This is a genomic window from Microbacterium foliorum, assembly GCF_003367705.1.
In the GTDB taxonomy this organism is placed as follows: Bacteria; Actinomycetota; Actinomycetes; order Actinomycetales; family Microbacteriaceae; genus Microbacterium; species Microbacterium foliorum.
This window is the reverse complement of sequence record NZ_CP031425.1, coordinates 2211317-2268987: the sequence shown is the minus strand read 5'-3', so window position 1 is coordinate 2268987 and position 57671 is coordinate 2211317. Positions and strand designations below refer to the sequence as shown.

51 protein-coding genes (1 of these 51 cut by a window edge) are annotated in these 57671 nt (G+C 68.5%); 40 read left to right on the top strand and 11 right to left on the bottom strand.

Annotated elements, in window-relative coordinates:
* Window positions 1-344 precede the first annotated feature (344 nt).
* Window positions 345-734 carry a hypothetical protein gene (locus tag DXT68_RS10685; RefSeq protein WP_045253699.1) on the top strand — a complete coding sequence of 130 codons (390 nt, stop codon included), beginning with the start codon at window positions 345-347 and terminating at the stop codon, window positions 732-734.
* Window positions 735-736: 2 nt separating this feature from the next.
* Here DXT68_RS10685 and DXT68_RS10680 read toward each other — a convergent pair whose 3' ends face one another.
* From DXT68_RS10680 to imuA', 3 genes are read right to left on the bottom strand one after another with little or no spacing between them, the layout of a single operon-like run.
* Window positions 737-4198 carry an error-prone DNA polymerase gene (locus DXT68_RS10680; RefSeq protein WP_045253700.1) on the bottom strand — a complete coding sequence of 1154 codons (3462 nt, stop codon included), beginning with the start codon at window positions 4196-4198 and terminating at the stop codon, window positions 737-739.
* A complete protein-coding gene (locus DXT68_RS10675) occupies window positions 4198-5736 on the bottom strand; it encodes a DNA polymerase Y family protein (protein WP_045253701.1) in 1539 nt (512 codons plus the stop codon). The genes DXT68_RS10680 and DXT68_RS10675 overlap by 1 nt, the downstream gene beginning before the upstream one ends.
* Window positions 5733-6527: a DnaE2-dependent mutagenesis accessory factor ImuA' gene (gene imuA' / locus DXT68_RS10670; RefSeq protein ID WP_045253702.1), complete on the bottom strand. Its 795-nt coding sequence runs from the start codon at window positions 6525-6527 to the stop codon at window positions 5733-5735. The genes DXT68_RS10675 and imuA' overlap by 4 nt, the downstream gene beginning before the upstream one ends.
* Before the next feature lie 133 nt (window positions 6528-6660).
* Between imuA' and DXT68_RS10665 the strand changes: the two genes are divergently transcribed.
* Genes DXT68_RS10665 through DXT68_RS10645 form a run of 5 tightly spaced genes read left to right on the top strand, consistent with a single transcriptional unit; the run spans window position 6661 to window position 9942 of the window.
* A complete protein-coding gene (locus tag DXT68_RS10665; protein WP_045253703.1) occupies window positions 6661-7131 on the top strand; it encodes a prepilin peptidase in 471 nt (156 codons plus the stop codon).
* A 36-nt stretch (window positions 7132-7167) separates the two neighbouring features.
* Window positions 7168-7380, top strand: a complete 213-nt coding sequence (locus tag DXT68_RS10660) for a hypothetical protein (protein WP_045253704.1) — start codon at window positions 7168-7170, stop codon at window positions 7378-7380.
* The gene (locus DXT68_RS10655; protein ID WP_045253705.1) at window positions 7373-8014 is read left to right on the top strand and encodes a CYTH domain-containing protein; all 642 of its coding nucleotides are present in this window, start codon (window positions 7373-7375) and stop codon (window positions 8012-8014) included. Before DXT68_RS10660 ends, DXT68_RS10655 begins: the two co-directional genes overlap by 8 nt.
* A gap of 54 nt (window positions 8015-8068) precedes the next feature.
* Window positions 8069-9226 carry a type III polyketide synthase gene (locus DXT68_RS10650; protein ID WP_045253706.1) on the top strand — a complete coding sequence of 386 codons (1158 nt, stop codon included), beginning with the start codon at window positions 8069-8071 and terminating at the stop codon, window positions 9224-9226.
* Window positions 9223-9942 carry a methyltransferase domain-containing protein gene (locus tag DXT68_RS10645; protein WP_045253707.1) on the top strand — a complete coding sequence of 240 codons (720 nt, stop codon included), beginning with the start codon at window positions 9223-9225 and terminating at the stop codon, window positions 9940-9942. Before DXT68_RS10650 ends, DXT68_RS10645 begins: the two co-directional genes overlap by 4 nt.
* A 58-nt stretch (window positions 9943-10000) precedes the next feature.
* Here DXT68_RS10645 and lpdA read toward each other — a convergent pair whose 3' ends face one another.
* Both lpdA and DXT68_RS10635 read right to left on the bottom strand, forming a co-directional pair.
* On the bottom strand, window positions 10001-11398 hold the full coding sequence (lpdA, locus tag DXT68_RS10640; RefSeq protein WP_045253708.1) for a dihydrolipoyl dehydrogenase: 1398 nt from the start codon (window positions 11396-11398) through the stop codon (window positions 10001-10003).
* A gap of 9 nt (window positions 11399-11407) precedes the next feature.
* On the bottom strand, window positions 11408-12085 hold the full coding sequence (locus DXT68_RS10635; protein WP_045253709.1) for a copper resistance CopC family protein: 678 nt from the start codon (window positions 12083-12085) through the stop codon (window positions 11408-11410).
* A gap of 100 nt (window positions 12086-12185) precedes the next feature.
* Between DXT68_RS10635 and DXT68_RS10630 the strand changes: the two genes are divergently transcribed.
* The 3 genes from DXT68_RS10630 (at window position 12186) to DXT68_RS10620 (ending at window position 14002) form a co-directional block, all read left to right on the top strand.
* Window positions 12186-12671: an FHA domain-containing protein gene (locus tag DXT68_RS10630; RefSeq protein ID WP_115760492.1), complete on the top strand. Its 486-nt coding sequence runs from the start codon at window positions 12186-12188 to the stop codon at window positions 12669-12671.
* On the top strand, window positions 12671-13357 hold the full coding sequence (gene ftsR / locus DXT68_RS10625; protein ID WP_045253710.1) for a transcriptional regulator FtsR: 687 nt from the start codon (window positions 12671-12673) through the stop codon (window positions 13355-13357). The genes DXT68_RS10630 and ftsR overlap by 1 nt, the downstream gene beginning before the upstream one ends.
* A gap of 99 nt (window positions 13358-13456) precedes the next feature.
* Window positions 13457-14002 carry a MerR family transcriptional regulator gene (locus DXT68_RS10620; protein WP_045253711.1) on the top strand — a complete coding sequence of 182 codons (546 nt, stop codon included), beginning with the start codon at window positions 13457-13459 and terminating at the stop codon, window positions 14000-14002.
* 88 nt (window positions 14003-14090) lie between these two features.
* Here the strand turns inward: DXT68_RS10620 and DXT68_RS10615 are convergent, their stop codons facing one another.
* Entirely contained in the window at window positions 14091-14903 is an 813-nt protein-coding gene (locus tag DXT68_RS10615) for a ParA family protein (protein WP_045253805.1), read from the bottom strand.
* 93 nt (window positions 14904-14996) lie between these two features.
* Between DXT68_RS10615 and DXT68_RS10610 the strand changes: the two genes are divergently transcribed.
* From DXT68_RS10610 to DXT68_RS10600, 3 genes are all read left to right on the top strand, one after another.
* Complete coding sequence (locus DXT68_RS10610) at window positions 14997-18404, top strand: pyruvate carboxylase (RefSeq protein ID WP_045253712.1); 3408 nt, start codon at window positions 14997-14999, stop codon at window positions 18402-18404.
* 64 nt (window positions 18405-18468) lie between these two features.
* Complete coding sequence (locus DXT68_RS10605; RefSeq protein ID WP_244918541.1) at window positions 18469-20472, top strand: nucleotide-binding protein; 2004 nt, start codon at window positions 18469-18471, stop codon at window positions 20470-20472.
* Complete coding sequence (locus tag DXT68_RS10600; RefSeq protein WP_045253714.1) at window positions 20472-20963, top strand: peptide deformylase; 492 nt, start codon at window positions 20472-20474, stop codon at window positions 20961-20963. Before DXT68_RS10605 ends, DXT68_RS10600 begins: the two co-directional genes overlap by 1 nt.
* 66 nt (window positions 20964-21029) lie before the next feature.
* On the opposite strand, the gene DXT68_RS10595 is transcribed toward DXT68_RS10600, so the two are convergent.
* Window positions 21030-22862, bottom strand: coding sequence for an AMP-dependent synthetase/ligase (locus DXT68_RS10595; protein WP_045253715.1), 1833 nt, complete (start codon window positions 22860-22862; stop codon window positions 21030-21032).
* 150 nt (window positions 22863-23012) lie between these two features.
* Between DXT68_RS10595 and DXT68_RS10590 the strand changes: the two genes are divergently transcribed.
* Together DXT68_RS10590 and DXT68_RS10585 are read left to right on the top strand one after the other, a co-directional pair.
* Window positions 23013-23711: a lysophospholipid acyltransferase family protein gene (locus tag DXT68_RS10590; protein ID WP_045253716.1), complete on the top strand. Its 699-nt coding sequence runs from the start codon at window positions 23013-23015 to the stop codon at window positions 23709-23711.
* Between the two features lie 37 nt (window positions 23712-23748).
* Window positions 23749-25089 (top strand): class II 3-deoxy-7-phosphoheptulonate synthase, encoded by a 1341-nt coding sequence (locus DXT68_RS10585; protein ID WP_045253717.1) that lies wholly within the window; start codon window positions 23749-23751, stop codon window positions 25087-25089.
* A 101-nt stretch (window positions 25090-25190) separates the two neighbouring features.
* On the opposite strand, the gene pknB is transcribed toward DXT68_RS10585, so the two are convergent.
* On the bottom strand, window positions 25191-27137 hold the full coding sequence (pknB, locus tag DXT68_RS10580; RefSeq protein WP_045253718.1) for a Stk1 family PASTA domain-containing Ser/Thr kinase: 1947 nt from the start codon (window positions 27135-27137) through the stop codon (window positions 25191-25193).
* A 79-nt stretch (window positions 27138-27216) separates the two neighbouring features.
* On the bottom strand, window positions 27217-28407 hold the full coding sequence (locus tag DXT68_RS10575) for a muramidase family protein (protein ID WP_045253719.1): 1191 nt from the start codon (window positions 28405-28407) through the stop codon (window positions 27217-27219).
* 151 nt (window positions 28408-28558) lie between these two features.
* Between DXT68_RS10575 and DXT68_RS10570 the strand changes: the two genes are divergently transcribed.
* The gene (locus DXT68_RS10570; protein ID WP_373372444.1) at window positions 28559-28978 is read left to right on the top strand and encodes an Rv2175c family DNA-binding protein; all 420 of its coding nucleotides are present in this window, start codon (window positions 28559-28561) and stop codon (window positions 28976-28978) included.
* 39 nt (window positions 28979-29017) lie between these two features.
* Here DXT68_RS10570 and DXT68_RS10565 read toward each other — a convergent pair whose 3' ends face one another.
* Entirely contained in the window at window positions 29018-30118 is a 1101-nt protein-coding gene (locus DXT68_RS10565; RefSeq protein ID WP_045253720.1) for a polyprenyl synthetase family protein, read from the bottom strand.
* A gap of 84 nt (window positions 30119-30202) precedes the next feature.
* Here DXT68_RS10565 and DXT68_RS10560 point away from each other — a divergent pair, with 84 nt between their 5' ends.
* The 25 genes from DXT68_RS10560 (at window position 30203) to DXT68_RS10440 (ending at window position 57386) form a co-directional block, all read left to right on the top strand.
* Window positions 30203-30574, top strand: coding sequence for an SCO2097 family morphological protein (locus DXT68_RS10560; protein WP_045253721.1), 372 nt, complete (start codon window positions 30203-30205; stop codon window positions 30572-30574).
* Between the two features lie 272 nt (window positions 30575-30846).
* Window positions 30847-31278: a division/cell wall cluster transcriptional repressor MraZ gene (gene mraZ / locus DXT68_RS10555; RefSeq protein ID WP_045253722.1), complete on the top strand. Its 432-nt coding sequence runs from the start codon at window positions 30847-30849 to the stop codon at window positions 31276-31278.
* A gap of 114 nt (window positions 31279-31392) precedes the next feature.
* Window positions 31393-32331 carry a 16S rRNA (cytosine(1402)-N(4))-methyltransferase RsmH gene (rsmH, locus tag DXT68_RS10550; protein ID WP_045253723.1) on the top strand — a complete coding sequence of 313 codons (939 nt, stop codon included), beginning with the start codon at window positions 31393-31395 and terminating at the stop codon, window positions 32329-32331.
* On the top strand, window positions 32328-32903 hold the full coding sequence (gene ftsL / locus DXT68_RS10545; protein ID WP_045253724.1) for a cell division protein FtsL: 576 nt from the start codon (window positions 32328-32330) through the stop codon (window positions 32901-32903). The genes rsmH and ftsL overlap by 4 nt, the downstream gene beginning before the upstream one ends.
* A gap of 41 nt (window positions 32904-32944) precedes the next feature.
* The gene (locus DXT68_RS10540; protein ID WP_045253725.1) at window positions 32945-34726 is read left to right on the top strand and encodes a peptidoglycan D,D-transpeptidase FtsI family protein; all 1782 of its coding nucleotides are present in this window, start codon (window positions 32945-32947) and stop codon (window positions 34724-34726) included.
* A gap of 28 nt (window positions 34727-34754) precedes the next feature.
* Window positions 34755-36167, top strand: coding sequence for a UDP-N-acetylmuramoyl-tripeptide--D-alanyl-D-alanine ligase (locus tag DXT68_RS10535; RefSeq protein WP_045253726.1), 1413 nt, complete (start codon window positions 34755-34757; stop codon window positions 36165-36167).
* Window positions 36164-37276: a phospho-N-acetylmuramoyl-pentapeptide-transferase gene (gene mraY / locus DXT68_RS10530; protein ID WP_045253727.1), complete on the top strand. Its 1113-nt coding sequence runs from the start codon at window positions 36164-36166 to the stop codon at window positions 37274-37276. Before DXT68_RS10535 ends, mraY begins: the two co-directional genes overlap by 4 nt.
* A complete protein-coding gene (murD, locus tag DXT68_RS10525; protein ID WP_045253728.1) occupies window positions 37266-38804 on the top strand; it encodes a UDP-N-acetylmuramoyl-L-alanine--D-glutamate ligase in 1539 nt (512 codons plus the stop codon). Before mraY ends, murD begins: the two co-directional genes overlap by 11 nt.
* A 15-nt stretch (window positions 38805-38819) precedes the next feature.
* Window positions 38820-40010 carry a putative lipid II flippase FtsW gene (gene ftsW, locus DXT68_RS10520; protein WP_045253729.1) on the top strand — a complete coding sequence of 397 codons (1191 nt, stop codon included), beginning with the start codon at window positions 38820-38822 and terminating at the stop codon, window positions 40008-40010.
* A complete protein-coding gene (locus DXT68_RS10515; protein ID WP_045253730.1) occupies window positions 40007-41083 on the top strand; it encodes a UDP-N-acetylglucosamine--N-acetylmuramyl-(pentapeptide) pyrophosphoryl-undecaprenol N-acetylglucosamine transferase in 1077 nt (358 codons plus the stop codon). The genes ftsW and DXT68_RS10515 overlap by 4 nt, the downstream gene beginning before the upstream one ends.
* A gap of 62 nt (window positions 41084-41145) precedes the next feature.
* On the top strand, window positions 41146-42543 hold the full coding sequence (gene murC / locus DXT68_RS10510; RefSeq protein WP_045253731.1) for a UDP-N-acetylmuramate--L-alanine ligase: 1398 nt from the start codon (window positions 41146-41148) through the stop codon (window positions 42541-42543).
* Window positions 42544-42546: 3 nt separating this feature from the next.
* Window positions 42547-43491 (top strand): cell division protein FtsQ/DivIB, encoded by a 945-nt coding sequence (locus DXT68_RS10505; RefSeq protein ID WP_045253732.1) that lies wholly within the window; start codon window positions 42547-42549, stop codon window positions 43489-43491.
* A 175-nt stretch (window positions 43492-43666) separates the two neighbouring features.
* Window positions 43667-44818 (top strand): cell division protein FtsZ, encoded by a 1152-nt coding sequence (ftsZ, locus tag DXT68_RS10500; protein WP_045253733.1) that lies wholly within the window; start codon window positions 43667-43669, stop codon window positions 44816-44818.
* Complete coding sequence (locus tag DXT68_RS10495) at window positions 44815-45519, top strand: YggS family pyridoxal phosphate-dependent enzyme (RefSeq protein ID WP_082068891.1); 705 nt, start codon at window positions 44815-44817, stop codon at window positions 45517-45519. Before ftsZ ends, DXT68_RS10495 begins: the two co-directional genes overlap by 4 nt.
* 43 nt (window positions 45520-45562) lie before the next feature.
* Window positions 45563-46042, top strand: coding sequence for a cell division protein SepF (locus tag DXT68_RS10490; protein ID WP_045253735.1), 480 nt, complete (start codon window positions 45563-45565; stop codon window positions 46040-46042).
* Between the two features lie 3 nt (window positions 46043-46045).
* On the top strand, window positions 46046-46345 hold the full coding sequence (locus tag DXT68_RS10485) for a YggT family protein (RefSeq protein WP_230109549.1): 300 nt from the start codon (window positions 46046-46048) through the stop codon (window positions 46343-46345).
* 154 nt (window positions 46346-46499) lie between these two features.
* The gene (locus DXT68_RS10480) at window positions 46500-47102 is read left to right on the top strand and encodes a DivIVA domain-containing protein (RefSeq protein WP_045253736.1); all 603 of its coding nucleotides are present in this window, start codon (window positions 46500-46502) and stop codon (window positions 47100-47102) included.
* 51 nt (window positions 47103-47153) lie between these two features.
* Window positions 47154-47756 carry a signal peptidase II gene (gene lspA, locus DXT68_RS10475; RefSeq protein WP_373372459.1) on the top strand — a complete coding sequence of 201 codons (603 nt, stop codon included), beginning with the start codon at window positions 47154-47156 and terminating at the stop codon, window positions 47754-47756.
* 2 nt (window positions 47757-47758) lie between these two features.
* Window positions 47759-48679 (top strand): RluA family pseudouridine synthase, encoded by a 921-nt coding sequence (locus tag DXT68_RS10470; RefSeq protein ID WP_045253738.1) that lies wholly within the window; start codon window positions 47759-47761, stop codon window positions 48677-48679.
* Window positions 48680-48759: 80 nt separating this feature from the next.
* Window positions 48760-49380: a GNAT family N-acetyltransferase gene (locus tag DXT68_RS10465; protein ID WP_045253808.1), complete on the top strand. Its 621-nt coding sequence runs from the start codon at window positions 48760-48762 to the stop codon at window positions 49378-49380.
* A gap of 10 nt (window positions 49381-49390) precedes the next feature.
* Window positions 49391-52909, top strand: coding sequence for a DNA polymerase III subunit alpha (gene dnaE / locus DXT68_RS10460; protein ID WP_045253739.1), 3519 nt, complete (start codon window positions 49391-49393; stop codon window positions 52907-52909).
* A gap of 117 nt (window positions 52910-53026) precedes the next feature.
* The gene (locus tag DXT68_RS10455; protein ID WP_244268163.1) at window positions 53027-54565 is read left to right on the top strand and encodes a hypothetical protein; all 1539 of its coding nucleotides are present in this window, start codon (window positions 53027-53029) and stop codon (window positions 54563-54565) included.
* The gene (gene hisD / locus DXT68_RS10450) at window positions 54565-55872 is read left to right on the top strand and encodes a histidinol dehydrogenase (protein WP_045253741.1); all 1308 of its coding nucleotides are present in this window, start codon (window positions 54565-54567) and stop codon (window positions 55870-55872) included. The genes DXT68_RS10455 and hisD overlap by 1 nt, the downstream gene beginning before the upstream one ends.
* 10 nt (window positions 55873-55882) lie before the next feature.
* On the top strand, window positions 55883-56353 hold the full coding sequence (gene nrdR / locus DXT68_RS10445; protein ID WP_045253742.1) for a transcriptional regulator NrdR: 471 nt from the start codon (window positions 55883-55885) through the stop codon (window positions 56351-56353).
* 10 nt (window positions 56354-56363) lie between these two features.
* Window positions 56364-57386 (top strand): quinone-dependent dihydroorotate dehydrogenase, encoded by a 1023-nt coding sequence (locus tag DXT68_RS10440; protein WP_045253743.1) that lies wholly within the window; start codon window positions 56364-56366, stop codon window positions 57384-57386.
* Window positions 57387-57474: 88 nt separating this feature from the next.
* Here DXT68_RS10440 and DXT68_RS10435 read toward each other — a convergent pair whose 3' ends face one another.
* Window positions 57475-57671, bottom strand: the 3' portion of a protein-coding gene (locus DXT68_RS10435) for a DUF3043 domain-containing protein (RefSeq protein WP_045253744.1). 391 nt of this gene lie beyond the right edge of the window; only the last 197 of its 588 coding nucleotides appear in the window; its start codon lies beyond the right edge, outside the window; the stop codon is at window positions 57475-57477.

Below are 57671 nucleotides of genomic sequence, written 5' to 3'. Positions count from 1 at the left end.
CCTCATCTGCCCCCGCAGATGGGGGCCTTCGCATGAGCAGGCCGAGAACGGGCGGATGCAGCGGTCCACGAACGTGGTGATCCCTGGTTGCCCTCCCGAGTACCCAAACCCCACTTTGGATCGCTCGAGAGGGCTCACCGTCCTTCCCGGACGGTAGGGGAGGCGGCGAAGAACTTCGCTGCTCTCTCGACTGATATCCCCAGATGTTCAGCCGGTAGCCCCCGCTACTCCCTGCAGAATATCGCGAAAATGTCTTGTCCGCCATTTGGGGGACAAAGAAATCTACGAATGTTTCTTCCCGGTTTGGGCCTTGCCCTGAGAGGGGCGACTCATAGAGTGGGGGGATGGACAGAAAGCTCGTCGTGAACGCGCATATCGCCATCGCTCGGGGGCATCGTATCGAGGTGACGGAGCGGGTCGACGAGCTGACGGGGGAGTCCGGAATCCTCTCGGTCCTCGATCTGGAAAGCGGCATCCGGTACCGCAGCGTCGAGGCGCCGGACAGCGAGATACTCCACTGGACGGGCCGCGTCGTGGACTGCACCGTCGTCATCGGCGGACGGGGTTCGCACACGTCGCTCACCGTCACCGCAGACTCAGAACGGGGCGGGTCGGCGGGCGCACGAGTGGCCCTGCACGCCGCGGACGCGGCCGTCGATGCCGCCAAGGCCGAAGCAGACCGGTGGGGTGGCGGCGATCGACTGCCCGAACCCGAGCCTGACCGCTTCTGGTGAGCTCAACGGAAGTCCCTCGAACGGTGCGTGACACCGGTACGGAGGTCTTCGAAGGCATCGGCCAGCACGTTCACGACACCCTCTGCTGAACGTTCGAGGATTCCCCGGATGATGAGCGCCGGCGAATCCCGCGCCACCCGCTGATAGCGGCCCCACACCCCGGTGGAGCAGATCACGTTCACCAGCCCGCTCTCGTCTTCGAGGTTGAGGAAGGTCACCCCCGCCGCCGTCGCGGGGCGTTGCCGATGAGTCACTAGCCCGGCGACCTCGATGCGCCGCCCGGTCTCGTGGCCCTGGAGGTCAGCCGAGGTGAGCACGCCACGGTCCCGGAGAAGCCCTCGGAAATGGGCCATCGGATGATCGTCGGTGGAGACGCCGGTCGCCCACAGGTCAGCGGACAGGCGCTCATAGCTGGACTGATCCGCGAACAGCGGAGGCTGCACGGCGACCGTCGTGCCGGGGAGGAAGCGTGAACGGTCCTCGGCCGCCGCCCCGGACAGCCAGATCGCCTCCCGGCGTCGGAGTCCGAGACATTCGAATGCTCCGGCGGTCGCCAGCGCCTCCAGCTGCGCGGCAGTCGCGTCTGTCCTTCGGACGAGATCGTTCAGATCGCGGAAGAGACCGCCGCTCTCGCGCGCGGCGACGATGCGCTCGGCCAACGCCGCGCCGATGCCACGGACCCCGCCCAGACCCATGCGTACGGCATAGGCGCCGTCGCGGCGGTGCGCCTCGGACTCGTCGGGTGCGGTGCGATCGAAGCGCGGTACCCGCGGCTGCAAGGGGTCGCTGCAGGAGTGCAGCCCCGTCGGTCTCCGCAGGGCGGCGCCGTCGAGGGGCTCGAGGGTCTCGGTCGCTCCCGAGGCATGCAGATCCGGGCGGCGGACCTCCACCCCGTGGCGACGGGCGTCGGCGGTGAGTGTCGAGGCCGAATAGAAGCCCATCGGCTGTGACCGCAGCAGGCCGGCGAGGAAGGCTGCCGGATAGTGCAGCTTGAGCCAGGAGCTCGCATAGACGAGAAGGGCGAAGGACAGCGAGTGGGACTCGGCGAAACCGAAATTGGAGAAGGCCTGGATCTGCGCGTAGATGCGGTCGGACTGGTCAGCGGACAGCCCTCGCCTCGACATCCCCGCGTAGAGCTTGTCGCGGACCTTCTCGATCTTCTCGAGTCCGCGCTTGGAGCCCATCGCCCGTCGCAGCAGATCGGCCTCGTCGGCGGTGCAGTCGCCGATGGCGGTCGCCATCTGGATCAACTGCTCCTGGAAGATGGGGATGCCCAGGGTCCTCTCGAGGATCGGCTTGAGGTCGTCGTGCGGATACGGGATGTCGAGCACCACAGGCTCCTCGCCCCGGTCCACTCTGGCGAGGTTCTCCTCATCGAGTGCGTCCTTCGCCATCTTGCGGCGGACGAACGGGTGCACGGCGCCGCCCTGGATGGGGCCGGGGCGGATGAGCGCGATCTGGATCGCGAGGTCGTAGAAGGCTCGGGGCTGCAGTCGGGGGAGCAGACCGATCTGCGCGCGCGACTCGACCTGGAAGACGCCGATCGAGTCGGCGCGGCAGAGCATGTCGTAGACCGCGGCCTCCTCTTTCGGCAGGGTCTCGAGAGTCCATCCTTCGCCGGTGGCGTCGTCGATGAGGTCGAAGCAGTGCTGGAGGGCGGCCAGCATGCCCAGACCCAGCAGGTCGAACTTCACCAGGCCCATCCAGGCGGCATCGTCCTTGTCCCACTGGATGACGGTCCGGTTCTCCATCCGCGCATGCTCGACGGGCACCACCTCGCCGACGGGCCGCGCCGTGAGCACCATGCCGCCGGAGTGGATGCCGAGGTGTCGCGGAGCCTTCAACAGCTCGCTCGCATAGTCGAGGACGTTCGGGGGGATGTCGTGCTCGTCGGCCACCTCGAGGCCGGTGCTCCAGCCGTCGACCTGCCGCGACCACGCATCCTGTTGCCCGGGAGAGTAGCCGAGTGCCCTCGCCATGTCGCGCACGGCGTTCTTCGGACGGTACTGGATGACGTTCGCGACCTGCGCCGCACGCTCCCTGCCGTACTCGCGGTATACCCACTGGATGATCTCCTCGCGACGGTCCGAGTCGAAGTCGACATCGATGTCCGGCTCCTCGGAGCGCGTGGTCGCGAGGAAGCGCTCGAAGGGGAGCCCGTAGAGGATCGGGTCGACGGCCGTGATCCCCAGGAGATAGCAGACGGCGCTCGCTGCGGCCGAGCCTCGTCCCTGGCAGAGGATGCCCCGGCGCTTCGCCTCTCTCACGATGCCGTGCACGATGAGGAAGTAACCGGGGAAGTCCTTCTCTTCGATGACATCGAGCTCGCGCCCGATCCGGCGGCGGCCGTCGGCATCGAGGTATGGATACTTCGTCGGCACGGCCTCCCACACCAGGTGCCGCAACCAGCTCATCGGCGTATGGCCATCGGGCACCTCCTGTCTCGGCAGCGCCGGGCGGGCCCGCCGGAGCGAGAACGCGGATGCTGCGGCGAGCTCCAGCCCGTAGGAGATCGCGCCGGGATGACGGCGGAAGCGCGCCGCCATCTCGGCGCCGCTGCGCAGGTGCGCGCCGCCGTGCGCGGGAAGCCATCCGTCGAGCTCGTCCATGCTGCGCACGGCGCGCACCGCGGCGACCGCCTCGGCGAGGGATGCCCGCTCGGGAGTGGCGTAGTGCACGTTGTTCGTCGCCACCACGGGAAGCCGCATCTGCCGGGCGAGGTCGGCGAGGGCGTCGTTGCGTCGGGAGTCCTGTGGGTCGCCATGGTCGAAGAGCTCGACGACGACGTGGTCCTGACCGAAAAGGTCGACCAGCCGGCGCAACGGGGTCTGTGCGTCTCCGGTCTCCAGACCCCGACGGACACCGCCCTTGCGGCATCCCGTCAGGATCGTCCAGTGACCACCCGACATCGATGCCAGCTCATCGAGGTCGTAGACCGGGCGTCCTTTCTCGCCACCGCGAAGATGGGCCGCCGTCATCGCACCGGACAGCCGGTGATACCCCTCGAGCCCATCGGCGAGCACGAGTAGATGGTCGCCGATCGGATCGGGAGAGCCGCGCTGCGGAGCATCGAGCCCCAGGGAGAGCTCGGCACCGAACACCGTCTGCACCTGCACGTCCATCAGCTCGGCGACCTCTGCGAAACGGGCGGCGCCGTAGAACCCGTCATGATCGGTGAGGGCCAGCGCGGTGAGCCCCAGACGTTCGGCTTCGGCCAGCAGATCCTCGGGCGAGGACGCCCCGTCGAGGAAGGAGTACGAGGAGTGTGCGTGCAGCTCGGCATACGGGACCGACTGCTCGGGCCGGCTCACGGCCGTGGGAGCGGTGCGTGTGCGTCGGGTGCTGATCGGACCGGCATCCGGTCGTCTGCCCGGTGGCGTCCCTCCCGTCGGATACGGGGACTCCTCGCCGCTCAGCGTGCGTTCCAGCTCTTTCCACGTCTGCGGCGGATTGTGCCAGCCCATCAGCGATACCGCCCCTCGGCCCACCAGCGATCTCCGGTGCAGAAGACGAGCCATGCCCGATCATGACCGTCGACGATCTGCAGGCGATGTCCCCGCTTGCCGCCGTTCGCGTCCCATCGGCGCTCGTGGATGGGCCATGGCCCCGCCCACGCCTGCACCTCGTCGCCGTCGATGCGCGACGGCGCGGCGGAGAGCGCCCCCCGATCATCGACGAGGAGCGTTCCTCCGTCGGGCGCGAGCACACCGATCGGACGAGGCGGCCGGAAGACCTCGGCGGGGAGGGGATCGGGAAGGCTTCCCGGCCAGGGGCGGGCAGGGTCACGAGGGGCGGTCGATCTCTCTCCCCACGGTGTGAGAACCTGCCTGTCGGCGAGCCAGCGCCCACCGGAGAGAGCCGCGGTGACGACGCCCTCATGACCGAGCATCGTCTGCACGCGGGAGATGGCATGATGCAGGCGCTCGTCGGTCCCCGAACCGAAGAGGCCGGGCTGGTGATGCGCGGCATCGTCGACGGCCACCGGAACGATGCGCACCAGGACGATGCCGCCGAAGGCGCGAGCCTCATCGACCGGTGCCTTGGCGGATTCCGCTCCCAGAGCCTCGAGCTGCCAGCGCACCCGGTCGACGAGGTCGGCGGCGTCGAAGCAGGTGGGGTGCAGCCAGGGGCGGGAGAACACCGCGCCGTTGTCGTCGACCAGATCGATGCGCACCTCAGTGCACACCACGGAGGCGTCGGCGAGGGCGAGCATGACCGCATCGACGGTCTGGCGCACGGCGAAGGCCACCTGATCCGCTCCGGCGAGGGCAGGCTCGAACTCCACGGAGCGAACGAGCTCGGGATCCGGCGGTCTCGGCACCACGGGGCGGGAATCGGCTCCGGCCGCGAGCGCATGCAGACGAGCACCGCGCTCGCCGAAGCGGTCGCGCACCTCGATCTCGTCGAGTCCGGCGAAGTCGCCGAGCGTGCGCACCCCCAGTCGGATGAGCAGACCGGTGAGCTGCTCGTCTCTGAGCACCCGCACCGGGAGTGGAGCGAGGAACTCCTTGGCGAGACCGGGCGGGACGACGGTGCGGGGAGTGGGTCCTCGTGCTGCCAGCTCGGCGGTGAAAGGTCCGTCGGCTATCCCGACACGCACCTCGGGGAAGCCTGCCTCTGCGAGGATGCCGATCAGGGCATCGGCCGCCTCCGCCTCGCCGCCGTGATAGCGGGAGATGCCGCGTGCGCGCACCGCGGCGAGGCCCGGACGAAGCAGGGCGACACCCGGGGCATGCTTCTCGATGAGCTGCAGGACCGGAAGGAAGGCTCTTTCGTCGCGAGCCACGTCGTGGGGAAGCACCCGCAACGAGGAGATGTGCCCCTGTGCCACTCGACGACGCTGCCCTGCGCGCACACCGTGCTCCCGCGCCGATGCCGTGCAGGCGATGACCGTGTTCGCATGCACCAGGGCTGTGGGCGGATGCGGTGGTGGCCCACCCAGGGCGGCGCGGAGAGGCCAGTCGGGGAACCACAGCACCATGGCGCGGAGAGGGGCCGTCATCCTGCCACCGCCAGGGGCGGGTATTCGTGCGGCTCGGTGCGGTCGCTGCGCAGACCTGCACGCGCGGTCATCTCGGCGATGGGCGAGGCGGCCTTCTCGATCGGCAGCTCTTCGACCGCGCCATGGGAGCCGGGCAGTCGCACCCTCACGCTCGTCGGCTGGGGTGTGTGCCTCGTCTGCGCCGTGATCGTCGCGGTCGACCCCTCGATCAGCCCCCAGCCCTCACCGATCCCGAGCCACTGCTGGTCATGGAGTCTGATGGTGCCCTCGCTCTGCGGCCAGGCCCCCGAGTCGGCGGACTCGGCGACGAGGAGCGTGCTGCCGCGGTCTCTGAGTCGAGCGCTCAATCGCGACACGTCGGTGTCTCGCGCCCTGCCTCCCGGGTGCACGGCGATGAGAGGGACGACCTCGGCGAGTGCGGAGGTCACGGCGAGCCAGCGGTCGCCCGGGTCGGGCACGAGGATCAGCCGGGGCAGTTCGATGCCGAAGGCCGCAGCGGCCTCGACTCCCAGCGTGGGCATGCCGACCACCGCGCACCAGTGACCCTTCCGCGATGCGGCGGCGAGCAGCGAGAGGACCAGGCTGGGCGAGGGGGAGACGGTGTACGTCGTCCCGGTCTGCAGGCCTTCGTCGGGGAGCAGGGTCGAGAACGCCGGCTCGAGGGGGAGCAGGGGGTGCTCGCTGCGGCGGCGCTGCATCCGGCTGATCTCGCGGCGCAGCCGAAGGACCTCTCCGGCGCGAGAGTCGCCACCCGGAGAGAGCGCGGTCACCGCATCGAGCCCGATCCCCATGATTCCATCCTCGAAGATATGTACTAATAAATCAACTGGAGTAGTCGACGATAGTTCGAACCCCCGACATCGGCGAGAGACGTTATCCACACCCCGCGCTCGCGACCCCTCGCGGTCTCCTAGCCTTCCGGGCATGGATCTCCGCACCGTCATCGTCGTGATCGTTCATGTCGCCCTGTTCGCCGTCGGCTGCAGGCTGGTCGTCATCGACATCCGCACCCATCGGCTGCCGGACCGGATCGTGCTCCCCACCCTGGGCGTCCTCGTCATCCTCGTGGCGGTCGACGCCGCCGTCGCAGCCGAGAGCGGGGCGACCGTCAGGGCCCTGCTGGGAATGCTGATCCTCGGCGGCTTCTACGCGGTGCTCCGTGTGCTCAGTCGACAGGGGATCGGCGGAGGAGACGTCAAGCTCGCGGCCGTCATCGGGCTGACTCTCGCATGGCACGGGTGGCAGGCGCTCGCCGTGGGCGCAGCATCCGCCTTCGTGGTCGGCGCGCTGTACGCGATGGGGCTGATGGTGCTGCGCCGGGCCGACGGTGCCACACGGATCGCCTTCGGCCCATGGATGATCCTCGGCGCACTTCTGGGCATCATCGCGCGGTGAACGCCCGATGCGCGGCCGCGGGGATAGGGTGAGGACATGGCACTCGCACGACTTCACGGCGGCCCGCTCGACGGGCAGATCATTCCTCTCGGCGACGCGGACGACAAGCTGATCGTCCCCTACAGCGAGACCCAGGTGGTGTACAACCGCCGCGGTGAAGCGCAGAACACCGGCGACGCCGACGGCCCCACCGAGGTGGACTACTGGTTCGACGAATCCCTCGAGGAACTCAACCCCTCGGATGACTGAGCCGGGCGCTCCGCAGTCGGGCGACGCCCCGTCGCGGGTCGTCGAGATCGAGCGCAAGTACGATGTCGACACCCGCACGCCGTTGCCGCAGTGGAGCGACCTGCCTGGCGTCACCGCGGTGTCCGAGGGCGAGGTGCGCGAACTCGACGCCCGCTACCTCGACACCGATGACGCCGCGCTGTCCCGCGCGGGGGTGGCTCTACGCCGGCGCACCGGCGGCCCCGATGCCGGATGGCACATCAAGGGTCCGCGCGAGGGAGACGGCAGAGTCGAGATGGGCTGGCCGCTGGGTGATGACGACCGCGTCCCCGATGCGGTGACATCGACCCTGTCGCAGTGGACCACCGCGCCGCTGTCGCCCCTCGCTCGCATCGAGAACACGCGCACCGCGTACCTGCTCACCGGAGACAGCGGGGTGATCGCCGAGTTCGTCGACGATCAGGTACGTGCGACGGACCTCCGACAGGACATCCGTCGCGAATGGCGCGAATGGGAGTTCGAGCTGGGCCCCGCCGCCCCCGCCGATGCGGCAGGACGCGCCGCGCTGTTCGACGCCGTCGAATCGGCGGTCGCCGCCGCAGGCGGACGCGAGGCGGCATCGGGGTCGAAGCTCGCCCGTGCTCTGGGTTTCTGACACGCACCGCAAGCCCCTTCACCGTCCCGGCGGAATCGTGCTTGAGTGAGCGATATGAGCCGTTCCGCCGTACTCCGCTCGCTGCGCACGATCGTTCCCGACACCGTCATCGAGCAGGACGCCGTCCGTGACATCTTCGCCGCCCAGCCGGATGTGGGGCGCCTCGCGACCCGCATCATCGGAGCCTCGTTCAACGGTTCGGGCATCGACACCCGTCATACGGTGATCGAGGAACTCGCGCCTGCCGCGGCGCCGACCGACCCGCCGACCTTCCTCGATCCCGACACGGGTCTGCTGCTGTCGCCGGGGACGAAGGCGCGCAACGACGTCTACGTGACGGAGGCCTCGCGTCTGTTCGTCGAGGTCGCCCGACAGGCGCTGGACGCGGACCCCGACGTCGTGGCTGCGGACATCACGCATGTCATCACCGTGTCGTGCACAGGATTCCACGCTCCCGGACCCGAGTACGAGATCGTCCGGGGGCTGGGTCTCGCCGACAGCGTCCAGCGCTACCATCTGGGATTCATGGGCTGCTACGCCTCCATGCCGGCACTGCGAGCGGCGAGTCAGTTCTGCGCGGCGGATCCCGATGCGGTCGTACTGGTCGTCAGCGTCGAGCTCTGCACGGTGCATCTGCGCTCCTCGGAGGACCCCGATCTGATCGTCGCCAACTCGCTGTTCGCCGACGGCGCGGCTGCCGGGATCGTCACCGCGAGGGACCTCGCGACACCCGTCCCAGCCGTGCGCCTCGACGGCTTCCACACGGCGATCGCCCCCGAGGGGGAGCGGGACATGGCGTGGACGATCGGCGATCACGGCTTCGAGATGATCCTGTCGACGAGGGTGCCGCAGATCATCGGCGAGACGATCATCGGGGCCGTCGGTCCGCTCTACGCGCACGAGGGGGAGCTCGCCGCGGCCTTCGCGCAGGGGCGCGTGGGGGAACGGGTGGAGCACTGGGCGATCCACCCCGGTGGTCGCAGCATCCTCGATCGGGTGCAGGAGCGACTCGGTCTCAGCGACGTCCAGATGCAGCCCGCGCGCGAGACGCTGCGGGAGTACGGGAACATGTCCAGTGCGACCATCCTCTTCGTCATCCGGCGGATCCTCGACGAGGGCGCGGCGGACGGGTCCCGCATCGCGGCGATGGCCTTCGGCCCTGGACTGACGGCCGAGAGCGCTCTCATGACCGTGACGTCCGGCGTCGCGTGAGACACGACCTGTCGATCCGCGCCTCCGGCGCGCGCGAGCTCATGGACGACCCCGACGCGGACCTCGGGATGCTGGAACGCACGTACGAGCGCTTCCGGCTGGTCAATGCCCTCGTCTCGGGCACGGGCCGGCTCTACCGCCGCGACATCCGGCCGCGCGCACGTCGCGGTCCCATCCGCATCCTCGACATCGGTGCCGGTGGTGGCGACGTCTGCCGCATGATCGCCGTGCGCTTGCGACGTGAGGGCCTCCGTGCCGAGATCACCGCCCTGGACGCCGACGAGCGTGCCGTCGGCTGGGCCGTCGCTCACGATGAGGGATCCGGCGTGCAGTACCGCCATGCGCTCTCGACAGATCTCCTCAGCGAAGGGACTCGGTACGACGTCGTCTTCTCGAATCATCTTCTGCACCACCTGAGCGACGCCGAACTGCAGGGGGTGCTGAGCGATTCGGTCGGGCTCGTCGGCGAGGGGGGTCTCGTGGTGCATCGTGACATCGCCCGCAGCAGGGTCGCCTATGCGCTATACGACGCTGTGACCTGGGTGTTCGCGCGGACGTTCCTGCGTGGATCGTTCATCCGCGAGGACGGCCTCATCAGCATCCGTCGCTCGTACACGCGGGGGGAGCTCTCCGCCGCTGCGCCCGCGGGGTGGGTCGTCCGCTTTCGGCTGCCTTCTCGGCTCGAACTGCGACGCGACGGAGCGATCGCGCGGTGAGACGGCGAAGGCCCGGTCGCACGTGAGTGCGCCCGGGCCTTCGAACCGATCCGGGGGATCAGAAGTTGATCATGTGCCCCGCGAGGCCGTGGAAGCCCTCCTGCAGTGCCTCCGACAGCGTCGGGTGCGTGTGCACGTTGCGGGCCAGCTCGAGGGCGGTGAGGTCCCACTTCTGCGCGAGCGTCAGCTCGGGCAGAAGCTCCGAGACGTCGGGGCCGATCATGTGCGCGCCGAGCAGCTCGAGGTGCTCTGCGTCGGCGATCATCTTCACGAACCCGACGGGCTCTCCGAGGCCATGGGCCTTGCCGTTGGCCATGAACGGGAACGTGACGACCTTCACCTCGTGGCCCTCGTCCTTGGCCTGCTGCTCGGTGAGCCCGAACGATGCGACCTGGGGCTGCGAGAACGTGGCCCTGGGCATCATGCGGTAGTCGCCCAGAGTCTGCGTCTCGGCGCCGCCGATGGTCTCGGCGGCGACGACTCCCTGTGCCTCGGCCACGTGGGCGAGCTGCAGCTTGGCCGTGACGTCGCCGATGGCGTAGATGCCCTCGACGTTGGTGCGCATGTGGTCGTCGATGTCGATGGCACCGCGCTCGGTCAGCTTCACGCCGGTCGCCTCGAGCCCGAAGCCCTCGACGTTCGGGGCGAATCCGACCGACATGAGCACCTTGTCGGCCTCGATCGACGTCTGCTGTCCGTCCTTGCCGGTGTACGAGACGGTGACGGACGAGCCGTTGTCGACCACGGACTCGACCTTGGTGGAGGTGAGGATGTCGACGCCGTAGTTCTTGTACTGCTTCGCGATCTCCTTCGACACGTCGGGGTCCTCGTTGGGGAGCGCGCGGTCGAGGAACTCGATGATCGTGACCTTGACCCCGTAGTTGGTCATCACGTAGGCGAACTCCATGCCGATGGCGCCGGCGCCGACGATCACGATGGACTTCGGCAGCTCACGGCTGAGGATCTGCTCCTCGTAGGTCACGACGTTGTCGCTCAGCTGCACGCCGGGGAGGAGGCGGACCTTGGATCCGGTGGCGATGATCGCGTTGTCGAACGTGACCTCTTCGGTGGAACCGTCGGACTTGGCGACCGAGATCGCCTTCGGCCCGGTGAACGTGCCGCGGCCGTCGTACTCCGTGACCTTGTTCTTCTTCATCAGGAAGTGGATGCCCTTGACGCGACCGTCTGCGACGACGCGGCTGCGGTCGAACGCCTTGCCGTAGTCGATCGTGAACTCGCCCGAGATGCCGAAGAAGTCGGCCTTGTGGTTGAGCGTGTGCGCGAGCTCCGCGTTCTTCAGGAGCGCCTTGGAGGGGATGCAGCCCACGTTGAGGCAGACACCGCCCCAGTACTTCTCTTCGATGATGGCGGTCGACAGACCCAGCTGCGCGCTGCGGACAGCAGCGACGTATCCACCAGGACCTGCACCGAGGATGACGACATCGTAGTGTGGCATGCGTCCAGCCTATCGCCCTGCGGGGGTGTCGGAATCGGGCGCAGCCGCACCGGTATCGGTGCCACGACGCCTGCGGATCGAGAGCCAGATCGCGACTCCCACGGCGATCGCGATGCCCGCGATCGAGATGCCCCAGATCCACGCGGAGGCGGACGATCCGGTGCTCTCCTCCGGCGCCGACGTGACACCGGCGTCGGGGCCGACGGTGGTCGTCGGCTCGGGCGTCGCGGTCGCGGTCGGCTCGGCGGTCGGCGCGGCGGTCGGCTCCTCCGTGGTCGTGCTCACGGTGCTCGTGGTCACGGTGAAGTCGAACTCTTCGGAGGTGGCGTGCCCGTCGCTGGAGACGACCCTCCAGATCACGTGGTACCCGCCGGCAGGACCTTCGCCGGTGAGCGGCTGGGTGACCGTCGCACCGCTCACGGCCGCCGCACCGGAGGTCACCGACGCCCCCGACGGATCGGTGACCACGACCTCGGTCGCATTCCCGCCCGCGATGAGGTCGGCGCTGAACGTGAGGGTCAGCTCGGTCGGCAGCGTCTCGACGGTGCCGTCGGCCTCGGGGGAGGAGGCGACAAGGCTGTCGTGTGCCGACGCGGAGAGCGGAGCGAACATCACCAGGAACGCGGTCAGCAGCGCTGCGGCGAGGGCGAGCGGGGTCGCGGGGAGGCGGCGAGTGGAGGTTTTCACCCCTTCAGCCTATGCAGGCCCGATAGGCGATGTCTGAGTGTGGACGGCGCTCCCGCGAGGGGCATCCGATCAGTTAGTCTGGAGGACTTAGGAGGGCATAGTGACAGACAGCCAGAATCGATCGGGCGGAGACGCCGCGATCCACCGTCCCGGCGAGCAGAGACACGACGTGACGCAGACGTTCGGGCATGACTCGGACCTCTCCTTCATCCCCTTCGGCGTGGAGCTCACGGATGTGGAGCAGAGCGCCATCTCGGCGCTGCCCTCGGGTTCGGCCCTGCTGCTGGTGCGCTCAGGCGCCCTCGCGGGAGCCCGCTACCTGCTCGACACCGATGTGACGACCGTCGGACGCCACCCCGAAGCCGACATCTTCTTCGACGACGTCACGGTGTCCCGGCGGCATGCGGAGTTCACCCGATCGGGAACGACGTTCGAGATCATCGATCAGCGGTCGCTCAACGGCACGTACGTGAACGGCGAGCGCGTCGACCGCAGCGTGCTGGCCGACGGCACCGAGCTTCGGGTCGGCAAGTTCCGCCTGAACTTCTTCGCCTCTCCGCTCGATCGCGTCGCGGCGATCGACTGATGGCGGCGTCCCCCGCCCGCGAACGCTCCGCGTCATCCGGCCTGCTGAGCATCGGTCAGGTGCTCGCACGGCTGACCCCGGAATTTCCCGAACTCACCTCCAGCAAGCTCCGCTTCCTCGAGGTCCAGGGCATCGTCAGTCCGTCGCGCACCGAGTCGGGCTACCGCAAGTTCTCGTCGTCCGACATCGAACGACTGCGCCTCGGGCTCACCCTGCAGCGTGATCACTATCTGCCGCTCAGCGTGATCCGCGAGCAGCTCGACGAGGCCGAGGCGAACGGCGAGTCCACGGCCCTCGTGCCGCCGCCATCCATCGCGCCCGCGGCACGCCGGTACCGCCGAGCGGAGCTGCTGTCGGCAGCCGGTGCCGGTCCGCAGCTGCTCAACGATGCGATCAGCACCGGCGTGATCGTGGCCCAGGAGTACTACTCGGAGGCGACGGTCACTCTTCTGCGCGGGCTGGTCGCACTCGACCGTCACGGCATCGAGCCCCGTCACCTCCGGTCTCTGCGGCAGGGAGCGGAGCGCGAGGTCGCGCTGATCGAATCGGCCATGTCATCGCTGCTGCGGCGAACGGACGCGACGTCACGAGCGAAGGCGAGCGAGATGGCACCGACGCTCGCGGCCAAGATCGACGAGGTGCGCTCGCTCTTCGTCAAGGACGCGATCGAGCGACTGCTTTCGTAACGAACTGGTTGCGACACACCTCCGCGGTCGTGCGTATGTCATTGCCGGTACCGGGGGGCTGCTCTAGCGTGGATGTATCAGCTCCGAGGAGGATTTCACATGAGTGCGGATGAGCGTGCAGACGACCCGCGGTTCGCGCCCGAACTCCTCTTCACCGACGGCCTGCCGGCCATGGATGACGAGGTCGGATACCGCGGAGCGGTAGCGGCACGGGCGGCGGGTATCACCTATCGGCAGCTCGACTACTGGGCTCGCACCGAGCTGGTCGAGCCGACGGTCCGCGGAGCGAACGGCTCGGGATCGCAGCGCCTCTACGGCTTCCGCGACATCCTCGTCCTGAAGCTCGTGAAGAGTCTGCTCGACACCGGCATCTCGCTGCAGCAGATCCGCACAGCCGTCGACGAGCTGCGTCGAGCGGGCATCCGTGACCTCGCGGGCACGACGCTGATGAGCGATGGGGCCTCTGTCTACCTCTGCACTTCCAACGACGAGGTCATCGATCTCGTCAGCCGCGGCCAGGGCGTGTTCGGCATCGCTGTCGGCAAAGTTCTCCGCGAGGTCGAGTCCACCCTCGTCGCCTTCGACGCCACGGTGCCCGACCCCGTCGACGAGCTCTCCGCCCGACGCACCAAGCGATCCGCCTGACACTCATCCCGCCCGAGCACCGGAGCGGGTGCACACGAAGAAACGGCCACCCTCGCGAGAGGATGGCCGTTCTGCTGTCCGGGGTCGATCAGGCGGGGGCGCCGGAATCGCTCACCGGGATGCGCCCGGTGCGGATGATCCGGTCGAGCAGCTGATCGAAGTCGGAGGCGAGCTCCTGGGCCGAGTCTCCCGGCCAGATGTGCAGCGGCTTCGCTGCGCCCTGCGCCTGCTGCAGCGACGTGCGCTCGGGGAGCTGCGGCGAGAGCACGAGGGGGCCGAACATGTCACGCAGCTCCTTGATGCGGAACTGATGCTCGATCGACTGCGGGCGCACGCGATTCACGACGATGCCGAGGGGCTGCAGGCGCGGCGAGAGTCCGCGGCGGATCTCCTCGATCGCACGCAGCGCGCGATCGGCCGCAGCGACGGAGAAGAGTCCGGGCTCGGTGACGACCATGACCCGGTCGCTCGCGGCCCATGCCGTGCGGGTCAGGGCGTTCAGAGACGGGGCGCAGTCGACGAGCACGAGGTCGTAGTCGGCCTCGACGGCGGCGAGTGCCTCTTCGAGCTTCCAGACGTCGCGGACGCTCGGGTGCGGCCCGTCGAAGTTGATCGCCGAGGGGCTGCCGATCAGCACGTCGATCGTGCCGGGGTGCGCCTTCGCCCAGCCGCTGGAGGTGATCGCCTGACGGACGACCTTCTCCTTGGGGTTGGCGAGGACGTCGGCGATGTTGAGCCGACCGGCCACCTGGATGTCCATGCCGGTGGACACATCGGACTGCGGGTCGAGGTCGACGACGAGCGTTCGGACACCACGGGCGAAGGCCGCTGAGGCCAAGCCGAGGGTCACGGTCGTCTTGCCGACGCCTCCCTTGAGAGAGCTGACGCTGAGTACGTGCACGAACACCACGTTACCTTCCCCTAGGCTGGGTGCACACTCAGCCCCGCCCCATGCGCGAGGAATCCCGCGCGCATCGAGCTTTCAGAGGTGTGCATGTTCCAGAAGATCCTTGTGGCCAACCGCGGCGAGATCGCGATCCGCGCCTTCCGAGCGGCTTTCGAGGTCGGGGCGAGGACGGTGGCCGTCTTCCCTCATGAGGACCGCGGCTCGGTCCATCGGCTGAAAGCGGATGAGGCCTATGAGATCGGTGAGCGCGGGCATCCGGTCCGCGCATATCTCGACGTCGACGAGATCATCCGGGTCGCGAAGGACGCAGGCGCCGATGCGATCTACCCCGGCTACGGCTTCCTGTCGGAGAACCCGGAGCTCGCCGAGAAGGCTGCGGCGAACGGCATCGTCTTCATCGGGCCGCCCGCGTCCGTGCTCGAGATGGCGGGCAACAAGGTCGAGGCCAAGCGCCACGCCATCGGTGCCGGCGTGCCGGTGCTGCGGTCGACCGAGGCCTCCGACGACATCGATGTCCTCGTCGCCGAGGCCGAGGACATCGGCTTCCCCCTCTTCGCCAAGGCGGTCGCCGGTGGAGGTGGTCGTGGCATGCGTCGTGTCGAGTCGGCGGCGGAACTCGCCCCTGCCCTCGCCGAGGCCATGCGTGAGGCGGGCAGCGCGTTCGGAGATCCGCGGATGTTTCTCGAGCAGGCGGTGCTGCGTCCCCGGCACATCGAGGTGCAGATCCTCGCCGACAAGACCGGCGAGACGGTTCACCTCTTCGAGCGCGACTGCTCGGTGCAGCGTCGGCATCAGAAGGTCGTGGAGATCGCTCCGGCGCCGAACCTCGACGACGACATCCGCACAGCTCTGCACGGTTACGCCGTGGCGTTCGCCCGGTCGATCGGGTACGAGAACGCGGGGACGGTGGAGTTCCTGCTCGAGACCGCGGGGGAGCGCGCCGGCGAGGTCGTCTTCATCGAGATGAATCCCCGCATCCAGGTCGAGCACACCGTGACCGAAGAGGTCACGGACGTCGACCTCGTGCAGAGCCAGATGCGCATCGCCGCAGGGCAGACGCTCGCCGAGCTCGGGCTGGAGCAGCAGAATCTGCACGTCAGGGGTGCCGCGCTGCAGTGCCGGATCACCACCGAAGACCCCACGCAGGGATTCCGACCCGACACGGGCAAGATCACGACGTACCGTTCCCCCGGCGGCGCGGGCATCCGACTCGACGGCGGCACCGTGCATCAGGGCGCGCAGATCAGTCCGCACTTCGACTCCATGCTCGCCAAGCTGACCTGCCGAGGGCGCGACTACCCGGCGGCCGTCGCTCGTGCGCGGCGCGCGCTCGCGGAGTTCCGCATCCGCGGGGTGTCGACCAACATCCCGTTCCTGCAGGCGCTGCTCGAGGACGAGGCATTCATCGCGGGAGACGTGAGCACCTCGTTCATCGACGAGCGCCCCGACCTCCTGCGCGGTCGCGAGTCGAAGGACCGCGGCACGAAGATATTGAACTGGCTGGTCGACGTCACGGTCAACAAGCCGCACGGCGCGCATCCCGGCGCTCTGGATCCCAGAACCAAGCTCCCGCGGATCGATCTCGCGACCGAGCCGCCGGCAGGTTCGCGGCAGCGGCTGCTCGAGCGGGGTCCCGAAGAGTTCGCGAGGGATCTGCGCGCCCAGACCGCGCTCGCGATCACCGACACGACGTTCCGCGACGCCCACCAGTCGCTGCTCGCGACCCGGGTGCGCACGCGGGACCTCGTCGCCGTCGCGCCGCACATCGCCCGACTGACACCGGGGCTGCTGTCGGTCGAGGCCTGGGGAGGGGCGACATACGACGTGGCGCTGCGCTTCCTCGGTGAGGACCCGTGGGAGCGCCTCGACAGTCTGCGGGCCGCGCTGCCGAACGTCGCGATCCAGATGCTGCTCCGCGGACGCAACACGGTCGGCTACACCCCGTACCCCACGGCCGTCACCGACGCCTTCGTCAGGGAGGCGGCCGACAGCGGGGTGGACATCTTCCGCATCTTCGACGCGCTGAACGACGTCGAGCAGATGCGTCCCGCGATCGAGGCCGTGCGACGCACCGGCACGGCCGTGGCCGAGGTGGCGCTCTGCTACACGGGCGATCTGCTGAATCCGTCGGAGGACCTCTACACCCTCGACTACTACCTGGGACTCGCCGATCAGATCGTCGCCGCCGGCGCGCACATCATCGCCATCAAGGACATGGCGGGGCTGCTGCGACCTGCCGCGGCGGCGAAGCTCGTCACCGCCCTGCGCGAACGCTTCGACCTGCCCGTGCACCTGCACACGCACGACACCGCGGGCGGCCAGCTCGCGACGCTCCTCGCGGCCGCCGCCGCCGGGGTCGACGCCGTGGATGCGGCATCCGCCCCGCTGTCGGGGACGACCAGCCAGCCGTCCTTGTCGTCGCTCGTGGCCGCACTCGCGCACACCGAGCGCGACAGCGGTCTCGACCTCGGCAGCGTCTCGGACCTCGAACCGTACTGGGAGGCGGTGCGCCGCGTCTACGCGCCGTTCGAGTCCGGGCTGCCCGGGCCCACGGGGCGCGTCTACCACCATGAGATCCCGGGTGGCCAGCTGTCGAACCTGCGCCAGCAGGCGAAGGTGCTGGGGCTCGCCGATGATTTCGAGCTGATCGAGGACATGTACGCCGCCGCGGACCGCATCCTCGGGCGTGTTCCGAAGGTGACGCCGTCGTCGAAGGTGGTCGGAGATCTCGCTCTGCACCTCGCGGCGGTGAAGGCGGATCCCGCGGACTTCGAGGCCAACCCCCAGAAGTACGACGTTCCGGATTCGGTCGTCGGGTTCATGGCGGGTGAGCTCGGCGAGCTTCCTGGCGGCTGGCCGGAGCCGTTCCGCACCAAGGTGCTCGCCGGACGTTCGGTGCGGGTCGGCCTGACGGACATCTCGGCAGACGACGAGGCCGCTCTCGCGGGTGACAGCGCGTCACGACGCGCGCGACTCAATGCGCTGCTCTTCCCCGCGCCCACTCGGGAGTTCGCCCAGGTGCGCGAGCAGTACGGAGACCTCTCCGTAATCGACACCTCGGACTACCTCTACGGGCTCGTCCAAGGTCAGGAGCACCGGGTCGAGATCGACCGTGGAGTGGAGCTGTTCGTCGGCCTGGAGGCGATCGGCGATGCGGATGACAAGGGCATGCGCACCGTGATGACCACCCTGAACGGGCAGCTGCGTCCGGTGTTCATGCGCGATCGATCCGTGGCGGTCGACGCGCACGATGTGGAGAAGGCCGACACCTCGGTGCCCGGTCAGATCGCGGCCCCGTTCTCGGGAGTGGTCACCCTCAAGGTCGAGGTCGGAGCCTCGGTGCGCGCCGGCGAGCCGGTCGCCTCCATCGAGGCGATGAAGATGGAGGCCGCCATCACCGCGACGGTCGACGGCGTGATCGGACGTCTCGCGATCGGCACCACGCAGCAGGTGGAAGCGGGGGATCTTTTGGTCGTGATCACTCCCGCGCACTAATCTTGTGCGGGCGAGGCCGCGCTCACCAGCGCACCCGAGGCCCGCACAAGCTTGGAGCTACGACGTGACCCCGAAGAAAGTGGCAGATACGCCCGATGAGGAATCCCGGGGGGTGCTCGATGACGCCGCATCCCTGGACACCTCGCACATCAGCATCCTCGGAAACACCGCTCAGGTGAGCGTGGTTCTGCCGACGGACGACGACGACGACCTCGAAGACGACGGGGTCGTCGACGGCGAGGTCATCGCCGACCTCATCGTCGACGAGCCAGTCGCCGCGTCGAAGGCGGCCGCAGAGACACTCGCGGCGGGTATCGCATCGCCGCCTGCGCTGGGCAGTGCGCCGATGATCATCGAGCTTCCCGTCGAGCCGGAGCCGGAGCCGGAGCCGGAGCCGGAGCCGGAGGCAGAGGCAGAGCCGGAGCCGGAGGCGGACACGCTGCCCGAAGTCGAAGCCGACGCCGACGCCGAAGCCGATCCGCTGCTGAAGCCGACCGAACTTGAAGTTGAAGTTGAGGTTGAATCGGAGCCCGAGCTCGCGGAGGTCGAACTCGAGCCTGAGCGTCACACAGAGCGGACGCCGGCGCAGGACGCCGAGCCCGAGGTCGAGCCGGAGTACCTCGAGACTGAGGACGAACCTGCGCCGGAGGCTGAGGTCGAGGTCGAACTCGCGCCTGAGCCGGAGCCGGAGCCTGAGCCTGAGCCTGAGCCTGAGCCTGAGCCTGAGCCTGAGCCGGAGCCGGAGCCGGAGCCGGAGTCGGAGTCGGAGTCGGAGTCGGAGCCGGAGCCGGAGCCGGAGCCTGAGCCTGAGCCGGAGCCCGAGACAGTTCCTGAGCCTGAGCCCGAGATCGAACCGCTGCCGCAGCCCGAGCCCGCCGTGACCACCGGTGGCATCGACGCGGAGGATGCTACCGCGGCGGCGGCCTTCGTCGCTCGTGCGCGCGCCGACACCGCATCCGTGCCCACCTCCCGCAGATCCGCGGCAGCGGCATCGCTTGCCAAGAAGGAGAGTCCGACAGTGGACACAACGAGGAGCGCGCCTGTCGCGCCACGCGAAGGCCGGGCGTCGCGCACGGACGTGCAGCTCACCTCGAAGAGGCTCGACGACCTCGGGGATTCTGCCCGCGAGAGCGCCGATCTGCTCACCGCGGATCGGCTGCTGGATCCCCACCGCGTCACCAAGCCCGAGCCGGAGGGCGCCTGGAGCCACTTCCTGTACACGATCTCCGGACGCCGCATCAACATCGGCGACGGGCGACGCGCGCGCGAGCGCAAGGCCCTCAGCGCACGGATCGCAGCCCCCATCGTGGGGAACGCGCGTTTCGTGCCCGTGCTCTCCCGCAAGGGTGGCGTGGGCAAGACGACCATCACCGCTCTGCTGGGCATGGCACTCGCGGACGCCAGGGACGATCGCGTGATCGCGGTCGACGCGAATCCGGACCGGGGGACGCTCGCCGATCGAGTGGTGCGACCGAACCACAAGCGCTCGGTGCGCGACCTGGTCCGCATCCATGACGAGGTCCGGGGATACCACGACATCTCCGCGATCGTCGCGCGGGACGCGACTCGGCTGGACGTGCTCGCCTCGGACTCGGATCCGCGGATCGCGGAGGCGTTCAGCGACAGCGACTACCGCGATGTGGCGGGAGTGGCCGCGCATTACTACTCGCTGGTGCTCACCGACACCGGCACAGGCATCGTCCACTCGGTGATGTCGGCCACGCTCGACCTCGCCGACCAGATCGTGATCGTGTCGGGGCTCAGCGTCGACGAGGCGCGCCTCGCCTCCGAGACGCTCACCTGGCTGGAGAGCAACGGGTACGCCGACCAGGCGCGGGACGCGGTCGTGGTGCTCAATCAGTCGACGCCGGGCGCCCCGCTGGTTCGGCTGAACGAGCTCGAGGCGCATTTCCGCACCCGCGCCAAGAAGGTCGTGCGCATGCCCTATGACGCGCAGATCGCCGGGGGCGGGACGATCGTGTTCGCCAACCTGCAGCCCGAGACGCGGGTCGCGGCACGAGAGCTCGCCGCGCTGCTCGTCGAGGGACTCCGAGCGAAGGACGCCTGATGACCGTCCGTGAGATCCGTGTCTTCGGAGACCCCGTGCTCCGCACCGTGTGCACGCCGATCGGCGCGATCGATGACGGTGTGCGTGCACTGGTCGCTGATCTCGTCGACACCGTCGAGCTGCCTGGCCGTGCCGGCGTCGCCGCCCCGCAGATCGGTGTGGCGCTGCGCGCATTCAGCTACAACATCGACGGGGACATCGGATACGTGCTGAACCCCGTGCTCGCCGAGGTGCGTGGCGAGCCCGTCCCGACGGGAGAGGGGTGCCTGTCCGTGCCCGGGCTGTGGCACGATGCGCTGCGTCATCCCTGGGCCCGTGTCGAGGGGATCGACCTCGATGGCGAGGCTGTCGTCCTGCAGGGCGACGGGCTGCTCGCGCAGGCGCTGCAGCACGAGACGGACCACCTCGACGGAAAGCTCTACCTCAGCAGGCTGGACGCCGAGACCCGCAAGCGCGCCATGCGCGAGGTGCGTGAGAGCGCCTGGTTCTGACGACCCCCGGATACGAGAGAGGCCCCGCCGTCATGGCGGGGCCTCTCTCGTATCCGGGGTGTGCGCTCAGCCGCCGATGGCGACGTTCGTCGTGGTCACCGGCTCATCGTAGATCGCAGAGACCTCGTCGGCGAAGTCGCTCATGATCACGTTCCGTTTGATCGACAGCTTCGGCGTCAGGTGCCCGGAGGCCTCGGTCCATTCGCTGTCGAGGATCGTGAACTTGCGGATGGACTCGGCGCGCGAGACACGGGAGTTCGCGGCATCCACGGCGCGCTGGATCTCGGCCCGCACGGCGTCGTTGGTCGATGCCTCGGCCAGCGACATGTCCTTCGGCAGCCCGGCGTTGGCCAGCCAGGTCGGCAGCATCTCGGGGTCGAGGGTGATGAGAGCCGAGATGAAGGGGCGCTGATCTCCGACGACCACGACCTGCCCGATGATCGGATTCGCGCGGATCGGGTCTTCGAGCGCTGCCGGTGCGACGTTCTTGCCGCCGGCCGTCACGATGATCTCCTTCTTGCGGCCGGTGATGGTGAGGAACCCCTCGGAGTCGAAGCTGCCGATGTCGCCGGTGTGGAACCAGCCGTCGTCGCTGAACGCCGCGGCGGTCGCCTCGGGGTTGTTCCAGTACTCCTTGAAGACGTTGACGCCCTTGACCTCGATCTCGCCGTCGTCTGCGAGCCGCACGCCCACTCCGGGGAGCGAGGGACCGACCGTGCCGATCTTGGACTTGTCGGCGAGGTTGACGGTCGCGGGCGCCGTCGTCTCCGTGAGGCCGTAGCCCTCGAGGATCACGACACCGAGACTGTGGAAGAAGTGCCCGAGGCGCGCTCCGAGCGGAGCGGATCCCGAGACCGCGTACACGACGCGCCCGCCCATGGCGTCCCGCAGCTTGCCGTAGACGAGCTTGTTGAACAGCGCGAACTTCAGCTTCATGCCGAACGGGATGCTCTTGCCCTCTTCGAGCAGCTTGGAGTGCTCGATCGCGACGTCGGCGGCGGCGCGGAAGATCTTGCCCTTGCCGCCGGCCTCCGCCTTCTGCTCGGCGGAGTTGTAGACCTTCTCGAAGACGCGGGGGACGGCGAGCAGGAAGGTCGGCTTGAAGGATCCGAGTGCGGGAAGAAGCTGTCGCGTGTCGGGCTGGTGCCCGGTGCGCACTCCGGCGTGGATGTTGAGGATGGAGATGAAGCGGGCGAACACGTGAGCCGTCGTGATGAACAGCAGCGTGGACGATCCTGGGGTCTGCACGACGGCGTCCAGGGCCTTGGCGGAGTTGCGCGAGAGTTCGACGAAGTTGCTGTGGGTCAGCACGCAGCCCTTGGGGCGACCCGTGGAGCCGGATGTGTAGATCAGCGTGGCGATGTCGGAGCCGACCGCGATGCCGCGCCGTCGTTCGATCTCGGCATCGGTGACCGATGCGCCCTGCGCGGTGAGCGTGTCGATCGCGCCGAGGTGCAGCTGCCAGATCTCGCGGAGCAGGGGCAGGTCGCCCCGCACCTCGTCGACCCGGGCGAAGTGCTCGGGGGACTCGACGATCAGCGCGATGGCGCCGGAGTCTTCGAGGATCCACTGGATCTGCGACGGCGAGCTGGTCTCGTAGATCGGGACCATCACGGCGCCGGAGTAGAAGAGGGCGAAATCGACGAGCGTCCACTCATAGGTGGTTCGGGCGAGGAAGCCGACCTTCTCACCGGGCTGGATGCCGGCGGCGACGAGGCCCTTGGCCAGGGCGATCACCGCGGTCTCGAAGGCGGAGGCGCTGATGTCGCGCCATCCGTCGCCGTCCGGCACGGAGAAGAGGGGGCGATCCGGCGTCGCCGCGACGCGCTGGGCCAGCAGGTCGGCGATGTTCGCATCGGGATCGGCGGGGACGACGGCGGGGACTTCGAATTGGACCACGGTAGCTCCTTCGGTACCGGTCGGGCACTGGGTTGCACACGAGTCTAGGGCATGAGACTCGGTCGCATGTTTTGTGAAACCCAGTCGCCCGATGTGGAGCTGTAGGTCGGCGCGCGGCGGATCGCGGTCTCGGCGCTAGACTTCACCTCGATGTTCTACTGGCTGATGAAGTACGTCGCGATCGGTCCCGTGGTCAAAGCGGTGTTCCGCCCATGGGTCGTCGGGCGTGCGAACATCCCCGCGAACGGCGCCGCGATCCTCGCCAGCAACCACCTGTCCTTCGCGGACTCGATCTTCCTGCCGCTGATGATCGATCGCCCCATGTCCTTCCTCGCGAAGAGCGACTACTTCACCGGGCGCGGACTCAAGGGATGGGCGACCAAGTTCTTCATGAAGGCCACGGGGCAGATCCCCATCGATCGCTCCGGCGGCAAGGCCTCGGAGGCATCCCTCAACACCGGCCTCCAGGTGCTCGGTCGAGGCGACCTCCTCGGGATCTACCCGGAGGGGACCCGCAGTCCCGACGGCAGACTCTATCGGGGTCGCACGGGCATCGCCCGGATGGCGCTGGAGGCGAAGGTCCCCGTCGTCCCCGTGATCATGGTGGACACCGACACCGCGATGCCGATCGGGCAGCGGCTGCCCCGTGTCGTGCGGGTCGGCATCGTGATCGGCGAGCCCCTCGACTTCTCGCGATACGCGGGTATGGAGAACGACAGATACATCCTCCGCTCGGTCACCGACGAGATCATGGTCGCCCTCCACCGCCTCGGTGAGCAGCAGTACGACGACGTGTATGCGTCGACCGTGAAAGACCGTCTTCCGGCCCGCGTCACACAGCGGTCCTGAGGCATCCGGCGCGCCACGCGCGCACTAGGCTGGTCTCATGCTCCAGCACCACATCGACGCGCTTGATGCGTGGCGTTCGCTCCCGATCAAGCAGCAGCCTCAGTGGGCGGACGCAGAGCGCGTCGCCGAGGTCTCCACGCAGATCGGGGCGCTCCCGCCGCTGGTGTTCGCCGGCGAGGTCGACAACCTCCGCGACCGTCTCGCGCGTGCGGCATCCGGACAGGCGTTCCTGCTTCAGGGCGGCGACTGCGCCGAGACGTTCGCCGGCGCGACCGCCGAGCAGATCCGCAACCGCATCAAGACCGTCCTGCAGATGGCGGTCGTGCTCACGTACGGCGCATCGATGCCGATCGTCAAGATGGGCCGCATGGCAGGGCAGTTCGCGAAGCCCCGTTCGAGCGACACGGAGACGCGCGGCGACGTCACACTGCCCGCCTACCGCGGCGACATCGTCAACGGGTACGACTTCACCGAGCTGTCGCGTCAGCCCGATCCGGGTCGCCTGCTGCAGGGGTACCACACGGCCGCCTCGACGCTGAACCTCATCCGGGCGTTCACGCAGGGTGGTTTCGCCGATCTGCGCGAGGTGCACTCCTGGAACAAGGGTTTCGCGCAGAATCCGGCCAACCAGAGGTACGAGCGTATGGCGGCGGAGATCGACCGCGCCATCAAGTTCATGGAGGCGGCGGGTGCCGACTTCGACGAACTCAAGCGGGTGGAGTTCTTCACCGGGCATGAGGGACTGCTCATGGACTACGAGCGCCCGATGACCCGCATCGACTCCCGCACCGACACGCCGTACAACACCTCGGCGCACTTCCTGTGGATCGGTGAGCGCACCCGCGAGCTCGACGGTGCGCACGTCGACTACTTCTCCAAGATCCGCAACCCGATCGGCGTGAAGCTCGGACCCACCACGACCCCCGAGACCGCCCTCGCGCTGATCGACAAGCTCGACCCGAACCGCGAGCCGGGCAGGCTGACGTTCATCACCCGAATGGGGGCGGGCAAGATCCGCGACGCGCTTCCTCCGCTGCTCGAGGCGGTCCGCGATTCCGGCGCCCAGCCGCTCTGGGTGACCGACCCGATGCACGGCAACGGCATCACCACGCCGACCGGATACAAGACGCGCCGCTTCGACGATGTCGTCGACGAGGTCCGCGGATTCTTCGAGGCGCACCGCGCCGTCGGCACGTTCCCCGGCGGCATCCACGTGGAGCTCACCGGTGACGACGTCACCGAGTGCCTCGGCGGATCGGAGCACATCGACGAGGCCGCTCTCGCGACCCGCTACGAGAGCCTGTGCGATCCGCGCCTCAACCACATGCAGTCGCTCGAGCTCGCATTCCTCGTAGCCGAGGAGCTCGAGAAGCGCTGAGCCGAGGCCGACGTCAGAACCGCCCTTCCGGAGTCTCCGGGAGGGCGGTTCTGTTGTGCGGTGTGCGTCGACGCCGACTGCGGGCACCGTGGCCGCGGCGGCTAGAAGGCGCTGCTGCGGATCTGCAGGGTGATCTTCGTGCCCTTGCGTCGCTGCTCGCCCTCGCCCGGATCCGATCCGGTGACCTCGGTGAAATCGTTGGGGAAGGCGTTCCAGATGCCGTTCCACGTGGGCTCGAAGCCCGCATCGCGAATCGCCTGCGCAGCCTCGTCGCGACTCATACCGGTGACATCGGGCACGGGGAACAGGGGAGGACCCGTCGACACGATGAGCTGGACCTGGTCTCCGGGGCGCCAGTTGCCCTCTTCGGCGCGATCGGCGACGCCGATGACGCGATCCTTCTCGACGTCCTCGCTCGTGACGTACTGGATGTCTCCGCTGACCTGGAGCTGCTTGTCGGTGAGGGTCTTCGTGGCCTGGTCGACGGACATGCCCGCGACATCGGGGAACGCGCCGGCCGAGACGTAGAGCTCGACCGAGTCGTCTTCGAGCAGTTCGCAGCCCTCGGCGCAGGCATACACCTCGCCGCCGTCGCGCGGGGTGACGAAGGCGTTGATCACGCGGTCGGCATCGGCATCGGAGAAGAGCACGAGTGACTGCTCGGCCACGTTGACCTTGATGCCCGCCAGATAGTCGCGGGCTTCCTGCTCGGTCTTGCCGTTGAGTGTCTCGGCCGTGTGCGATGCAGGGCCGATCGAGACGACGACCGTGACCTCCGCGCCCTTGTCGAGTCGAGCGCCCTCGTCGGGGTCGGAGCGGATCGTCTGGTCGCGGGCGACATCGATGGAGTTCTCCTCGCCGCGGACGGGGACGAACCCCTCGGCGGTCAGAGCGTTGGCCGCATCGTCGTACGACATCCCTGCGACCGCAGGAACGGCGACGAGGGATCCCGGTCCTGACCCGAACCACCAGCCGACTCCGCCGGCCACGGTCGCGAGCAGCAGAACCAGCGTCAGCAGGAAGGCGCCGCGCGCACGTCGACGCGACGAGCGTCGACGCAGCAGCGTGGCGTTGTCGACGGGCGCGGCCACCGGTGCGGTCGGATCGGCGATCGCGATCGTGCTCGGCATCACCTTGGTGACGTCGCCCGAATCCGCCTGGGAACGCTGCGACATGGTCGCCGCCGCGACGGCGGGGGCGATGCCGAGCCCGCGTTCGATCTCGCGCAGACGATCGAGCATCTGCTGAGCATCGTCCGGTCGCTCGTCGGGGGACTTCTCGGTGGCCCACAGCACCAGCTCGTCGAGCTGCTCGGGCACCCCCGGGTTGCGGACGCTGGGGCGCGGCACGGATTCGGTCGCGTGCTGGAAGGCGATCTGCATCGGCTGCTCGCCCTTGTACGGCTGCTCACCCACGAGCATCTCGTAGAGCATGATGCCGAGCGCGTAGATGTCGCTGCGGGCGTCCGCCGTCCCGCGGGTGACCAGTTCGGGCGCGAGGTAGGCGATCGTCCCCAGCAGCTGCTGTCCGGTGGCGGTGTTGGCGGTCGTCGCCCTGGCGAGCCCGAAGTCGCCGATCTTGATCCGGCCGTCCTCGGCGAGCAGCACGTTCTCAGGCTTGACGTCGCGATGCACGATGCCTGCGCGGTGCGCGGCGGAGAGCCCGGCGAGCACCGCATCCATGATCGTGATCGTCTGCGGGATCGTCAGGCGCTTCTGTTCGCGCAGGAGCTCGCGCAGGGTGATGCCGGGCAGGTACTCCATCACCAGGTAGGCGAGCTCGCCGTCCTGGCCCTGATCGAACACGTTGACCACGTGCGGGTCGGCCAGGCGGGCCGCGGCCCTGGCCTCCTGGATGAACCGGCTCTGGAAGGCGGAGTCATCGCTCAGGTGGGCGTGCATGACCTTGAGGGCGATGCGCCGTTCGAGCCGGAGGTCGGTGGCGACGTAGACGGTCGCCATGCCTCCGCGCGCGATCCGTGCACGCACCCGGTACCGACCGTCGACGAGCCGCCCGATGAGGGGGTCGGCCTGCTGATTGGTCGTCACGTCAAGATTCTATGGAGAACTGCCTGAAAGCTCGGGGAGCGGCTCGCCCCTCGACCCTGCGGGTTTGCCGGAAACCGCCTCACCCGTGGCTGGCGAGCCACTGGTACGCCTGCGTCTCCCACTGGCCGTACCGCTCCGGATATGCGGAGATCTGCACGGCCTGGGCGGCGTCGGTGAACCGCATGCCCTCCCAGCCGGAGACGTCGAGCAGGCCGCGCGATGCCGGACCGTTCGGGTCCGACGCGCCGCCGTAGAAGACGCGGGTGCTCCGGTCGGAGTCGATCGCCTGCTCGGGCGAGCCCCACCCCATGCTCGGGCGCTGCTGGTAGAGGCCGAGGGAATCCCGGTCGCCCCAGGCGAGGTTGCGCATGCCCGACTCCACCATCGCCGTCGCGAGAGCGATCGCGATGCCGCGGTCGGGTACGCCGAGCTCCCTGCCGATGGCGATGATGAGAGCGGCATTGCCGGCCTGCTCGGCATCGAGGGGCGTGGACAGCTGCACAGGCGGTTCGGGCGCGGTCGGAGCGGCCGGCGGTGTCGGGGCCGGCGCCGCGGCGACGACGAGACTCTGACCGGGATAGATGATCGACTCGGCGGTCAGGCCGTTGAGGGCATAGAGCTGGGCGACCGTGGTGGAGTATGTCCTGGCGAGCTCGAAGAGGGTGTCGCCCGGCATGATCGCGTGCGTCTGCCCGCCCGGGGTCGATGCGGGCGCGGCTGCCGGCGCTGCCGGTGCGGCGGGGGGCGCGGCCGGGGCGGCGGTCAGTGCGAGCTGCTGCCCGGGATAGATCACGGATGCACGTGTCAGTCCGTTCGCGGCGAGCACCGCGTCGACGGTGGTGCCGTACTTCTGCGCGATGCCGAACACCGTGTCGCCGGCGACCACCGCGTGAGTGGTTGACACGGCGCTGGGGGAGACCGACGTCGCGGGCGCGGTCGGTGCGGCGGAGCCGGTGAGCGAGAGCACCTGTCCCGGGTAGATGACCGATCGCCACCCGAGCCCGTTGGCGGTGAGCACATCCACGGTGCGAAGGCCGAACCGGGTGGCGATGGTGGCGATCGTGTCGCCCGGCTGCACCGTGTACGTGGCCGGTGGGGCCTCGGCCGGTGCGACGCGCGTCGGTGGCGACTGCAGTCGCTCCACCGGACGGGCGTCGCCTTCTGCGTGCGCGGGTGCGACGGCGATGGCCCCGGTGAGCGTTCCCAGCACGGCGGCGGGCACGCCCAGTCGGAGGTAGCGCGTTCGGTGCGCGACAGTCTGCGTTCTCAAGGCGATCTCCTTGTTCGGCGTCCGCCCACGCTGACACGGATGTAAACGTAAGTCAACTGGAGGGACGCATGTGAAAGGTGGGACGGGAGAGGCGGAAGTGGCTGTCGTGATTGAAAGTGCGAGGTGCGCGCAGAGGTGAGATAGTTGCATCGTGTCTGTGCCTGAAGTGAACCCGTCTGAGAATCGTCCCGAGAACCCGGAGTCTGCGACGTCGTCCGCGGACCTCGTGGATGCGTCTGCACCCACCCCCACCGAGTGGCTGACGATGCCCGACCTCGTCGATGCCCTCGACGAGGCGCTCGGCCGTGTCCGCCGCCTGATCGACGAGCACTACCTCGTGGGCTCGCGCCGGACGGGCGTCTTCGCAGTCCCGTCGGTGTTCATCGTCGAGGGCAGCCCGCTGCCGTCCCTGCGTGGCACGATCATCGTGCTGAAGGATGCGGGCTTCACTGACGACGAGGTGATCGACTGGCTGCTCGCACCCGAGGAGGAGCTGGGCCGCTCGCCGATCGACGCTCTCCTCGCCGGACACAAGAGCTCGGTCCGTCGGATCGCTCGCACGCTCGCCTGACCCCGTCGGAAGCCGGCGCGGCGCGCAGCGGGAGCGCTGTCAGGCGGTCCGCACGGTCGCCGCGCGCGCCAGATCCCGCAGCTCGCCCAGCGCAGCGCCGTCGAGGCGTGCGTCGGAGAGCGCCCGGTCGGCCTCCTCTGCGTAGTCCTCGATCATCCGCTCCACCTGATCGAGCGCGCCGGAGCCCGAGATGGTGTCCTGCAGGAAGGTGATCTGCTCGGTCGTGAGATCGGGGTCGCCGAGCATCTCATCGAACAGGTCGCGGGTCGCGGTGTCGAGGGTCTGCCGGGTGAGCGCGACCAGCACGGTGCGCTTGCCCTCGCGCAGGTCATCGCCCGCCGGCTTTCCGGTGACAGCGGCGTCGCCGTACACGCCGAGCAGGTCGTCTCGGAGCTGGAAGGCCATTCCGACGGGATGCCCGAAGCGACGCAGTGCGTCGAGCTGATCCGCATCGCCGGCAGCGATCGCCGCGCCGAGCACGAGAGGCTGCTCGATGCTGTACCGCGCGGACTTGAGAGAGACCACGCGGAGCGCGCGGGCCAGGTGCGACTCGGTGGCGTGCACACTCCACGCGGACTCCTCCGCGATGTCGAGGAACTGTCCGACGGTGACATCGCGACGCATGCGCGCATACTCGCGACGGACCGCCGCCGCATGGGGGAGCGAGGCCACGGCCTCCTCGAGAAGATCATCGCTCCATGCCACTAGGAGGTCACCGAGCAGGATCGCCGAGGACCGGCCGAACGCCGCCGCGTCGCCGCGCCACCCCGAGTCTCGGTGAGTGCTCTCGAGCGCGCGGTGCGCCGCGGGGCGACCACGGCGGGTGTCCGAGTTGTCGATGAGGTCGTCGTGCACGAGGGCGGCGGACTGGAAGATCTCCAGAGCGGCGCAGACGTCCCAGAGGGCATCCATGGGTGCGGCATCGCGGTCGGCGACTCGGGCCACGGCCTGCCAGCCGGCGTGGCAGAAGCGGGCCCGGAGTCGTTTGCCTCCCACGAGCGTGTCGGCGGCCGAGTCGATGAGGCCCGCCGCGTCGGGGCCGTAGTCGCTCGACTCGCTCCGCATCCGCTCCAGGAAGAGATGCAGGCGTGTGGCGACGGCGTCGGGGACGAGTGTGGGGGACGGCACGACTCCCAGCATACGTAAAGCGAACAGGGCGCCAACTGCTAGCCCGGAGCCGCATACCGCGCGTAGAATGAACAGACGATACCCGAGGGGGACGAAATGCCACTCTCCGAACAGGAGCAGCGTCTGCTCGACGAGATGGAACGCCATCTCCTCCACAACGACGCAGACGTCGTCAGCGCGCCGTCAGGTGACCGAGCACTCAGCTACCGCAATCTGGTCTACGGAGCACTGCTGCTCCTCGCCGGCGTCGGAGGGTTGATCGTCGGAGTCGTCCTCGGCGACGTCTGGGGCGTCGTTGTCGGCGTCGTCGGATTCGCTGCGATGCTCGGCGGCGTGATGTTCGCCGTGACTCCCGTGCGCAAGCCCGTGTCGTCGGTGCCTCAGGAGCGTGCCGCCAAGCAGCACAGCTCCGCGTCCTTCATGGACCGGATGAACGATCGATGGGACCGCCGCCAAGACGGCCACTGACTCTCCCCACACTCCTCCTCTACGAAGGCCCGGATGCTCTGAGCATCCGGGCCTTCGTCGTGTCCGCTGCGCGTTCGCGGCGGGGCTGTCGACGTCCTCCACCTGTCCTCCACTGCCCTCCACCCGCCGTGATCCCTGTGATAGCAAGGGGCGCCGCGGGGTGGGGTCCCGATCGGAGTGCCCGAGAGCCGATTCGTCGTAGGTTTGTGGAGGAAAGTGGAGTAAAGTGGGGCGCACCTCGAGTTGGCCGGACGGAGAGGGGGTGATGGCCGATGTTGCTGGGCACGCACTCGCCGAAGCTGGACGACAAAGGAAGGGTCATCCTTCCCGCGAAGTTCCGCGAAGACCTCGGTGGCGGCATCGTCGTCACCAGAGGGCAGGAACGCTGCCTCTACGTCTTCAGCACGGCCGAGTTCGAGACCATGCACGAGCGGATCCGTCAGGCGCCGCTCGCGAACAAGCAGGCGCGCGACTTCATGCGCCTGTTCCTCTCCGGTGCCAGTGCGGAGATGCCCGACAGCCAGAACCGCATCACCATCCCCGCTCACCTGCGTCAGTACGCGGGGTTGCAGAAGGAGCTCGTCGTCACCGGAGTCGGCGCACACGCCGAGATCTGGGATGCCGAGAGCTGGAACGCCTACCTCGCCGCCGGTGAGGAGACTTACTCCGATCTCGAGCAGGAGGTGATTCCGGGACTCTTCTGACCACGGCCGTGATGCCCCGCCGCTCCCGCCCCGACACACTTCCCCGGTGCCGGGTCGAGAAGCGGAGGGGGATCAGGGCCTTGGACTCCACCACAGGGTCACCCGAGAAAGATCATGAACCTCCGCGACATCCACACCCCCGTACTGCTCGACCGCTGCGTCGAGCTGCTCGCTCCGGCCCTTCAGGCTGACGGAGCGGTGCTCGTCGATGCCACGCTGGGCATGGGCGGCCACTCCGAGGCGCTCCTCGAGCGCTTCCCGCACATCCGTCTCGTCGGTCTCGACCGCGATACCGACGCCCTCCGCATCGCCGGAGAGCGGCTCGCGCGCTTCGCCGACCGCGTCACGCTGGTGCACACGGTCTATGACGAGATCGGACTGCACGCGCAGGGGGCCGCCGGCATCCTCTTCGACCTCGGCGTCTCATCGCTGCAGCTGGACGAAGCGGAACGCGGCTTCGCGTACTCGAAGGATGCTCCGCTGGACATGCGGATGGATCAGACGAAGGGCATCACCGCCGCCGAGGTCATCGCGACCTACAACGAGGGCAACCTCCGCCGCATCTTCGAGCGCTACGGCGAGGAGAAGCTCGCCGGTCGCTACGCCCGCTTCATCATCGCCGCGCGCGAGAAGCAGCCGATCACCCGCTCCGGCGAGCTCGTCGACATCCTCATCGCCGCGACGCCCGCCGCCGCCCAGCGTGCAGGGCACCCGGCGAAGCGCGTCTTCCAGGCACTGCGAATCGAGGTGAACGCCGAGCTCAACGTGCTCGCCGACGCGATCCCCGCCGCGATGGACGCCCTCGCGCCGAGTGGACGCATCGTGGTGATGTCGTACCAGTCCCTCGAAGACAGGCTCGTCAAGCAGGCGTTCGCCGCCGGCGCGGCATCCACCGCCCCTCGCGGCCTTCCGGTCGAGCTTCCGGAGCACGCGCCACGATTCCGCATCATCACCCGAGGTGCGGAACTCGCGGACGATGACGAGCGCGCACGCAATCCGCGGGCGATCCCGGTGCGCCTGCGCGCAGCCGAGAAGGTGCGGGAGAACTCATGAGCCTGAACGCCGCCGTCCGTCCGAGCCGGCCCGCACCCGAGGCACCCGCCCGCACCCCCCGCCGCACACTGCAGCCCGTCACCGGGACGCCGCAGCGCCGCCGCCCCAAGCTCGCCTACGCGCTGCTGGCCGTCGGGGGAGCGCTCGCGATCGGCGCGGCCCAGATCGGGCTCTCGCTCGCGATCACCCAGGATTCGTTCACACTCGCCGGGCTCACCTCGCAGCAGCACGAGCTCGACCTGCGCACCGATGCGCTGCAGGAGGACCTCACCGGGATGAGCTCCCCGCAGTCGCTCGCGACGAGCGCCGCGGCGCTGGGCATGGTGGTGGCGGGCTCGCCTGCGTACCTGAGGCTCAGCGACGGCGCCGTGTTCGGGCAGGGGACCGGTGCTGCCGGAGCATCGACGATCGATCCGACCGGCGCGGGCGCGGTGGGCAACGCACTCCTCAACGACGTCCCGGTCAACGCGTCGACAGCGGACGACGCCACGCCGGACGCACCGTCGGGGCAGTCGATGCAGGAGCTCCCGCCGGCCATCACCGACGGTCTCCCGAGCCCGAGCACACGATAACCACGACCCCACCGACCACCCCGAGCTGACGGAGAGCATCCATGACGACACGAGCCACCCGGACGCCTCGGCGGCGCACGGTCGTCGCGCTGGCGGTGATCCTCGCGGTCCTCGGGGCGTTCGTCGTCCGACTCGTGGACATCCAGGTGGTCAAGGCCGACGAGCACGTCGCCCAGTCGATGGAGTACATCGCGCACGGTACGGCCATCCCCGGTCAACGCGGATCGATCGTCGACGCCGACGGCTCGGTGCTCGCCGAGAGCGTGCTGGTGTACGACGCGCAGCTCAGCCCGCAGGTCATCCGCCTGCTGGAGGAGGACGACAAGAACCCGCCGGCACTGCCCTGGGCGGAGGCGTCCACGCGCATCGCGGAGATCATGGGCCTGGATGCCGACAAGCTCCGCGCCGATGTCGCGGCGGTGCTCGCAGACAACCCCGACTCGCAGTACTTTCCGCTCGTGAAGGGGCTGAGCACCGAGAAGTACATCCAGCTGCGCGACCTCAAGATCTCTTCCTACCTCCAGATGAAGCCTCGCGAGGTCAGGGTCTACCCGAACGGTGCCGTGGCCGGGAACCTGCTGGGCTTCCTCGACGGCACGAGCACCGCTCAGGCCGGCGTCGAGAAGATGGACGAGAAGTGCCTGGCTCCGACCGATGGCGAGGAGTCGTACCGCACCGGCAAGAACGGCGTGGTCATCCCGGGCAGCGAGAGCAGGACCGACGCGGTCGACGGCGGCTCGGTGCAGCTGACCATCAACAGCGACCTGCAGTGGTACATGCAGCAGATGATCGCCGAAGAGGCGCAGACCCAGGGTGCCAAGGGCGGCACCGTCACCGTGGTCGAGGTCGGCACGGGCAAGATCCGCGCCGCGGCCGAATGGCCCACCATGGACCCCAACGACCTCAACGCCTCGTCGCCCGACACCTGGGGCAGCAAGCTCTTCACCTACCCGTTCGAGCCGGGCTCGACGTTCAAGCCGGTCACCGCCGCGGCGATCATGGAGAACGCCGGTGTCACGATGACGACCCCCACGGTGTCGGCGTCGTCGCACGAGAAGTTCGAGAACGGTGCCGTCATCAACGACGCCTTCGTGCACCCGACCTTCCAGTACACGCTCGCGGGCGCCCTCATCGACTCGTCGAACGTGGCGCTGTCGAAGTTCGGCACCATGGTCAGCCCGGACGTGCGCCACGACTACCTCGAGCGCTTCGGCGTCGGCACCAAGACGATCGGCTTCCCCGACGAGACGAGCGGACTGCTGCATCCCACCAGCGAGTGGGACAACCAGTCGCTGTACACGACCACCTTCGGGCAGTACTTCACGGTGACGGCCCCGCAGCTCGCCGGCGCCTACCAGGCGATCGCGAACGGCGGCGAGAAGATCGGTCTCTCGCTCATCGAGTCCTGCACCACGCCGGACGGCACCGTCGTCACCCCTGACGCTCCCGAGCACGAGCAGATCATCAAGACCCAGACGGCCGCGGACCTGACCCGGATGCTCGAGAACGTCGCCGTGCAGGGCGGCAACGCGGAGCGCATCCAGGTCCCCGGGTACCGCGTCACCAGCAAGACCGGTACGGCGCAGATCCCCGACGGCAACGGCGGCTACAAGTCCGGGGTCTACTACACGAGCATGGTGGGCTTCGCCCCCGTCGATGACCCCCAGTACGTCGTCGTGGTGACCCTCGACGAGCCGACTAGAGTTACATCGTCTGCCGCCACCGCATCGGCCTTCCAGAAGGCGATGACCCAGACCATGAAGACCTACCGCGTGATGCCGTCCTCCACTCCGATGGACGCACCGCTCCCGAAGTTCGAATAGACGGCGCCCCGCCGCGCCTGGAGACGTCATGATCGCCCTGTCGCTTGCTGAGATCGCCACCGTGCTCGGGGGTGATCTCCGTCTCGCCGGTCCCGCGACCGCCGAGACCATCGTCGACGGAATCGTCGACACCGATTCCCGAGAGATGGGTCCCGGCTCGATCTTCGTCGCGAAGCCCGGTGCCGAGACCGACGGGCACCGGTTCGTCGGCGCAGCGCGCGAGGCGGGCGCGGCTCTCGCGATCGTCGAGCACGTGGTCGACGAGGACATCCCGCAGATCGTGGTCGCCGATGCCGTGACCGCCCTCGCGGATCTGGCCCGGGAGGTCGTCGCTCGCGTCCGCGCCGCCGGGGACCTCAGGATCGTGGGCATCACGGGCTCGAACGGCAAGACCACGACGAAGAACTTCCTCGCCCGCATCCTCTCCGACGAGGGTGAGACCGTCGCTCCCATCAAGTCGTACAACAACGAGGTGGGCGCGCCGGTGACGATGCTGCGCGTCACGCACGGCACCCGGTTCCTCGTCAGCGAGTTCGGGGCGGATGCTCCCGGCAGCATCGCACGGCTGGCAGGCCTCGTGCATCCCGATGTCGCGGTCGTCCTCATGGTGGGCATGGCCCACGCCGGAGGGTTCGGCGGCATCGAGGCGACGGCGAAGGCCAAGTCCGAGCTCGTCTCGGCGGCCACCTCTTCTGGCACCGCCGTGCTGAACGTGGACGACTTCCGAGTCGCCGCCATGAGCGAGCTGGCGACATCCCGAGGGATGTCGGTCGTCGGTTTCGGGCAGAGCGATGCCGCAGACATCCGCGCGCACGATGTCGAGGTGACCGCCTCGGGTACGACGTGCGTGGTGGAGGCAGGCGGAGAGCGGATCCCGCTGCGGCTCCAGGTGCTCGGCGCGCACCACGTGGGCAACGCGCTCGCGGCGATCGCCGCCGCTCGGGTGCTCGGAGTGTCGACCGCCGATGCCGTCGCGCGCCTCGAGACCGTCGAGATCGCCGAGCGCTGGCGGATGCAGCCCCTCGGCAACGACCGGGTGCGCATCATCAACGACGCGTACAACGCGAGCCCCGACTCGATGGCGGCAGCGCTGCGCACCCTCGCGCAGATCACCGGCCAGGACGAGCGCACCGTCGCCGTCCTCGGCGCCATGAGCGAGCTCGGCGAGACCGCGGGCGAGGAGCACGACCGGATCGGGCTGCTCGCCGTGCGCCTCAACATCCAGCGCATCGTGGTCGTCGGGCCGGAGGCACGCCGACTGTTCATCTCCGCGATCAGCGAGGGGTCGTGGGACAGCGAAGCCGTCTTCTTCCCCGACCAGGACGCGGCGTTCGAGTACCTGCGCACGGAGCTGCGTGACGGCGATCGCGTCCTCGTGAAGTCGTCCAACTCCGTGGGCCTGCGGCATCTCGGCGATCGTCTGGGAGAATTGTTCTCGTGAGGTCTCTCATCATGGCGGCCGCGATATCGCTCGCCTTCACCCTGTTCCTGACTCCCGTCTTCCTCCGGCTCTTCCGCAAGTGGGGTTGGGGGCAGGTCATCCGCACCCCCGAAGCGATCGAGAACCCGAGTCACGAGGCCAAACGCGGCACGCCCACCATGGGCGGTGTCATCTTCATCCTCGGCACGATGGTCGGCTACTTCACCGCGACGTACGTCGGCGGCGGCACCCCCGCGCTCTCCGCGCTGCTCGTGCTGTGGCTCATGGTCGGCTTCGGCGCCGTCGGTTTCATCGACGACTACATGAAGGTGCACAGCCAGCGCAGCCTCGGCCTGTCGGGATGGCGCAAGATCATCGGCCAGCTCGTCGTGATCATCCCGTTCGGCATCGTCGCCCTGAACTTCCCCAACTCGTTCGATCAGACCCCCGCATCCGGATCGATCTCGCTGTTCCGCGACATCCCGTGGCTGAACCTGTTCGCCTTCGCGGCGATCCTCGGATGGGTGCTCTACCTGCTGTGGATCGCGATCATCGGTGTCGCGACGTCCAACAGCGTGAATCTGACGGACGGTCTCGACGGGCTCGCAGCCGGTGCCGGCGTCATCGTCGTCGGCGCCTACAGCCTGATCGCCTTCTGGCAGTTCAAGCAGTCCTGCGTGGGGGAGGGTGTCGAGAAGGCGGCGTTCAGCGGATGCTACGAGGTCCGTGATCCGTTCAGCCTCGCGATCATCGCGGCATCGGTCGCCTCGAGCCTGATCGGGTTCCTGTGGTGGAACGCCCCCAAGGCGAAGGTCTTCATGGGCGATGTCGGATCGATGGCGATCGGCGGCGTGATCACCGCGATGGCGATCCTCACCCGCACCGAGCTGCTGCTCTTCATCATCGCCGGCGTGTTCGTCATGGCTTCGGGGTCGGTCATCCTGCAGCGCGGCTACTTCAAGATCACTCGCGGAAAGCGACTGTTCCTGATGAGCCCCTTCCATCATCATCTCGAGATGCGCGGATGGTCCGAGGTGACCATCGTGGTGCGCATGTGGATCATCGCAGGTCTCCTCGCCGTGTCGGCGGTCGGTCTGTTCTATGTGGAATGGCTGACCCGTGTCGACTGACGTCAGGCTCGCGACGCTGACCAGCTGGCACGCCGACTGGTCCGGCCTGCGCGTCGCCGTGCTCGGCCTGTCGATGACGGGCTTCTCGGTCGCCGACACACTGACCGAGCTCGGCGCCGATGTGCTCGTGCTCAGCGAGTCCGCCGAAGAGGAGTACGCCCGGCTGCTTCCGGTGATCGGAGCGCGCCTCGAGCTCGGTCCGCTGGCGACGGTGCCGGCCGCTCTGAGCGGATTCGATCCCGAGGTGATCATCGCCTCTCCGGGGTTCTCTCCCGCACATCCCGTGATCCGCTGGGCGCAGGAGTCCGGCATCGCTCTGTGGGGCGACGTCGAACTCGCCTGGCGCGTGCGCGACAAGGTGCGGCGAGCAGACGGCTCGTCTGCCGACTGGGTGCTGATCACCGGCACGAACGGCAAGACGACGACCACCCAGCTCACCGCGTCGCTGCTCGTCGAGGGCGGGCTGCGCGCCGCCCCCTGCGGCAACATCGGCGTGCCGATTCTGGATGCCGTGCGCGACCCCGAGGGCTTTGACGTCCTGGTGGTCGAGCTGTCCAGCCATCAGCTCTGGTATCTCGGTCTTTCGAGTGCCGAGGGCGAGCTGTACCCGCATGCGTCGGTGTGCCTCAACCTCGCGGACGATCATCTCGTGTGGCACGGCAGCGCCGATGCCTACCGCGATGCGAAGGCGACCGTCTATCGGAACACCCGCGTCGCGTGCGTCTACAACAAGGCCGACACGGCGACCCGCACCATGGTCGAACAGGCCGAGGTGGTCGAGGGCGCCCGTGCCGTCGGCTTCGACCTCGGCATCCCCGGTCCCAGTGACCTCGGCGTGGTGGAGGGGCTTGTCGTCGACAGGGCGTTCCTCGACGACAGGGCGCGCAGTGCGCTCGAGCTCACCACCGTCGCCGACCTGGAGCGGGTCGGTCTCGCGGCTCCGCACATCGTGCAGAACATCCTGGCCGCAAGCGCGCTCGCCCGGTCGCTGGGAGTCGAGCCGGAGGCGATCCACGCCGCGCTGCAGTCCTTCCGCCTCGACGAGCACCGCATCCAGGTCATCGCGCGCCATGGGGGCATCACCTGGGTGGACGACTCGAAGGCGACCAACCCGCATGCCGCGGCCTCGTCGCTGCGCGCATACCCCGGAGCGATCTGGGTGGTCGGCGGCGACCTCAAGGGCGTCGACATCGGCGAACTCGTCGCATCGGTCGGTGCGACGGCCAGGGCGGCGGTCGTGATCGGCGTCGAGCGCGGATCGGTGGTCGCGGCATTCGAGCGACACGCGCCGACGGTCCCGGTGTTCGAGGTGGATGCTGGCGAGACTGATCACGTCATGAATCGCGTCGTGGAGATCGCCGCGGGGATCGTCGAGGGTGAGGGCACAGTCCTGCTGGCCCCCGCAGCGGCATCCTTCGACCAGTTCTCCGGCTACGCGGATCGCGGACACCGCTTCGCCGAGGCGGTGCGGGACTGGATAGACCGGGGGAACGCCGATGACTCAGGTCGCACGCCCCCCACGGTCTGAGTCCGGAGGCGGGGGATGAGCGGTCTCGCCGCTCGCGTCTCGCTCGGCCGGAGGTTCACCCCGGTCTCCACCGAATTCCTCATGATCGCGTCGGCCGCGCTGATGCTGACCATCTTCGGACTCGTGATGGTGCTCTCGGCGACCAGCGCCACCGCGGTCGCCAGCGGCGAGAATCCGATGGACGGCGCCCTGCGCCAGGGCATCTTCGCCGTGCTCGGCGTCCCGCTCATGTTCCTGATCTCGCGTCTGCCGATCGCCTTCCTGAAGAAGATGGCGTGGCCTGCGCTCTTCGGTGCGGTCGCCCTCCAGCTCCTCGTGTTCACCCCCCTCGGCATCGAAGACGGCGGCAACCGCAACTGGATCATGGTCGCGGGCTTCACGCTGCAGCCGTCGGAGTTCCTCAAGCTCGCCCTCGCCCTCTGGATCGGCTTCGTGCTGATGCGCAAGCACACCATGCTCGGCACCTGGCACCAGGTCTTCATCCCCGTCGTCCCCGTCGGGGCGCTCGCGATCGGCACCGTCATCGCGGGCAAGGACCTCGGGACGGCGATGGTGCTCGTGATCGTCCTGCTCGGGTGCCTGTTCTTCTCCGGCGTGAAGCTGCGGCTGTTCATCCTGCCCGTGCTCCTCGGAGTCGTGTCGGTGATCGCTCTCGCCATCACCAGCCCCGACCGGATGCGGCGCATCACCGCGACCTGTTCCGACATGTCGGCCTATACGGGGGACTGCTACCAGTCGATCCACGGCATCTGGGGCATGGCCTCGGGCGGGATCTTCGGCGTCGGTCTCGGCAACTCGCAGGAGAAGTACGGCTGGCTGCCCGCCGCGGGGAACGACTTCATCTTCGCGATCGTCGGCGAGGAGCTCGGTCTGATCGGATGCATCGTCGTGCTCGCGCTCTTCACGCTGTTCACGGTCGGGGCCTTCCACATCATCCGCAAGACGGCCGACCCGTTCATCCGCGTCGCCGCCGGCGGCATCACGGTCTGGATCACCGGCCAGGCCGTCTTCAACATCGGCGTCGTGATCGGTCTCTTCCCCGTCATGGGAGTTCCGCTGCCGTTCATGTCTCAGGGCGGCACCGCGCTGCTCGCCGTGCTCATCGCCTGCGGAGTGCTCCTCTCCTTCGCGCGCACCATCCCCGCGGTCGAGGCTCAGGCTCCTCTGCGGAACGCGACAGTGGGGCGGGGTAGGGTCGCACGGTGACCTCGTACCTTCTCGCCGGCGGTGGCACTGCCGGTCACGTCAACCCCCTGCTCGCCGTCGCCGACGGACTGCGGGCCAGGGAGGCCGACGCCGATGTGCTCGTGCTCGGCACCGCCGAGGGGCTGGAGTCCCGACTCGTCCCCGCTCGCGGCTATGAGCTGCTGATCGTCGACAAGGTGCCCTTCCCTCGTCGTCCGAACCGACAGGCGACGTCGTTCCCTGTGCGGTTCCGCCGCGCCATCGCCCAGGTCCGCGACCACATCCGCGCCCACGACGTGGATGTCGTGGTGGGCTTCGGCGGGTACGCCTCCGCTCCGGCGTACGTCGCGGCCCGTCGCGAGGGCGTGCCCTTCGTCGTGCACGAGGCCAATGCCAAGCCGGGACTGGCCAACGTCCTCGGCGCGCGAGGAGCCGCGGCCACCGGAGTCGCCTTCACCGGCACCCGTCTGCGCGGCAGTGAAGTGGTGGGCATGCCTCTGCGCCGTGAGGTGATCGAGCTCGATCGCGCGGCGGCCCGCGACGAGGCGGCGGTGCACTTCGGACTCCACGCCGCCCGCCCGGTACTGCTCGTCTTCGGCGGTTCGCTCGGTGCCCAGCGCCTCAACGACGCGCTCGCGGATTCGTGGGGAGACATCCTCGCCACCGGCTGGCAGCTGCTCCATGTCACGGGGGAGCGCAGCGACCTCGTCGACCCCGAGGTGCCCGGATACGCGTTGCGGCGCTATGTGGACCGGATGGATCTCGCGTTCGCCCTCGCCGACCTGATCGTCTCGCGCTCCGGCGCCGCCACCGTCAGCGAGATCAGCGCGCTCGGCATCCCCGCCCTGTACGTGCCGTACTCGGTGGGCAACGGCGAGCAGCGGCTCAACGCCGCGTCGGCCGTCGCCGTCGGAGCGGCACGCCTGCTCGACGACGCGTCGTTCGACGGCGATGCCGTGCGCCGCATCGTGATCCCCGTCCTGAACGATCCGGCGCGGATCGCGCAGATGGCTGCGGCCGCCGAGAAGGTCGGGACGCGCAGCGGCACCGAGAACGTGATCGCCCTCGTGGATCGCGCACTCGGCGTCTCCTGACCGTGCCTCCGGCGGCGTCGCGCCGCCGAAACGTCCTTACCGAAAAGTAGACTGAATCCGACATGATCAGACCTGACCTCTCCCTCCCGATCCCCGAGTCGATCTCCTCCGCCCACTTCATCGGCATCGGTGGTTCCGGCATGAGCGGCCTCGCCAGGATGTTCCTGGACGCGGGCATCCGGGTGTCCGGGAGCGACCGCGCCGACAGCGACAATCTGCGCGCCCTCGCGGCCGCCGGGGCGGTCGTCCATGTGGGGCACGACGCGGCTCACCTCGGCGACGCCGACACCGTGGTGCACACCGGCGCGATCTGGCCCGAGAACCCGGAGTTCGTCACGGCGAAGGAGCGCGGCCTGCACGTGATCCACCGTTCGCAGGCACTGCACTGGCTCATCGGTTCGCGCCGACTGGTCTCGGTCGCAGGTGCACACGGCAAGACCACGTCGACCGGCATGATCGTGACGGCTCTGCAGGCACTCGGAGCGGATCCGAACTTCGTCAACGGCGGTGTCATCGAGCAGCTGGGCATCTCCAGTGCGACGGGCACGGGGGAGCTGTTCGTGATCGAGGCCGACGAGTCCGACGGCACCTTCCTGCTCTACGACACGGCCGTGGCCCTCATCACCAACGTCGACCCCGACCACCTCGACCACTACGGTTCCGACGAGGCATTCCACGATGCGTTCGTCCGCTTCGCCGATGCCGCGACCGAGGCCGTCGTCATCTCCAGCGACGACCCGGGGGCATTGCGGGTCGGGGCAGGGCTGTCGCATCCGCACGTCCTCACCTTCGGACAGGCGGAGGATGCCGACGTCCGCGTCACCGACATCGTGGCAGCGGGGCCGGTCTCCGCGACGGTCAGCCACGGCGACGAGAGCGTCCGTCTGCAGCTCGCCGTGCCGGGAGTGCACAACGCGATCAACGCGGCAGGAGCCATCACGGTCCTCCTCGCCGTCGGCTTCGGGCTCGCCGAGTCCGCGCGTGCCGTCGAGGGCTTCGCCGGCACGGTGCGTCGTCTGGAGCAGCACGGCGTCGAACGCGGGGTGACGGTCTACGACGACTACTCGCACCACCCGACCGAGGTGCGCGCGGCGCTGGAGGCCATGCGTTCCCTCGCGGGCGGCGGGCGCATCATCGCGATCCAGCAGCCGCACACGTATTCGCGCACGCAGCACATGTTCCAGGAGTTCGCCGACGTGCTCGAGACCCACGCCGATCACACCGTGATGCTCGACGTCTACGGTGCGCGCGAAGATCCGGTCCCCGGCGTGACGGGTGAGCTGGTGAGCGGCGCGTTCCACGACCCGGCCCGTGTGCACTACGTGGCGGACTGGCAGCAGGCCGCCGACTACACGGCCTCCGTCGCGCGCGAGGGCGACTTCGTCGTGACTCTCGGCTGCGGCAACGTGTACCAGATAATCCCGCAGGTTCTCGAGTCGCTGCGCACCACCGGGGCCTAGTCGATGCGGCGTCCACCTGCGCTCCCCACCCCGCCGGCGGGGCCCGCAGACGACCGCGATGCGCCGCGCCGCCGCGGCGCGGGCCCGGCCTCTCGCGCACCGGGTGACGACCCCAGGCGATACACCGGTGCAGATCGACCGGAGGGCGTGCAGGCGGAGGGTGCCGACGGGATCGTGCCGGAGGCCGATCGCCCGACGTCCACGCGCGACGTATGGCGTGCGGCACGAGCGCGCCGAAAGGCGCTGCGCGCCGAGATCCGCCGCTTCACGCAGCGGTCGCGTCGTCGACGCATCATCTGGCTGAGCACCGTCGGTGCGATCGCCGTCGTGGTGGGCGGCGCGGTGATCGCGGCGTACAGTCCGCTCTTCGCCGTCGAGAGAGTCACGGTCGTGGGTGCCTCGTCCCTCGATCCTGCCGCGGTGGAGGCTGCACTGGCGGGACAGGTGGGCACGCCCTTGGCGCTCGTCGACTCGAGCGAGGTGAAGGCCGCGCTGCTGGCCTTCCCCCTCATCGAGACCTACGCCCTGGAGGCGAAGCCTCCGCATGACCTGACCGTGCGGATCGTCGAGCGCACCCCCGTGGGCGTCATCCGGTCGGATGCGGGGTACACACTGGTCGATGCGGCGGGCGTCGCACTCTCCACCACCTCGGATCAGCCGGAGGGGCAGCCCCTGCTCGACATCGAGGGCGGCACGGATTCGGCCGCGTTCGAGAGCGCGGGACTCGTCATCAGATCCGTCCCCGCCGAGCTGCGCGCATCTCTCACCGGGGTCCGTGCGACGACGGCCGACGATGTGACACTCACCCTGAACACCGGACTGACCGTCGTGTGGGGGAGCTCGGAGAACTCGCCGATGAAGAGCGAGGTGCTCTCGAAGGCTCTGATCGGCAACCCTGCCGCGTCCTCCATCGACGTCACGTCGCCGCACGCGGTCGTCGTCGGCTGACTTTCGCCGTCAAACGGGCGACACGCCCGTGTCGTTGCGCGCGCGCGTGTGCATCGCGCTTACCTTCGAACAAGAGAAACCAATACCGGGAAATACTTTACACCTCTAGTTGAGGTTTAAGGTTCAGGCCCTGGAATCTCACCCATAGACAGGCTCGACTACTCGGAGGCCGGCCATGAGCCAGAACCAGAACTACCTCGCCGTCATCAAGGTCGTCGGCGTCGGCGGTGGCGGCGTCAACGCCGTCAACCGCATGATCGACCTCGGTCTCCGCGGAGTCGAGTTCATCGCCGTGAACACCGACGCCCAGGCGCTGCTCATGAGCGACGCCGACGTCAAGCTCGACGTCGGTCGCGAACTCACCCGCGGCCTCGGCGCAGGAGCCGACCCCGAGGTGGGCCGCCGTGCCGCCGAAGATCACGCGGAAGAGATCGAGCAGGCGCTCACGGGCGCCGACATGGTCTTCGTGACCGCGGGTGAGGGAGGCGGAACCGGAACCGGTGGAGCTCCCGTCGTCGCACGCATCGCGAAGTCGATCGGTGCGCTGACCATCGGTGTCGTCACCAAGCCGTTCTCGTTCGAGGGCCGTCGCCGTCAGAGCCAGGCCGAGGCCGGCGTGGTGAAGCTCAAGGAAGAGGTCGACACCCTCATCGTGGTACCCAACGATCGCCTCCTCGAGATCAGCGACCGCGGTATCTCGATGATCGAGGCGTTCGCCACGGCCGACCAGGTGCTCCTCGCCGGTGTCCAGGGCATCACCGACCTCATCACGACCCCTGGTCTGATCAACCTCGACTTTGCGGACGTCAAGTCCGTCATGCAGGGTGCGGGATCCGCGCTCATGGGAATCGGATCCGCCCGCGGTGCCGATCGGGCGATCAAGGCGGCTGAACTGGCCGTCGAGTCGCCGCTCCTCGAGGCGAGCATCGAAGGCGCGCACGGTGTGCTGCTCTCGATCCAGGGTGGGTCGAACCTCGGCATCTTCGAGATCCACGATGCCGCAGACCTCGTCAAGGAGGCGGCGCACCCCGAGGCGAACATCATCTTCGGTACCGTCATCGACGACACGCTCGGCGATGAGGTGCGCGTCACGGTGATCGCCGCCGGCTTCGACAGCGGCGAGCCGTCGCTCCGCCTCGACCCGATGGTCGTCACGCGTCCCGCCGCCGCGAGCACGCTGCCGGAGGTGACGCTCTCCCAGGACGAGCAGAGCACCCCCGCCGCGGAGCCGACCGCGCCGGAGCGCGTGCAGCAGCGCGCCGCGACGACCAGCATCGAGCCGGCCTTCGCCGACGACGACATCGACATCCCTGAATTCCTGAAGTGACGGAAGGCCCCGGCCTTGGCCGCGCGGCCTTGGCCGCGCGGCTGTCGGCGATCGATGAACGGATCGCGGACGCTGCGCGCCGAGCGAACCGCGACGCCTCCGAGATCACCCGGATCGTCGTGACGAAGTTCCATCCGGCGTCCCTCGTGCGCGATCTGCATGCGCTCGGGGTTCGCGAGGTGGGGGAGAACCGTCAGCAGGAGCTCACCTCGAAGGCCTCCGAGGTGAGCGATCTGGATGTCCGCTGGCACTTCATCGGGCAGGCGCAGACCAACAAGGCGTCGGCGATCCGCCGGAGCGCGGATGCCGTGCATTCGCTCGATCGGGCGAAGCTGGCGGACTCCCTGCACCGGGTGGCCGAGGATGACGAGCCGCTCGACGTGCTCATCCAGGTGAACCTCACGAAAGACGAAGGGCGCGGCGGGATCGAGCCCGCCGACGCGTCGACCCTCGCCGAGCACATCCTGTCGTTGTCCTCGCTGCGGCTGCGCGGCGTGATGGCCGTCGCTCCGCTCGACGAGGAGCCGGCATCCGCCTTCGCCCGGCTGCGGGTGGTGGCCGATCAGGTGCGCCTGCTCGAGCCGTCCGCGACGTGGATCTCGGCCGGGATGACCGGCGATTTCGTCGAGGCCATCGACGCGGGCGCGACACACCTGCGGATCGGCTCCGCAATCACGGGCCCCCGCCCCGACCGGGGTTAACCTGTGAACAGACCAACCCGACTCGTTCGAACCGGAGGACACGATGGGTAACCCACTGAAGAAGACCATGGTGTATCTCGGCCTCGCCGATGAGGAAGAGGTCTACGAAGAGCAGGCTCCTGCCCGCGCCCAGCGCGAGCGTGACCGCGACCGTGACCGTGATCGGGAAGAGCCTGCCCCGGCCCCCGTCACCCCGCTTCGGCGCCCCGTCGCCGTGCGTCAGCCCGCAGGAGGGGCAGTGAACGAGATCCTCACCGTCCACCCGAAGCAGTACCGCGATGCTCAGCTCATCGCCGAGAGCTTCCGCGAGGGTGTCCCGGTCATCATCAACCTCTCCCAGATGAGCGACGCCGACGCTCGCCGTCTGATCGACTTCGCGTCCGGGCTCTCGCTCGGCCTCTACGGCCGCATCGAGCGGGTCACCTCGAAGGTGTTCCTGCTCTCTCCGGAGAACATCTCGGTGTCGGGCCACGGAGGAATCGCCCACGCAGACGCCGAGTCTGCGGGCTTCGACCAGTCGTAGACCGTGGGGATCGTCGTCTCCATCATCGCCAGCATCGTCCATCTGGCGCTCCTGCTGTACCTGATCGTGCTGTTCGCGCGACTCATCCTCAGCTACATCCCGCTGTTCAATAGGGAATGGCGGCCCAAGGGCGCCGGCCTCATCGCGGCCGAGCTCGTGTACACCGTCACCGACCCGCCCGTGCGGTTCTTCCAGCGCATCATCCCGCCTCTCCGGATCGGCGGGATCTCTCTGGACTTCGGCTTCTCGATCACCATCCTGATCGTGCTCATCCTGATGAGCATCGTGCGGAATTTCATCTGAGACCCCGGCGATTTCGCCGAGCCCGAGTGTCGCGTCGTCGCGGCTGACAGGCGCGGGGGCTATGCTTGGCTCCCAGGTGCGCGCCCCGGGTTCGCGCCACATCTCGACCATGCCATCATCAACACTGGCAACCGAACTCATCGAAGGAGCCACCATGGCACTTACCCCGGATGACGTCGTCACCAAGCAGTTCCAGCACGTCCGTTTCAAGGACGGCTTCGACCCCGACGAGGTCGATGACTTCCTCGACGAGATCGTCATCGAGTGGCGTAAGGCCCTCGAGGAGAACGCCGAGCTCAAGGCCAAGCTCGCAGCATTCGAGTCCGGTGACGCTCCCGTCGCCGCTGCGGCTCCTGCTCCCGTCGCCGAGACCCCTGCTCCCGTCGTCGCCGAGGCTCCCGCCCCGGCCGAGCCGACGCCGTCCGGCTCCGCCACCGCCACCGCCGGAATCATCGAGCTCGCACAGCGTCTGCACGACGAGCACGTCGCCGAAGGTGAAGCCAAGCGCGACCAGCTCATCGCCGACGCCGAGGGCGAGGTGAACCGCATCCGCACCGAGGCCGAGGCCAAGCAGCGCGAGGAGTCGGCACGCCTGGAGCGCGAGCGCAACACGCTCGAGGCCCGCATCACCGAGCTCCGCAACTTCGAGCGCGACTACCGCTCGCAGCTGCGCGGATACATCGAGGGCCAGCTCCGCGACCTCGACGAGAAGTCGGGATCCACGGACTCGACCCCGGTCTCCGCGATCGGACTGTAGGTCGTCCCTTTGCCAGGACGCCCCGCCCTTCGTCGGTCGGCGGCCGGCGCGATCGTTGCGATTCTCGCAGCGCTCGTGCTGGCCGCCGATCAGTTTGTGAAGTACCTCACCACCGAGAATCTGCCGTTGCAGGAGCCGGTCCCCGTGCTGGGGGAGTTCCTTCAGCTGTACTACGTGCGCAACCCCGGCGCGGCCTTCTCGCTCGGGTCGGACGTCACGTGGATCTTCACGATCGCACTCGCGGTCGTCGCCTGCGTGATCATGTGGAAGGCGTCCGGGCTCCGCTCGCGGCTGTGGGCCGTCGTTCTCGGCTGCCTCCTCGGCGGTGTGCTGGGCAACCTGACGGATCGTCTGTTCCGCGATCCCGGGTTCCCGATGGGTCATGTGGTCGACATGATCTCCATGCCCTGGATGATGCCGGCGATCTTCAACGTGGCGGACATCTTCATCGTCACCGGCATGATCTCCGTAGCGCTGCTGGTCGTCTTCGGCCTGCGGTTCGATGGCACCCGCGACCGCGATCACGCCCCCGTCGAGACCGATGAAGAGGCCGAGGCGGCTGCTGTCATCGCAGACGCGGAGGCTGCGGCAGACACCGATCCCTCGCGCCTCGACGGCACGACGCCGGGTACGCCCGCGTCGGACGGACGCTGAGCGTGGAGTTCCGCTCTCTCCCCGTCCCCGACGGGTTGGAGGGGACGCGCGTCGATGCCGCGCTGGCGAAGATGCTCGGGTTCTCCCGCACCTTCGCGGCGGACGTCGCCGCAGCCGGAGGCGTGCGCCTCGACGGCGTCACCCTCGACAAGTCGGATCGCCTTCGCGGCGGCGGCTGGCTCGAGGTCGAATGGCAGCCGAAGGAGGAGCCGCGCATCATCCCGATCGCGGTTCCGGAGCTGGGCATCGTGCACGACGACGACGACATCGTCGTCGTCGACAAGCCCACGGGCGTCGCCGCTCATCCGTCCCTCGGCTGGGAGGGCCCCACCGTGGTGGGGGCGCTGGCCGCGGCGGGATTCCGCGTGGCGACGAGCGGCGCTCCCGAACGACAGGGTGTCGTGCACCGACTCGACGTCGGCACGAGCGGGCTGATGGTGGTGGCCAAGAGCGAGGCCGCCTACACCGCGCTGAAGCACGCCTTCAAGGAACGCACGGTCGAGAAGATCTACCACGCTGTCGTCCAGGGGCATCCTGATCCCTTGACGGGCACCATCGAGGCGCCGATCGGACGGCATCCGAATCACTCGTGGAAGTTCGCGGTGACGCCGGACGGCAAGCCGTCGGTCACGCATTACGAGACGCTCGAAGCGTTCCCCGGTGCCTCGCTGCTCGAGATCCACCTGGAGACGGGGCGCACGCATCAGATCCGCGTGCACATGGCCGCGCTCCGGCACCCGTGCGTCGGCGACCCCCTCTACGGCGCGGACCCGACGATGTCTGCCAGGCTCGGCCTCACCCGCCAGTGGCTGCACGCGCACAAGCTCGCGTTCTCGCACCCGGCGACGGGGGAGTGGGTGCAGTTCGAGTCGCCGTATCCCGCGGACTTCGAGCATGCGCTGGAGATCCTGCGCGGCGAGTAGCCGGTTCCGAGTGGTTCGTGCTCTGCGGGGTATCGATCGAGATGCTCGATGATGTCCGTGGGGTGCAGCAGACTCTCCGCATGAACATCGAGGTGCGACCGGCGACCGAGTTCGACGACGTGGCTGTTCTCGTCGGGCCCAAGAAGCCGACGTCGAATGTCTGCTTCTGTCTGAGCTACCGGATCCCCAGCACGGAGAACAACCGGCTGCGGGGTGCTCAGCGCGCCGATCGAGTGCGCGAGCTCTGCCACCGGGATCCGCCTCCCGGCGTCATCGCCTATCTCGACGACGAACCGGTCGGATGGGCGGCGGTGCACCCCCGCAGGGACACGACGTTCGCTCGGAACAGGCTGATCCCACACGTCGACGATCTCGACGTGTGGTCGCTCTGGTGCGTGCGGGTCCGCCCCGGCCATCGCAAGCAGGGCATCTCGCATGCGCTGATCAAAGGCGCGGTCGCGCAGGCGAAGAGGCTCGGCGCGCCGGCAATCGAAGGATATCCCGTCGACAATCGGGGTGAGAAGGTGAATCTCACGATGGCGTACGTCGGCACGCGGGGGCTGTTCGAGGCGGCGGGATTCACCAAGGCTGCGGACACGCGGTCGACGCTCGACGGCTTCCCCCGAGTGCTCATGCGCCTCGACCTTCGAGGGGCCCAGACGGAGTCCGGCGAGGGCTCCGATGTCGGGACCCCGCCGTAGACTCGAAGACATGGCATCCGACTCCTTCGTCCATCTGCACGTGCACAGCGAGTACTCGATGCTCGACGGGGCGGCGAAGATCGCGGCGATGACTCAGGCCGCCGCGGACTACGACATGCCGGCCATCGCGGTGACCGATCACGGCAACACTTTCGCCGCGTTCGAGTTCTACAAGGCGGCGAACGCGGCGGGGATCAAGCCGATCATCGGACTCGAGGCGTACATGACGCCCGGCACGCACCGCAGCGACAAGACCCGCGTGCAGTGGGGCTCGCCGGACCAGAAGAGCGACGATGTGTCCGGTTCCGGCGCGTACACCCACATGACCATGTGGAGCGAGACCACCCAGGGCATGCACAACCTCTTCCGCATCAGCTCTCGCTCGAGCATGGAGGGCTACTACTTCAAGCCGCGAATGGACCGCGAGCTGCTCCAGACATACGGCAAGGGGCTGATCGCGACGACCGGATGCCCGTCGGGCGAGATCCAGACGCGCCTACGCCTCGGGCAGTACGACGCGGCGCGCGCCGCCGCCGCCGAGTTCCAGGATCTGTTCGGCAAGGAGAACTACTTCGCCGAGATCATGGATCACGGGCTGTCCATCGAGCGGCGGGTGATGACCGATCTGCTGCGACTCGCGAAGGATCTCCACATCCCGCTCGTCGCGACGAACGACTCCCACTACACCCACCAGCACGAGGCCGGTGCGCACGAGGCGCTGCTCTGCGTCCAGTCCGGCTCGACACTCGACGACCCCAATCGGTTCAAGTTCGACGGCGACGGCTACTACATCAAGACCGCAGCCGAGATGCGTCAGCTGTTCCGCGACCACCCCGAGGCGTGCGACAACACGCTGCTGATCGCCGAACGCTGCGAGGTCGAGTTCGACACGGCGGCGAACTACATGCCGCGCTTCCCCGTGCCGGACGGCGAGACCGAAGACAGCTGGCTCATCAAAGAGGTCGAGGCCGGCCTCCACTACCGCTACCCGAGCGGAATCCCCGACAAGGTGCGCAAGCAGGCGGAGTACGAGACCGGCATCATCCTGCAGATGGGCTTCCCGGGCTACTTCCTCGTCGTCGCCGACTTCATCAACTGGGCCAAGGACAACGGCATCCGCGTCGGACCGGGTCGAGGCTCCGGCGCCGGATCGATGGTCGCCTACGCGATGCGGATCACCGACCTCGACCCGCTCGAGCACGGTCTGATCTTCGAGCGGTTCCTCAACCCGGACCGCGTCTCGATGCCCGACTTCGACGTCGACTTCGATGATCGTCGCCGCGGCGAGGTCATCGACTACGTGACGCGCAAGTACGGCTCGGAGCGCGTGGCGCAGATCGTCACCTACGGCACCATCAAGTCGAAGCAGGCCCTCAAGGATGCCGGCCGCGTGCTCGGCTTCCCGTTCAGCATGGGTGAGCGTCTCACCAAGGCCATGCCGCCTCCCGTCATGGGCAAGGACATGGAGCTCGGCGGCATGTTCGATACGGCGCACAAGCGATACAAAGAGGCGAGCGAGTTCCGCGCCCTGATCGAGACCGACCCCGAGGCGAAGACGGTCTTCGACCGCGCTCTGGGTCTCGAGGGGCTGAAGCGTCAGTGGGGCGTCCACGCCGCCGGGGTGATCATGTCGTCCGAGCCGCTGATCGACATCATCCCGATCATGCGCCGCGAGCAGGACGGCCAGATCGTCACGCAGTTCGACTATCCGTCCTGCGAGTCCCTCGGCCTGATCAAGATGGACTTCCTCGGGCTGCGCAACCTCACGATCATCTCGGATGCCCTCGACAACATCCGCACCAACCGCGGCGAGGAGCTCGACCTCGAGAAGCTGGAGCTCGACGACCGCGGAGCCTACGACCTGCTCGGTCGAGGTGAGTCGCTCGGCGTGTTCCAGCTCGACGGCGGTCCGATGCGATCGCTCATGAGGCTCATGCGGCCCGACAACTTCGGTGACATCTCGGCGCTCATCGCCCTGTATCGGCCGGGGCCGATGGGCGCGAACTCGCATACGAACTACGCACTGCGCAAGAACGGCCAGCAGCCGATCACTCCGATCCACCCGGAGTTCACCGAGTCGCTGGCCGACATCCTCGACGAGTCCTACGGCCTGATCATCTATCAGGAGCAGGTCATGGCCATCGCCCAGCGCGTGGCGGGGTTCTCGCTCGGACAGGCCGACATCCTGCGTCGAGCGATGGGAAAGAAGAAGAAGTCCGAGCTCGACAAGCAGTTCGAGGGCTTCCAGGCCGGCATGCACGCCAACGGGTACTCCGACGGCGCCGTCAACGCGATCTGGGAGATCCTGCTCCCGTTCTCCGATTACGCCTTCAACAAAGCGCACTCGGCCGCGTACGGGGTGGTCTCGTACTGGACCGCCTACCTGAAGGCGCATTACCCCGCCGAGTACATGGCGGCCCTGCTGACCAGCGTCGGCGACTCGAAAGACAAGATGGCGCTGTACCTCAACGAATGCCGACGGATGGGCATCAAGGTGCTTCCCCCCGACGTCTCCGACTCCATCAACTACTTCGCGGCCGTGGGCGACGACATCCGCTTCGGCCTCGGAGCGGTGCGCAACGTCGGCAGCAACGTCGTCGAGGGCATCGTGCAGGCCCGCAAGGGCGAGCGGTTCACGTCGTTCCATCACTTCCTCGAGAAGGTGCCGCTGCATGTCGCGAACAAGCGCACCGTCGAGTCACTGATCAAGGCCGGCGCGTTCGACTCGCTCGGTGACACGCGTCGGGCTCTCCTCGAAGTGCACGAGGATGCGGTCGAGGCCGCCGTGGATCGCAAACGCAACGAGGCGCAGGGCGCGATCGGATTCGATTTCGACAGCCTGTACGACGGTCTCGAGGAGGTCGCTCCCGCCAAGGTGCCGCCGCGTCCGGAGTGGATCAAGAAGGACAAGCTCGCGTTCGAACGCGAGATGCTCGGCCTCTACGTCTCGGATCATCCGCTCGCCGGTCTCGAGGTCCCGTTGGCGAAGCACGCGTCGATCTCCATCCACGTCCTCAACAACTCCGACGACGTGCAGGACGGCGATCAGGTCACCGTCGCCGGTCTCGTCACGAGCGTGCAGCATCGCGTCGCGAAGGCCAGCGGCAACCCCTACGGCATGATCACCATCGAGGACTTCAACGGCGAGGTGACGGTCATGTTCATGGGCAAGACCTACACCGAGTTCCAGCACGTCCTGCAGCAGGACTCGATCCTGGCCGTTCGCGGTCGGGTGTCGCGCCGCGACGACGGGCTCAACCTGCACGCCCAGTCGGCATTCGCCCCGGACGTGGGATCCTTCGACGCCGCGGGTCCGCTGTCGCTGGTGCTCGCCGAACAGCGTGCGACCGAGCGTGTCATGAACGAGCTCGCCGAGGTGCTGCGGCGCCACAACGGCGAGACCGAGGTGGTGCTGCGGGTGCACCGCGGGAACACCGCGAAGGTGTTCGAGGTCCCCATGCCGGTCAAGGTCACGGCCGACCTGTTCGGAGATCTGAAGTCCCTTCTCGGACCCACCTGCCTGGGCTGACCGCAGCGCCGAGAGGAGCACCTTCCGGTGAGGACCTCACGGACGCACCGGGTAGTATCAGGACGCGTTCGGGTGCGGGCGTCAGAAGCTCTGCACCGTGACGAAAGGACCCTCCCCATGAGCACGGAATCACCTTCTTCCCACGGTGCCGCCACGGATGCCGACGACCGGACGGCGTCGACGGAGCACATGGCCGACGAGGTCTTCTCCGACGAAGACGGAGTGCTGTACGACGAGGAGGTGACGCCGGAGTTCGGCATCATCGGATTCACCCTGCGCGAGCTGCTGATCGTGGGTGTCTGGGCGATCGCGTTCATCGCGTCGTTCTTCCCGCACCTCGGCGGTGTCTCGATCTGGGGGACCGGGATCCAATGGGTGCTCCCCGTCGGAGTCCCGACGGCGGCGGTCTTCCTGCTCATCCTGCGACGTTTCTCGCCCGACGGGATCCGCCGGGTCGGCTCACTCGGGATCGATCAGTTCGCGTCCGTCGCGTTCTCCGTGTCCGCCGTCTACTGGCTCGGAGCTCTCTGGAGTGCTGTGTCCGTCGCGATCGAGATCGGAGCCTTCGGACTCTCCTGGAACGGAGTGGTCCAGCTCATCGCCGCTCTGGCACTCGTGGTGCTGACGGTCTTCGCGCCCTTGGTGCCCGGGCTCAAGGAGGACTTCCACGGCCGACTGGTCACGCTCGCCCACCGCAATGCGAACCCCGTTCGTCCCGTGATCCCGCGTCCTCGGCCCGAGCCGAGCGCCGCCCCCGAGGTGGCAGCCGACGCCGCACCGTCCCCCGCGATGGATCCCGCGCCGGTCGCGGCGGCGGACGCCAGCGCAGATGAGGTCGCGGCGGCAGATGCCAGCGCAGACGAGGCTGCGCAGGATGCGTCCTGGACGACGGATGCGTCCGCTCAGGAATGGCAGGCTCCCGTCCAGGAGCCGCAGCCCGTCCAGGAGCCACAGGCCGTCCAGGAGGCACAGGCCGTCGAATCCGTGCAACCCGCCGGCGACCACGCTCTGTTCATCGAGCCCGCCCTGGCCACCGACCCTGTCCAGACGGATGACCGGAGCACCGTCTCCGCCCAGGCTCCGGTCGCTGAGGCGTCGCCGAACTCGGCGACCCCGGCGTACACGACCACGCCGGCTCCCACCGGTGGGCTCGATGTCGAGCTCTCGGGGGAGCAGGCCACGGACGAGGTCGCCCGGATCGATCTCGCCCAGCAGGTGCCGCTCGCCGCGCATGCCTCAGGCGGTGGCACGGGAACAGAGGACACGACCGCCGACGAGGACTACGTGCCGACGTATTCCCGACGGTCCAGAGGGCAGTCGCCGGAGATCCTCTCCGACACCGGCAGCATCGAGTCTTTGCTGGGCGCCACTGCGTACGACGTCTCGTCGCCGCGCACGGTCGCTCTTCCCACGATCGACGACGAGCGCGACCTCGAGGAGACGGCGGCTCACGCCGCCATGACGGCGGCGCAGCCGTTCTGGATTCTCGCCCAGACCGAACGCGACGTGCATGACGAGCGGGGCGACGCGATCTTCCGGATCGGCCCGAGCGCCTGGGCGCTGGTCATCGAAGACCGCGGCGGGGCCTACGTCATCCGACACGACGACGGTCGCATCGGGTATCTGCACGACATCGCTGACATCACGAAGGGCTGATCTTGCGCACGATCGATCTGCGAGGGCGCGAGCTCTCGGCGGCTGACATGCTCGCGGCTGTTCCGCGCGCCACCCAGGCCAGGGCCGAGGCCCTCGACACGGCGGCGCGCATCGTCGACGACGTCCGGGAGCGTGGCGAGGAAGCACTGCGGGAGCAGGCGGAGCGGTTCGACGGGGTCGTCGGTCACGATCTCCGCGTTCCGGCCGGGCACATCGAGGAGGCATTGGCGGGTCTCGATCCCGAGGTCCGCGCCGCTCTCGACGAGGCGATCCGCCGCGTGCGCATCGCCTCGGCCGCCCAGGTCCCGGCGTCCCAGGTGACGCGCATCGGGGCGGGCGCGACCATCACCCAGCGCTGGCAGCCGGTGCATCGAGCCGGCGTCTACATCCCCGGAGGCAAGGCGGTCTACCCGTCGAGCGTGATCATGAACGTCGTCCCCGCGCAGGTCGCGGGGGTCGAGCAGATCGCTCTGGCATCCCCGCCCCAGCGAGAGCAGGGCGGGCGGGTGCATCCGACGATCCTCGCCGCAGCCGGACTCCTCGGCATCACCGAGGTGTACGCGGTGGGCGGTGCGGGAGCGATCGGCGCTTTCGCATACGGCGTCGCCGACATCGGGCTGGATCCGGTGGATGTGCTGTCGGGTCCAGGGAACAACTATGTCGCGTCCGCGAAGCGCGCAGTGGCGGGTGTCGTCGGCACGGACTCCGAGGCGGGCGCCACCGAGATCCTCGTCGTCGCGGATGCCGAGGCGGACCCGCGGCTCATCGCCGCGGACCTCGTCAGCCAGGCCGAGCACGACGAACAGGCCTCCGCGGTCCTGGTCACGGATTCCGCCGAGCTCGCCGATCGGGTTGCGGAGGAAGTCCGTACGCAGGCGGCGGCGACCCGGCATACGGTCAGAGTCGCAGCGGCGCTCGACGGCCCGCAGTCCGCGATCGTGCTCGTGGACGACCGTGCGATGGCAGCGGCGTTCAGCAATGCCTACGCACCGGAGCACCTCGAGCTGCACCTGACGGATGCCGAGGCCGCGGCCTCGTCGTTCACGAGCGCCGGAGCGGTGTTCGTCGGCGATCAGACCCCGGTCAGCCTGGGTGACTACATGGCCGGAAGCAACCACGTGCTGCCGACGGGCGGACAGGCTCGGTATGCGCCGGGTCTCGGCGCGTACACGTTCCTGCGTCCGCAGCAGGTCGTCGCCTACGACCGTGCCGCGTTGGCCGAGGTCCGCGCCGGCGTCGTCGCCCTGGCCGAGACCGAGGTGCTGCCCGCCCACGGCGAGGCGATCGAGGCGCGTTTCACGGCGTAGGATCGGTCAGATGCACTGCCCCTTCTGCCGTCATCCGGACTCCCGGGTCATCGACTCCCGTACCAGCGACGACGGTCTGTCGATCCGTCGGCGCCGCCAGTGTCCGGAGTGCGGTGGTCGGTTCACGACAACGGAGACCGCCAGCCTCAACGTCATCAAGCGTTCCGGCGTGATGGAGCCGTTCAGCCGCGAGAAGGTGATCTCCGGTGTGCGCAAGGCCTGCCAGGGGCGTCCGGTGACCGAGGCCGATCTCGCCGTGCTCGCCCAGCGCGTCGAGGAGGCGGTGCGGCAGACCGGCGTCTCGCAGCTCGATACCAACGAGATCGGACTGGCGATCCTCGGGCCGCTCCGCGATCTCGACGAGGTCGCGTACCTCCGGTTCGCGAGCGTCTACCAGGCCTTCGATTCACTCGACGACTTCGAGAGCGCCATCACCGACCTCCGGGCCGACCACGCGGATCCGGAGCTCGCCGACCGGTAATCTGGCAGTGATGTATCCGCTGCTCTTCCGCGCTGTCCTGTCGCGCTTCGATCCCGAGTTCGCCCACCACGCCGGCATGGCGGTGATCCGCGTGCTCGGCGCAGCCCCGTTCGCCCGCGCCGCACGCGCGTACACCCGGCCCGATCCTCGCCTGCGGGTCGACGCGCTGGGACTGAGCTTCGCCTCGCCGTTCGGCATCGCGGCAGGCTTCGACAAGAACGCGGTCGGTGTGCGCGGACTCGCGGCCCTCGGATTCGGCCACGTGGAGGTCGGCACCGTCACGGCGATCCCGCAGGAGGGCAACCCGCGTCCGCGGCTCTTCCGCCTCATCGCCGACCGCGCGGTCATCAACCGCATGGGCTTCAACAACGAGGGCGCCGATGCCGTCGCGCGGCGCCTCGCGCGGCTGCGCCGGGGAGCGCCCGACACGGTCATCGGCGTCAACATCGGCAAGAGTCGGGTCGTCGACGTCGAGGATGCCACGGCCGACTACGTCTCGTCCGCCACGAAGCTCGCTCCGCTGGCGGACTACCTGGCCGTGAACGTCTCGTCGCCGAACACGCCGGGCCTTCGTGGTCTGCAGGCCGTCGAGACGCTCGCCCCGCTGCTGCGGGCCGTGCAGAAGGCCGCGGGAGAGACGCCGCTGCTGGTCAAGATCGCCCCCGACCTGCCCGACGACGAGATCACGGCGATCGCGAAGCTGGCCGTCGACGAGGGACTCGCCGGCATCATCGCTCACAACACCACCATCAGTCGCGAGGGGCTCGTGACCGATGCCTCGACGGTCGAGGCGCTGGGAGCCGGCGGCCTGTCCGGCGCACCGCTCAAGGAGCGTTCGCTGCAGGTGCTCCGTCTGGTGCGCTCCGCCGTGCCCGAGGACTTCTGCGTCATCGCCGTCGGGGGAGTGGAGACGGCCTCCGACGTCCAGGAGCGCCTCGAGGCCGGAGCCACGCTGGTTCAGGGCTACACGGCGTTCCTCTACCGCGGGCCTTTCTGGGGCCGCGAGATCAACCGCGGGCTCGCCGCCCGCTGAACGGATCCGCGCGCCGAACGGATTCGCACGCGGAACGCACGAGGCGCCTCCTGCTGTCGAGCGGGAGGCGCCTCTTCCGTGTGTGGGGTCAGGCGGGACGGTCGCCGCGCTTGACCTGAGGCTTGGGCAGGCGCATGAAACGCATCTGCAGGGACCGCATGGCCGCATACCAGCCGAGTCCGCGTTCCATCCGATCAGCGCCGAACTTCGCGGCCACCTTGCGCTTGACGCGGATGCCGAGCAGCACCATCCCGCCGATCGCGAGGATCAGGTAGGCCATCATGA

Bases quoted from the DNA above. Each gene is read 5' to 3' on its own strand.
- DXT68_RS10650 (WP_045253706.1), top strand. From the start codon at position 8,069: ATGAGCCGTTCCGCCGTACTCCGCTCGCTGCGCACGATCGTTCCCGAC.
- DXT68_RS10600 (WP_045253714.1), top strand. From the start codon at position 20,472: ATGACCGTCCGTGAGATCCGTGTCTTCGGAGACCCCGTGCTCCGCACC.
- DXT68_RS10685 (WP_045253699.1), top strand. From the start codon at position 345: ATGGACAGAAAGCTCGTCGTGAACGCGCATATCGCCATCGCTCGGGGG.
- DXT68_RS10535 (WP_045253726.1), top strand. From the start codon at position 34,755: ATGATCGCCCTGTCGCTTGCTGAGATCGCCACCGTGCTCGGGGGTGAT.
- DXT68_RS10565 (WP_045253720.1), bottom strand. From the start codon at position 30,118: ATGCTGGGAGTCGTGCCGTCCCCCACACTCGTCCCCGACGCCGTCGCC.
- murC (WP_045253731.1), top strand. From the start codon at position 41,146: ATGATCAGACCTGACCTCTCCCTCCCGATCCCCGAGTCGATCTCCTCC.
- DXT68_RS10665 (WP_045253703.1), top strand. From the start codon at position 6,661: ATGGATCTCCGCACCGTCATCGTCGTGATCGTTCATGTCGCCCTGTTC.
- DXT68_RS10480 (WP_045253736.1), top strand. From the start codon at position 46,500: ATGGCACTTACCCCGGATGACGTCGTCACCAAGCAGTTCCAGCACGTC.
- DXT68_RS10440 (WP_045253743.1), top strand. From the start codon at position 56,364: ATGTATCCGCTGCTCTTCCGCGCTGTCCTGTCGCGCTTCGATCCCGAG.
- ftsZ (WP_045253733.1), top strand. From the start codon at position 43,667: ATGAGCCAGAACCAGAACTACCTCGCCGTCATCAAGGTCGTCGGCGTC.
- DXT68_RS10585 (WP_045253717.1), top strand. From the start codon at position 23,749: ATGCTCCAGCACCACATCGACGCGCTTGATGCGTGGCGTTCGCTCCCG.
- DXT68_RS10455 (WP_244268163.1), top strand. From the start codon at position 53,027: ATGAGCACGGAATCACCTTCTTCCCACGGTGCCGCCACGGATGCCGAC.
- dnaE (WP_045253739.1), top strand. From the start codon at position 49,391: ATGGCATCCGACTCCTTCGTCCATCTGCACGTGCACAGCGAGTACTCG.
- DXT68_RS10490 (WP_045253735.1), top strand. From the start codon at position 45,563: ATGGGTAACCCACTGAAGAAGACCATGGTGTATCTCGGCCTCGCCGAT.
- DXT68_RS10675 (WP_045253701.1), bottom strand. From the start codon at position 5,736: ATGACGGCCCCTCTCCGCGCCATGGTGCTGTGGTTCCCCGACTGGCCT.
- ftsR (WP_045253710.1), top strand. From the start codon at position 12,671: ATGGCGGCGTCCCCCGCCCGCGAACGCTCCGCGTCATCCGGCCTGCTG.
- DXT68_RS10655 (WP_045253705.1), top strand. From the start codon at position 7,373: ATGACTGAGCCGGGCGCTCCGCAGTCGGGCGACGCCCCGTCGCGGGTC.
- imuA' (WP_045253702.1), bottom strand. From the start codon at position 6,527: ATGGGGATCGGGCTCGATGCGGTGACCGCGCTCTCTCCGGGTGGCGAC.
- ftsL (WP_045253724.1), top strand. From the start codon at position 32,328: ATGAGCCTGAACGCCGCCGTCCGTCCGAGCCGGCCCGCACCCGAGGCA.
- DXT68_RS10505 (WP_045253732.1), top strand. From the start codon at position 42,547: ATGCGGCGTCCACCTGCGCTCCCCACCCCGCCGGCGGGGCCCGCAGAC.
- nrdR (WP_045253742.1), top strand. From the start codon at position 55,883: ATGCACTGCCCCTTCTGCCGTCATCCGGACTCCCGGGTCATCGACTCC.
- lpdA (WP_045253708.1), bottom strand. From the start codon at position 11,398: ATGCCACACTACGATGTCGTCATCCTCGGTGCAGGTCCTGGTGGATAC.
- DXT68_RS10680 (WP_045253700.1), bottom strand. From the start codon at position 4,198: ATGGGCTGGCACAATCCGCCGCAGACGTGGAAAGAGCTGGAACGCACG.
- DXT68_RS10590 (WP_045253716.1), top strand. From the start codon at position 23,013: ATGTTCTACTGGCTGATGAAGTACGTCGCGATCGGTCCCGTGGTCAAA.
- DXT68_RS10660 (WP_045253704.1), top strand. From the start codon at position 7,168: ATGGCACTCGCACGACTTCACGGCGGCCCGCTCGACGGGCAGATCATT.
- DXT68_RS10540 (WP_045253725.1), top strand. From the start codon at position 32,945: ATGACGACACGAGCCACCCGGACGCCTCGGCGGCGCACGGTCGTCGCG.
- DXT68_RS10620 (WP_045253711.1), top strand. From the start codon at position 13,457: ATGAGTGCGGATGAGCGTGCAGACGACCCGCGGTTCGCGCCCGAACTC.
- rsmH (WP_045253723.1), top strand. From the start codon at position 31,393: ATGAACCTCCGCGACATCCACACCCCCGTACTGCTCGACCGCTGCGTC.
- mraZ (WP_045253722.1), top strand. From the start codon at position 30,847: ATGTTGCTGGGCACGCACTCGCCGAAGCTGGACGACAAAGGAAGGGTC.
- DXT68_RS10465 (WP_045253808.1), top strand. From the start codon at position 48,760: ATGAACATCGAGGTGCGACCGGCGACCGAGTTCGACGACGTGGCTGTT.
- ftsW (WP_045253729.1), top strand. From the start codon at position 38,820: ATGAGCGGTCTCGCCGCTCGCGTCTCGCTCGGCCGGAGGTTCACCCCG.
- DXT68_RS10610 (WP_045253712.1), top strand. From the start codon at position 14,997: ATGTTCCAGAAGATCCTTGTGGCCAACCGCGGCGAGATCGCGATCCGC.
- DXT68_RS10560 (WP_045253721.1), top strand. From the start codon at position 30,203: ATGCCACTCTCCGAACAGGAGCAGCGTCTGCTCGACGAGATGGAACGC.